Genomic DNA, 57671 nt, shown 5'->3' with positions numbered 1-57671 from the left:
TTTGATGCGATTGATGAATGGTTTGCAGAATTTCCGCTTGGTGCTAAAACGGTTAGAAATGAAGAGATTATAAAGCGAAGTATGTTACAAAGTATTGCAGAGAATCCAGTTTTCGCTCCGATGAAAGATATAAGAGAGTACAAAAATATAATAGCGAGTTTGAAATTTAAATTGGATATAAAAGATTAGAGGGAGGACGAAATTATGGCCTTTGACGAATATGAAGTAGCGATAAATAGTGAATTTACTTTGCGCGGTACGATTACTAAACCGAAAGCTGACGGGAAGTATGCTGCGGTTGTCATTATCGCTGGATCTGGAGAGATTGATCGTGATGGAATGATTGTACCGTTAAAGCTTGCATCGAATATTTACAAAGATTTATCACATGTAATAGCGAGACTTGGAGTAGTAACGCTCCGCTTTGATAAGCGTGGGGTAGGAAAGAGTGAAGGGGAATTTCAGAAGACTGGAATGTGGGATTTAGTTAATGACATAGAGGCTATGATTACGTATGTAAAAGAACAGCCATTTGTTGATTCGGAAAATATCATTTTAGTTGGTCATAGTGAAGGGTGTATGTTAGCAACTGTAGTAAACGCAAGAACACCAGTTAATGGACTCGTACTTCTTACAGGAGCTGCGGAATCATTAGAAGAAGCTACGAAAAGACAAAGAGAGATTATTTATAAGGAGTTAAAAGAGCAAAAAGGAATAAAAGGAAAGTTAATGCGTCTTCTCAATATTGAGAAACGAGGAGAAAAGCAGGCGCAAAAAGCAACAGAGAAAATGATGAACTCAAAAAAAGATATTGTGAAAATTGGTTTTAAGCCGATGAATGCAAAATGGTTTAGAGAGCATTTCCAGCATGACATTTATAAAGATTTAATGAAAGTAACGTGCCCAGTGTTAGCGATTGCTGGTGATAAAGACTTTCAGGCAAATCCTGAAAAAGCGAAGAGAATTGGTGATTATGTGCAAGGTGACTCTGAAGTGTATGTAATAAAAAATATGGATCATACCTTAAAATATTTTGAAGGTGATTTTAAAGCGTTAGAATTTAAAAAGATTTATGTGGAAAGTGCGGATAAGCCACTTCATCCAGAGTTGGAAGGAATAATTGTGAATTGGATGGATGCGCGTTTTATCTCGCAATATGCAGGAAGTAAGACTCTCTAAGCAAAATTTGATGAATAAGTGGAATGTAGTAGGGAGAGCGATTGATCGTTGTGGGTTAATAATAGGCGTGGAAATGTATTAACATGAATAACATATACAACCGAAATTACGCGACATATGACTTCTTTCTGATGGTATAATAAGGAAAAAGGAGTTCTGAATAATGTCTTTAGGAACCAGTATTTATTATGCCATTACTGCATTGATTATCGGTGTATTGATTGGCGGGATTATACGCATAATTCGGCATACTAGTAATCGTAAAAAGCAAGATCCAGTTGAGCAAAAATTAGATAGGATTATCCAATTGTTAGAAGAACAAAATAAAGATTGACCCTCTCTTTAAACGGGAGGGGCTTGTTGTTTTTATTGGCAGAGGCGGGAAATATAGGATACTTAATTCACTTTACTTCAATCCAACTAAAGTTTTACTTTCTCTATAATGCAGGTTTTATATAATATGAAGGTCAACGGCTATAACTACTTATAATATAATCGCTTCTTTTTTTCGCATAGAAAGGAATTGAGATTATGGAAAAATCAATAAAAAGTGAATTAATTGGAATGTTTATCTTTAATGAAACTTTTCATACATATGAGCAAAACGAGGGAAAAGTACATTGGGAATTGGATATTAGAAATGAACGTGTACACGTACATGAAATGATGAAAAGAGCAGAAAAGCTTTATGTATGTTTAGAAGAATTTGATAAAAAATCTAAGGTCGCTATAGCGAAAGAATTAATAGAGTATAAAAATGATTTTTGGCCTGAATATGATGAGAATGATGAACATTTAGATTGGGATGCTGTAGTTGCAGGAGAATATGATATGACGAAAGAAACATTCGAGCAGTCTATTACTCTTATGGATATTGTAATTAGAGAAAATGATATATATTGCGAATATAATGATGGAGATTTATTTGGTGGACATAGAATCCATGCTTCTTTTGACAATGAGTACAATTTATTAGATGCAGAGATTTAGTTTTGAGAGAGATTTTAAAGTATTAGAGCTTCAAAAGAACTATAAAGAGGGAGCGGGAAAGCCACTTCACCCGATGCTAGAAGAAATAATTGTGAATTGGATAAGTGCGAATTTTATCTCGCAATATGAGGGGAATAAGACTTCCAGCTCAATATAAGACGGAAGTGAGGAAAATCAATTGTTAATACAAGGTCGGTTGTTGTAGGTGGATTTAGTTTAGTATTTGGATTGTAAGTTTTTTGTGGTATTTTCCGTTTTAAAATGGGGAATACGATAAATTAACCTATTAAAAACGAACATTAAAAATTTTTTTAATAAAAACGTTCATATTTAGATTGCGTGCACACTAAAAGTTTGATATATTACCAATATAATAATTTTACACATCATCACTCGTATATACTCGGTAATATGGTCCGAGCGTTTCTACCTAGTTCCCAATGAAAGAACTGGACTACGGGTTAAAGTATTCGGCCGTGCTGTTCAATGAGCGCTACCGATCTATAATTTGGCAATTGTTTTATCTTTTGCTCAATTAACTTTGACTACCGTAGTTCTAGAAAGTAGAGATTCTTCTACAATTTCTAGAACTTTTTTGTTTGGACCAAAAGCATCGAGTATAGAAAACAACAAGAGAAAGAGGAGATTATTTATGAAGAACAATATGCTGAAAAAGTGTGCGGCGCTAGTAACTACTACGGTATTGTCATTCTCAATACTTGCGGGGTGTAATGCGAGTCCAAAACAAGTAGTAGAGGCAAAAAGTAATCAACAACCTATTTTAATTCAAGGGCCAATGCCGATTGAGGCTGAGAAGTTTGCAAAAAGGTTAAAAAATGTGAAAGAAGAAAAGTCTGGAACTTTCGTATTTTATAAAGGCACTGTCGACAATTATCCTGTAATCGTAGCGAAAACAGGTAAAGGAATGGAAAATACAGCAGCCGCTACAGCAGTGGCTATTGAAAAATATAAGCCTATAGCGATTATTAACCAAGGAACATCGGGTGGACATGATCCTAATTTAAACGTATTTGATATTGTTTTAGGAAAACAAGTAGCAAACATAGGTTCATTAAAAACATCAAATATGGATGAGAATCAAGGGATTGAACCGACAAAATGGATTTCAATGGACTTAATGGCTTCTGAAGGAAGTGCAGGAGAAGATCCAAATGCAGAGAAAATCCGATACTACGAGGGAGATAAGGATTTACTTGCAGCAGCTAATGCGGTAAAAGATAAATATACAAAAGGTAAAGTGGTTGAAGGGACTATAGGTTCAGCAGACCTTTGGAATAATGAAGTGGATAGAATTAAGTGGTTCCATACAAAATACGGAACATCTGTAGAAGAAATGGAAGGTGCTGCAGCGGCGCAAATTGCAAAAGCTTATGATGTACCATTTTTAGGGATTCGAGTATTATCTAACAATAAAACAAACGGCGGAAAATACAATCCAAATACAGCGGCGGCAAATCAAGAATATGTATATGAAGTAGTTAAAAAGTATATTGATACGTTGCCAAATAAATAGTAGTAGTTTTGTCCCAACATAAACGTCAAGTAACTTTAAAAGTTTTCGAGACTGATAAACGTATATTAGGAATAGTAGTTGAAAAAGAAAAGTTTGTTTCTTATTAAAAAATATAAGAAACAAGCTTTTTTATTTAAAATAAATTGGGTAATTAAACTAAAACACTAATGTGTATCATTGAATATCATAATAATATAATGGAGGTGATGTTATATGGCTCTTACTACAGGACCAATTGAAAACGTAGGAAATCAACCTGCTAATGCAAATAGAGTTAGGGTGAAGATCCTTAACCGTACTGCGGGCCCACTTACTGGAGTAGCTAGAGTTTTTAGACTTGACGGTTCATTAGCATTAATTGAACAGGTAAACTTCAATGTGAATTCTAATGCTTCTACTTTTGCAACTCTAAGTTTAGTTCATCCTGCTTTTGGACAAGCATTTGAATATGAAGTTCAAATTGTTCCTAATCAACCTGGTGGACTATATAGTGTTTATGGACTAACAGCTGAAGGTGTTATCATTACTGCACAACGTGTTGTGAACTCAGAATTGACACAGTTTCTTTAATTAAAATAGATTGGTGCCTTACATGGTATCCAATCTATTTTTGTACTTATTCTTCAGAGGAAGAAGGGTTTTACACAAAAAATAAAGACAGTTATAGAAAAAGGAAAAGTCGATTTATCAAATATGCATAATTGCATAAAAAAATTGAAATTTATAAGTTAACATTAAACTACTTTTTAATTGTAAAGAATATTTTAATAATCCTTACTAGAGAAGGATATTCCTTGTGAAAAGTAGATAAACAAAAAGTGTGGAAATAATACAGACTCAATAGAGTTTTGTATTAAATAAATAGAAAAGGATGGGTATGGCTTTCTAAAAGTTTTTGGGGGTTAGAAAGCATTTTTTAGTTAATAGCTTCAAATTATATTTTAAAGGGGAAATGGGTATATGAAGTTTCGAAATACAAAGCTTGCTATGATTACACTATCTTCATTTTTTATTTTAGGTACTGCATCTCTATCATTCACAGATATCATACACGGTGAAGTAGCTTCTGCATCACCACAAGAGATTACTGTAAAAAGCTATGACGATACATATTATAATAATACAATAGGAAAAACGGGTTTAGAATTAAAGAAGGAACTTCATAATATTATTGATGATCATACAAAGTTATCATACAGTGCGGTTTGGGAAGCACTAAGAGATACTGATGAAGATCCAAATAATAAAAACAATGTAATACTCTTATATACTGGGCGTTCGCAAGGGAAACTTACGAATGGTTCAGGAGTTGATAATTGGAACCGAGAGCATGTTTGGGCAAAATCTCACGGTGATTTTGGAACGACTGCAGGAGCTGGAACAGATTTGCATCATTTAAGAGCGACGGATGTATCTGTAAATAGTTCACGTGGAAATCTGGATTTTGATAATGGTGGTGTGAATCATACGGAAGCGACAGAATGTAAATACGATAGTGATTCTTGGGAACCTCGTGATAGTGTAAAAGGAGATATCGCTAGAATGCTATTTTACATGGCTGTTCGTTATGAAGGAGACAACGGCGAAATAGACTTAGAATTAAATGAAAAGGTAAATAACAATAAAGATCCATACATGGGCAAACTATCCGTTTTACTAAAATGGAATGAACAAGACCCGGTAGATGATTTAGAGCGAAAGCGTAATGAAGTGATTTTTACGAAATATCAACATAATCGTAATCCTTTTATTGATCATCCGGAATGGGTAAATAAAATTTGGAACTAAAATACTTAAAGTTATTTTACTTTGAGAGAAGGGATTGATCACTATGATCAATCCCTATTTATATCTATACTAGAATAAATGATTTTTATAGGGGGGAGAGGAGAATAGGATAGATATTTTATCAAGTTAAGTATAATATGAGTCTTTTAATACGGTCCCCACTCAATATTCACACCAACAATAAGAAAAATAAGTCCGATGATAAACCAAATGAATGCAAGTGGAGCCATGAAGCGAATCCATTTTCCGTAAGAAATACCGCTCGCTGCGAGGACGCCCATTAAAACACCGGAAGTTGGATTGAGACAGTTCACTACTCCTTCGCCAAGCATAACGGCTTGTACTGTAACTTGGCGTGTAATGTGCATGAAATCGGCAAGTGGAGCTAATATCGGAATGAAAATAACAGATTCTCCTGTCCCAGATGAAATGAGGAAATGTAATGCGGCACTACTTACATACATGCCGATAACGCCAAATACAGGACTTTGTCCTTCGAGAGACTGTGCGAGCTGATTCACAATTGTATCAAGTAATTTGCCTTGTTCTAAAATGACTGAAATACAACGAGCCATTCCGACGATCAAAGCACCGTAAATGAGATTTTGGCAGCCTGCTAGAAAAGTAGAAGCGATATCGTTTGCTTTCATGCCGCCTATTATTCCCGCTGTAATTGCGATGAAAATAAAAGTAGCGGTCATTTCTGCGTCTGTCCAATGTAGACGGAAAGCACCTATTAAAAATACAATTAATGATAAAGTCGAAACGAGTAAAATTAATTTGTGACGCATTGTCCAAGGAACTTCTGTTTTTTCTGTTTCTTTCTCGCTTGAAAGAGCATTACTTGGAAACCAGTTATCTCCGAGTATGCTTCCTTTATTCGATTTTTTTAAACGTTTTACATACCAATTAATATAAAGAATGGTAGCAATTAAAAAAGAGATATAGATTGCTGTGCGTAAACCAATCCCTGAAAACATCGGAAGTTCTGCGATTTTTTGTGAAATGCCTAAAGGTGAGGGAGATAATATAGTAGCATTAAAACCAGCATAAGTGCCTAAATAAATAATTGCTACACCAACGATAGCGTCCCATTTTAATGTGCGTGCAACGATGATGCCGATGGGGATAAAGCCGATAACTGAGTTAACGATAATGCCAGTCGTTCCGAGAATAGAAAAGAGTGCAGCGACAATACAAATGAAAAATAATTGCTGATTACGAAATTTGTTAATCACATGATAGATTAAACCGTCAAGAGCACCTGTTTTTTCAAGAATAGCAATAGCCCCGCCCGTAAATAAAATTAAGAAGATGATAGGAGCAGCAAGTGTCATCCCTTTTTCAATAGCGGTAAAAAAAGAAACAAACCCTACCGGCGATTGTGGAACGGAATGATAACTTCCTGGTATTGTCGTTGTAACAGTACCGTTTGTAACTCTTTTAAATTCTCCAGCAGGAACGAAATAGGTAGCAATGGCACAAAGTAAGGCAATAAAAAATAGTAGTACGTACGCGTCAGGCATTTTAAACTTTCGTTTACTCGGCTGCTTTTTTACCTCGGTATGTAATTGCATAAAATCCCTCCTTTTTCACTTGGTTAATTTTTAATATTCTGAAACTTATCTGTGGAATAGATTATAATAAAGGTTGCTTCCTAAGGCAATAGTTTTTCTGTTCTTTTCCTGCAATACAAATTGTTGCAACATTAGACAGGGAAACGAAAATAATCAAAGAATATGTTATATAGAAAGAATAAGGAAAAGAGGGAAAAAGATGTGGAAAACTACAGATCTATGTGATGAGTTTGAAAAGGAATTACAAATATGTCGCCAACCTTTTCGGTCGTTTGGGAAGAAGGAACAGTTTTATGGGGAAATTGCAACGGTAAAGGTGAAGGATGATAATGTACTAGTGAAGGAAGGATTGCAAACACTACCAGAAGGAACGGTATTAGTCGTTGATGGCGGAGCGTCTATGAATTGTGCGTTACTTGGTGATAATTTGGCAGCTATTGCGGAGGAACGAAAGCTGGCAGGAATTATTGTGAATGGATATGTTCGTGATTCTAGTGAACTAAAGAATATTAATATTGGTATTTTAGCGTTAGGAACGATGCCAAATAGAAGTGTAAAAGAAGGAAAAGGCGAGCGGAATATTTCATTGCAATTTGGACAAGTAGAATGGAAGCCAAATGAATATGTGTATGCGGATGAAGATGGCGTCATTATTAGTGAAAAGAGTTTGCATCGTTAAAGGTTAGTAAGTTACTATTCTTAGAAAATAAATCCGATAAAGCATGGACAAAATTCTTTGTCAATAGTAAAATAATACAGAAATTTAAAATTAACAGAATGTATAGGTTTATCGTTTTACGATAACTGAAATGGAAGTAAGTAGTGCCTAGAAAAGTGAATGTTATCACAATGATACGTTCATAAACAAAATTATTTTTCCTATACAAATATAGCCGCGAATGATGCGGGTAGGAGGTGTTGCACAGTTTGTTCGACACTTACAAAAAAAGAGTGTCAATTGCACGCCCTTGAGGGGCCTTTTTTTGTGTAAATAGTAGTAAGGGAGGAAATTTTGGGATGGCAATGTTAAAAAAATGGCTGCTTACGTCGTTAATGGCAGTTACACTTGTATTTGTTTCTTTTGCGAATACAGTACATATTACGTTTGCTGAAGGAAATACAGCAAAACTTGCAATTGTTGGTGAATCACAAAAGGGCATTATGTTATGTCCGAAAGAAGAGCAAATTAAAGATGGGGAAACAGCTTTAAGTTTGCTGCAAAAAGTCATGGGGGACAAAGTAACAGCAGAGACGATGTCGTTTGGAACGTATGTCAAAGGAATTGACGGTTTAATGGCTGGGGAAACAAGCGGCTGGCTGTATGATGTAAATGATAAATCTGCAGAAGTTGGAGCAGATAGTTATAAATTAAATGCTGGAGATGTTGTTGTCTTTCGTTTTGTTGCAGACTGGAGCAATATGAGCCAGGAAACATTACAGCAAACATTAGATAAATTTGGTACTTGTAAAACTGTAGAAGAACCAAAGACAGATGATCCAAAACAAGAAAAACCAGAAGAACCAAAGACAGATGATCCAAAACAAGAAAAACCAGAAGAACCCAAAACGGATGATCCAAAACAAGAAAAACCAGAAGAACCCAAAACGGATGATCCAAAACAAGAAAAACCAGAAGAACCAAAAACAGATGATCCAAAACAAGAAAAACCTGAACAACCAAAGCAAGAGAACATTCAAATTCCAGCAGCGCAAGTAAATGAAGCGATTTCTAAAACATCTGAAAAGATGTTACAAGACGGAATTGAAAGTGATTGGGTAGCTTTAGGCCTTTCTCGTTCTGGAAAGGATGTTCCAATTGAGGCGGAATTAAATTATATTAAGTCAGTAACTGAAAAAGTAGAAAAGCGCATTAACCGTTTTTCAGCGACAGATTTAGCTAGAACGATTATTATGATGAATGCAATGCATGCAGACCCTAAAAAGGTAGGCGAACATAATTTAGTTCAAAAATTATACGAATCAGATAAAGTAAATTCTGTTACAGGTTATACATTTGCTTTACTTGCATTTGATACGAAGAAATATGAAGTTCCAGTGAATGCAAAATGGAATCGAGTTGCTTTAGTAGATGCGCTTTTAAACGCACAGCATACAGAAGGCGGCTGGACTTACGATAGTGCAAGCAGTAAAGACAGTGCTAGTAGCGTTGATGTAACAGGTATGGTTTTATCAGCATTAGCTCCTTATCAAGATCGACCAGATGTGAAGCCAGCTGTAGAAAAAGCTGTTGCCTATTTATATAACGAACAACTAGAAAATGGTGGTTTTTCTGCTGATGGACAAGAGAATTCTAATAGTGTTGCGCAAGCAATTATTGGACTATCACTTGTGAAAGATGTAGATCAAAATCGTCTACATAAGGCAATGCAAAATTTACTGTCATATCAACTTCCAAATGGTGAATTCAAATGGTTACCAAGTGATCAAAATGGTAGCGGAATGGCTACAGAGCAAGCATTCTTAGCTTTACTTCAGTTTAAAGATCTTGGAAAATCGATTTATGATTGGTCAAATGTATCTGTTCCTGAAATCGATAAGAAACCAAATGTGGATTCAGAAAATGTTGTAGTAGAAAAAGAAGTTACTGAACAACCACAAGAACCAAAAGAAGTACAACAAGAAAAGAAAGATGACACGCTAAAAGTTGTTGTCGATAACGAACCAGTTAAAAATAAAAAATCTGGAAACGGTAGCACGTTACCAAAAACAGGAGCATCTTCGCATAGTGCAGCTACAGAAGTAGGTATGGGTGTATTATGTATTGCTGCTGCATATGTATTATGGAGACGTAAAGCAGCTTAACAAAAATTAGGAGCAATTATTTGCTCCTAATTTTTAATATGAAAGGTGAGAGACAACATGAGTAAGATGAAGTGGTTTATTTCTTTAATGCTTTCACTTGGGCTACTTGCCGGATGTGAAGAGGCAGCTGTAAAGCCTGAGAAGAAAGTAGAACCAAAGCAAGAAGAGGTAGCAAAACAAGAAGAGAAAAAAGATGAAGCGAAACCGGAAGAAAAGCCGGAGGAAAAACAAGCTGAACAAGAGCAAAAGCAGCAAGACGAACAGAAAGTGAAACAAGAACAAAAAGTAGAAGAGAAACCGAAAGAAGAAAAGCCGCAGGCACAACCGGAAGTAAAGAAAGAAGAAAATCCTCAGGAACAGCCTGCTGTTAATAAACAACCGGAACAACAAAAAGCACAAGAAGAGAAACAACAAGAGCAACCGAAAGCGCAAGAAGTAAAAGAAGAAGCGAAGGTTGTGAATCAGCCGAAAGAAACACCGAAGCAGGAGCAAAAAGTTGATCCGAATAAAGAGGAGAAAACGATACCGACTCCGGCAGTACCAAAACCTGAACCATCAAAACCAGATCCAGTACCAGTACCTAAAGCAAAACAAGTTACTATCTCAGTAAAAGGTGATAAAGGATACTTATTAGGTGCGAAAAAAATGGATGTACAAGAAGGCGATACAGTGTATAAAGTATTGCAACGTACAGGTTTAGATGTGGATGCAATGGGTTCTAAAGGTGATATTTACGTAAAAGGTATTAATGATTTATATGAAAAAGATATTACAGATACTAGTGGATGGAAATATCGTGTGAACGGTGCGTTTCCAAACCATAGTGCAGGTGTAGTAACAGTTAAACCAGGAGATACAATTGAGTGGGTGTATGTATTAAAATAAGAAAGGCATTCGGTAAAGGACTATGAAAATAAGTTTTTCTTCTTTACATCCTTTTGTGAATTTTTTCTATTATATCGGGGTGATGATACTATGTATGATGTGTCTTCATCCTCTTTTTTTAATTGGGGCAATACTATTAATCGTTATAATCAATGTGATGCAAGGGAATAGCGAAAAGATAAGAAAGATGTTACCGAGCACAATCGTTTTCTTTTTTATGATCATTTTATTCAATTCGTTATTAACGCATAGAGGCCGAACTACGTTATTTTGGTTAGGTGATAGCCGTATTAAGCTTGAGGCGATTATGTATGGAGTAGTAATGGGGTTATTATTAGTTGCGATTATGTTTACGTTTGCTTCGTATAATGATATTATTTCGAGTCATAAATTTTTATATTTGTTTTCTAGAATTTCACCGAAAGTAGCATTGTTAACGATGATTACGGTGAGGTTTGTTCCTTTGTTTATGAGGCGATTACAGAAAATAACACTCGTCCAAAAAACGAAAGGTGTACAAGTAGATGCAGGTTCCATTGTGGAACGGGTGAAAAATGGTATGCAATTATTGCAAGTATTATTAATTTGTTCATTAGAAGATGCGCTGCAAACAGCAGATTCTATGCAAGCCCGTGGGTTTGGTGTAACGAAGCGTACGACATATATTCGGTATAGAATGGAAAGGCGAGATTGGTACACGCTCAGTTATTTAAGTATTCTATTTATCATTGCTATCATATGTAGTACGTATGGCGGAGGAAAGTTAATCATTTATCCGAAAGTCGAATCTATTCTATTTCAGCAATACGATGGAATGATGTTTGGCGTATTTACGATGTTTATTAGTTTACCAATTATAATGGAAGGAAGGGAATGGTTATGGTGGCGCATGCAGAAATAAACAATTTATCATTTGTATATGCTGATGAAAACGAATATGCGTTACAGCATATTTCTCTTTCTATTCAAAAAGGAGAGTTTATTGCACTTGCTGGAGGATCAGGTTCTGGGAAGACGACTTTATTAAAACATTTTAAAAAGGAGTTACTTCCGATCGGTACACGTTCAGGAGAAATTTTTTATGATGATGTTTTATTAGAGGAAGTACCAGATCTATTATCTGCACAAGAAATTGGTATGGTATTTCAAAATCCAGAAAATCAGCTCGTAATGGATACAGTCATTCAAGAATTAGCATTTTCTTTAGAGAATGTTGGATTACCATCACATATTATTCAAAAACGAATAGCAGAGCTCATTAGCTTCTTAGGATTTCAAGATTTATTGCACCAATCTGTTCATACGTTATCTGGTGGACAAAAACAACTTGTCAATTTAGCTGCCGTACTAGTTATGCAGCCAAAACTATTATTATTAGATGAACCAACAGCGCAGTTAGATCCAATTGCAGCGAAAGAATTTTTAGGATTGTTAAAACGTATTAACGAAGAACTTGGAATAACAATCGTTTTAAGTGAACATCGTTTAGATGAAGTGATACCACTTGCTACACGCGTTATTTGTATGAATAACGGCCGAATCGTGTATGATGGTAGTCCTAAAACGGTTGTAGCAAATATGTGGGAAGTTGAAAAGTTCCGTCCCTTTATTCCGCAAATTCCAAGATTGTTTTTAGAATGGAACGTGGAAGATATTCCGTTTACAGTGCGAGAAGCGCAAATGAAACTGAATAACTTTTCAGCGATATCATATGTGAATGAGCCAATCGCACAAAGTGAAAAGCGAGAAGTCATTTTAAGTGCAGAGCATATTTCATTCCAATATGAAAAAAATAGTCCACTTATTTTACGAGATTTAGCCGTATCGATTAAAAAAGGAAAATGGGTAGCTCTCGTTGGGAAAAATGGTACAGGTAAATCTACACTGTTAACAATTTTAGCGGGATTGCAAAAAGCGAGAAGAGGGAAAGTAAAGTGGAATGGGAAAGTGATACATAAAATTGATTCGAAAGAACGATTTAAAAGGATCGGGTATGTATCACAACATCCGTACTATCATTTTACATTTGATACAGTGTGGGAAGAAGTGTATGAACGTGCACGTGAATTATACGGAGAACAAGGAAAAGAAATAGCAGAAGATATGTTGAAGAAGTTTTGGTTGTGCTCGCTTAAAGATCGCCATCCGCATGATTGTAGCGGGGGAGAACAACAACTACTTGCGTTATGTACAACGTTATTATCAAAGCCAACTTTATTATTACTTGATGAACCGACAAAGGGATTAGATCCATGGAAGAAAGAAAGAGTAGGAGAGCTATTTAGGAAATTACAAAAAGAAGGCACAACAATTGTAATGGCAACACATGATATTGAGTTTGCAGCGAAATACGTTGATCAATGTATGATGTTATTTGATGGAGCAGTTATTATGAATGATGCACCGAAAGAATTTTTTAGTGGAAACTTCTTTTATACAACATCCATCAATCGATTCATTCGAAAAGAATTGCCATATGCATTAACGTGGGAGGATGTGTACGAAGCGTGTCCAAACGATATGTTGCATTCATAATATGTATTTTTGCAGTAATAATAGGCACATTACTCTTTACGACGCTTATCATGGATGGTTATTACATGTTAAGTAGTTTGTTTTTATTAGTTGTTATTATGTTACCTTTCTATATCCGCTTTGAAAGAAAGGCGTTTGTTTCACGTGAAATTGTTCTCGTTGCTGTGTTAGCGGCAATTGCAGCAGTTAGCCGCGTACCATTCTCTATTTTACCAAGTGTACAACCGACTTCATTTATCATTATCGTTTCTGCGATTGTGTTTGGGAGTGAAACTGGTTTTATGATCGGTGCAACAGCAGCTATCGTATCAAACATTTTTTTAGGACAAGGTCCGTGGACGCCGTGGCAAATGTTTTCCTGGGGCATGATTGGTTTTATAGCTGGATTATTACGGAATACATTTTTAATGAAAAAGCTATGGGGAAGACTTCTATACGGATTGTTTGTTGGATTTTTATTTGGCTGGATTATGAACTTATGGGGGCTTCTTGGGTTTATACGTGAGGCAACGTGGGAAGCTGTCGTTTCGTATTATATCGCAAGTTTTTATTTCGATTTAAGCCATGCGATTTCGAATGTTATTTTCTTACTACTATTTAGTACGTCTTGGATTACGATTCTTACGAGATTTAAAAAGAAATATGGCATATTAGATAAGCATAACATGGCATAGAAAAGCATATTCATATAAGGTAGGGTCGCGACTTACATATTCGTTTGCCTCTTTCATGCTTCTTACATATTGTAAGGAGCATTTTTTATTGTCAAAAAATCGATTCAATATATGTCGGCTATTATATAAAATTATTTGTATAATAGTATGTGAGAACTATTTTCAAAAGGGAGGTGTATAGTTAATGAAGTTAGTTATTCCGAAGCAACACGGTGCATGGGCCATGCTCGTTATACCATTTCTATTAAGTGTCATACTTGGGAAACCTACTATGTATCATATTCCATTGTTTTTAGCGTGGTTCTTTATCTATTTAGCTACGTATCCATTTCTTACGTACATAAAGCAAAGACGAAAAAAAGAGTTTTTACACGCAGCAATTGTATATTTTATCATCGCTTTCGTATTTGGGATGATTTCTCTAGTATATGAATGGCGCATTCTTTTATTCGTAACAGTAATGATTCCATTATTTATAGTAAATATGTATTACGCCCGTCAAAAGAATGAAAGAGCGTTACTAAATGACATTAGTGCGATTATTGTTTTCTGTATTGGTGGTTTAGTTAGTTATTATTTTTCAATGAAACTTATAGATAAAACAGCACTATTTATTGCGCTTATATCATTTTTATATTTTTTAGGAAGTACGTTTTATGTGAAAACGATGATACGTGAGAAAAACAACCCGAAGTATCGTTTTATATCATGGGGGTATCATATTTTATTAACAATCATCGTATTTGCTATCAATCCGTGGTGCTCTCTTATCTTCATACCGAGTGTCATTCGGGCAATTATGTTGTATGGTAAAAAGATTTCTATTATAAAAGTAGGTATTTTAGAAATTGCTAATTCTGTATATTTTTTAATTATAACGGTAATAATTATGAAGTATGCCATTTGAAAAAGCTTCCCACCTTATGATGGGAAGCTTTTTCAATCTTGTTCTAAAATGTGAACCGTGTAATCACAACGTTGAATAGCTTGTTCGATCGCATAAAGGGATTGTTCAATACGTGCGCGATTAAAATCTTTTTCCACAGTCTGTAGTGCTGCTTCTAAACAATGTTTTGCTTCTTGTAATGATTGAAATGAATCTTGTACATATCCGCGAGCATTTTCGTGCATTTCATAATCCTCCTTGCATATTCATATATGTATAGTATGAGCAGTAAAGAAGAAAATATTATTTGTTATATTTGTTTGACAATTAAAATGAAATTACGTATAGTAAGAATTAAGTGAATATTTTCTTATCCAGAGAGGTGGAGGGACTGGCCCGATGAAACCCAGCAACCGCGATGCAGGTGCTAATTCCAGCAGAACATATTTGTTCTGGGAGATAAGACGAAGATATATACGTAACTTCTTCTTATCGGAGAGGTTTTTTTGTTGCAAAAAAACCGATTACGAAAATTTATATTAAGAAGAAAGGGGTTGCGAAGTACTGTGACACTCGAAAAATACGTAAAACTGCGTAGTACAGTTTATGAATATATGATAGAGCAAGATAAGCCAATATCATTGTTAGATATTCAAGAACATATCGTTTCGCATCATGAAGGAAAATTCACGAAAAAGATGTTACATCAATTTTATTTATCAAGACTATTAGATGAACTGAAACTGGATGGGAAAATTACATTAGCTGATGAATATCTCTATACGGAAAAAGGGGTATTTTATAAGGCGGGAAAAGGGAGCTAAGCTCTCTTTTTTTTGAAGTATGTAGAGTAAAAGACTGCTTAAGCAGCCTGATACAAGGGAATGGTGTTGAGTGTGTAGTGTCAAAGATTGAATGTGCCTGAAAGAGGCACTTCATATCGGCTGCAAATGAAAAGAGACACCTCCGCCGAATAGGTGTCAGTCGTTTTGTCATATAGACTTGCTATTTGACAGTTATTAGAATAACATGCAGGGGTTATTGAAGTCAAAAGGGAATTAAAGGAAGAGGTGTTGTTATGTACGCTTACTTATTACAGGATATAACGAAATGGATTCCTAAGTACATTTTGGATAAAGGGTATGAATATTATGAAGAGGGACATGTAGACGATGTTGAAATACAAGACAAGAAAATATTTGCTTTCGTTACTGGAAATGCAGGAAACTATGAAGTGATTATTGATCTTGAAGATTTTACAGAAAGTAGCTGCGAGTGTCCTTATGAGAATCTTTGCAAGCATATGGCGGCAGTTGTTTATGATATTCAAAGTGCTGGTGAAAGTACGGTGAAAGAGAAACTAAAAGATTTAGACAAAGAAGAGTTACTTACAGTATTAAACCGTTTATTACAAAGTTCGAAAAACGTGCAAATTGTAGAGAAGATGTTAAAGAAGGGGAAACTTTAACTTAAAGAGGGAGTTGTTTTGTAGTGAATGTACTACTTGTATACGCTCATCCCAGTCCTTCCAGTTTTAACGCGGCGATTTTAAAGCATGTGCAAAAAGGATTACAGGAAACAGATCATTCGGTTACGGTACTTGATTTATATAAAGAACAATTTGATCCCGTCCTTGTATTTAATGAGGAGAAGAAAAGACGTGATTTAGTAAATGAAGAAGAAACAGCCCGGTACAGAACGTTAGTAGAAGAAGCAGATACACTTCTCTTTATATATCCGATATGGTGGTGGGGGATGCCTGCTATTTTAAAAGGATTTATTGATCGCATTTTCGTTGCTGGTTTTGCTTATAAATACGAAGGAGCCCTGCCGAAAGGATTATTGAAGGGGAAGAAGGCGTGGGTGATTAATACGTTAGATTCACCGTTATGGTACGTCGCACTATTATATCGATCAGCAGATTGGATTATGATGAAGCGAGGTGTATTACGTTTTTGCGGCATTCGCGATATAAAACGATCTGTTTTTCAATCTGTGAAAACGAGTAAAGTAGAGAAACGGGAAAAGTGGTTATTACAAATAGAAGAAAAGGCTCGTACATTATGAATGAAATGGAACGTATTATAAAGTGTTGTCAGTATGATAATGAACTTTTTCGTACATATATTAATTGTTTAATCCAATTGAAGAAATGTAGTGAAATGTTTCAACAAATACAGATTCAATTAAGAAATGATTATTTAATAAGAGGAATTTGTGAAAGAGAAGTGGATGAGGTAGTAAGAGGAAGTAAAGAGTATGAAACATATTTTCTTCCTAAAGCGTTACAGTGGAATTTCCTTAAAAACAATCCACATGTAATTGAAAAAGTATGTGAAGACTTTTTCGCATTTGAGGCATTACATCTTACGGAGATAGAGTGGGAGAGGGTTATAAATTGCGTGGGAAATAAATGATTTATTGTATAAAAAAGCTAGTATAAAACTAGCTTTTCGTTTAAATAAATAAGAAACATAGACAAATGATAGATCCTGCATATAGTAAGTTAACAACGCAAAATTCCATAATATCACGAGCACCTAAACCAGCTATCGCTAATGCCGGTAATGCCCAGAATGTTTGAATTAAATTCGTCCAAGCATCGCCCCACGCAATTGCCATTGCTGTTTTTGCAGCAGGTACACCAAGTTCAGCGCCAGCTGGAATCATAATGGGTGCTTGCACAGCCCATTGACCGCCACCAGATGGAACGAAAATATTAACGATGCCAGCATGTTGAGTTTTTATAAAGAAAAGGCACTATCCTCAAAGTACCTCCTCCTACTTAATCTATTCCTTCTATTAAAATTATAAATTGAAATACATTTTTTTATTAAAATAAGAAGCTGAATTAATACAATATCGTGATGAAATTTTTATATGTTGGTAAACTGGTTCCGTTAGCACTTGAATTTGAATTTCCTAGAAGGATTAGCGGTAGATTTGTATTGGCTGGTTCTGTTAGTGATTCGTTCCCTTAGGCAACTTGTTTCGTTTATAAAGTTAATTGGAAATGAACATAAAATGATATTTATTAATACGAGGGTACCACGTCCGTGGGAATCAATCGTTAATGAGAGGGTGAAAGTAACGGCATCTGAGTGTGACTCTAGTTGATTAGTATGCAGCAAGTGGAAAAGGATTTTATTTTCTTTTGTGGAATGTTATTTATATTTACCTTATTAAAATTTAGAAAGGAGAATATTTATGAAACATTCCTTGTTGGAGACAAATCCAGAACCAGGAAAGAAAGAATCATTGCTTACAAGATGTGCAAATGTATTTTCGAGATGGTCTCAGAAATATGTCCCAGATGCCTTTGTTATTGCAGTGCTGCTCACTTTATTTACTTTCATTATAGCTTTGTTGATGAATCCCTCAAATCCGTACAAAATCGTAAAATCTTGGGGGGATGGTTTTTGGACTTATTTAACGTTTACAATGCAAATGGTATTGCTAATGGTTACAGGGATGACGTTAGCTTCTGTCCCGTTTATTAATAGAGGCTTGCAGTCTGTTGCAAAGTTAGCCGATACACCTCAAAAGGCTTATACGATGACATTTTTGATCAGTGCAATTGCATACTATATCAATTGGGGACTAGCCGTAGTTGTGGGAGCTATCATTGCAAAGGAAGTGGCGAAAAAGAATCCGAATGCACATTTTCCATTGCTTGTAGCAGCTGCTTATGCTCCGACAGCCTTATATAGCGCAGGTCTCTCCAGTTCTATTGGCCTAACAATTGCCACAAAGGATCATTTTCTTGTAGATATGATTGGAATTATTCCTACCTCACAAACAATCTTTAGTTATTCTACTCTAATTATTTTTTTCGCTCTATTCATCACGATGCCAATTATTATTGTACTCATGGCTCCAAAAAGTGGGATTATTAGATATAAAGCACTCGAAACAGATACAAATTCTTTTGTAAAACCTCCGCAAAAAAACTTAACTCCTGCGGAAAAACTGGAATGGACACCGGTTTTAGGAATAGTATTAGGCGTAATCGGCACGTTGTATTGTGTTTATGAATTCATAAACGGTCATAGTTTAGATTTAAATATCATTAATTTATTTTTCTTGTCACTTGGTTTGCTCCTGCATGGTTCTCTTGGCAACTTTGCACAAGGATTCAAAGAAGCAGCGCAATCCATATCTCCAATTATCCTACAGTTTCCATTTTATGCGGGGATTATCGCTGTTTTAGGTAGTTCAGGGTTGGGAAGCTCAATCATTGAATGGATGGCATCTATTGCGTCAAAGGATACCTTTGATATATTTACATATTGGTCAGCGGGATTGGTGAACTTATTAGCACCATCTGGCGGGGGGCAATGGGCTTTGCAAGGGCCACTGCAAGTCCCAGCAGGATTAAAGTTAGGTGTAGATCCGGCTACTATCGCTATGGCGGTAGGCTGGGGGGACGCATGGACAAATTTGATTCAGCCGTTCTGGGCACTACCTCTTTTAGGAGTACTGGGATTAAAAATTAAAGATATCATGGGTTATTGTTTTATTCTCTGCATTTGGGTCGGGATTGTTACAAGTATATTGATGCTATTTTTATATTAGTTTTCATAGGAATACACATTAATATCAAGTAATACCATTAAAATGAAAAAAACGCTATTCTTTCTGTAAAAACATGAGAAGGGATAGTGTTTTTTTATGTTTTTTAGAAAGGATGATACATCATACATGGCTAATTCATGGCCAATATCAAATTCATTCGTAAGCTGTTCTTTATCAAGCTAACATGATAATCACCATCAACGCTATGGTTTTAAAACTATCCAAAATGGTATAGAAAAACCGGGAGTATTGGAAGTACTACGAGAACAGTTGGGTATTATTAATAAGAGATAATAAAAAATCCTCCTGGATGCAAGAGGATTTTTTTATAGGGAATAGTAAGGATGAGAGGAGGTGCATTACATATGGGAAAAGGTAGAAGTAATAATGCTGGTAAAAAGCAACCTAATTTCGATGATTCATCTAATTTCGCTAAACAAAGCCAACCGACAGAAAAGAAGAAGAAGTAAGAAAAGGATCTCTCTTTATCAAGAGAGATCCTTTTTTTATATATTGACGTTTCAGCACAACATATCGATTGCTTAACCAAATAGTCATACATGCTAAGCTTAAACTCCTTCGATAATATTATTGTCCTGTTTTTTTATAAAGCTTCTTCACGTTTACCTTATTTAAAAAGCTAATACAAAAAAGACGCGTTTCCTAAATAAAAAGAGCTCTTAATGGAGTATTATCTTTATTTTGAGCCTTTAATAAAATTCTCCAATTTATATTTTACTCTATTAGGCTATGAAATTTAATTAATTAAATGTAAAATTTATATAGATGGTTATATAAAAAAATAAAAACATCGATTACGTTATTCTACAATCGAGTCAAATTATAAAGTAAAGGTTGTACTATGGCTAAAAATATTGATAAGCATGAGGAGAGGATTACATTGACTATTTATGAGCAATTTATAGAGGCTCTTAAAGAGAGAATAGGCGATACTGTAACGTTTGCAGAGATAAAGGACAGATTAATAACAAAATTTAATACGAAACCTGGGAGTATTAATCCTGCTGATTATTGCTATAACCGTTATAACAAAGGGAGAGTGTTTAATAAAAGTTTGTTTATATATATAAATAAAAGAACTTATAGATATGTAGGTGAAAATTATCCTTATACAGGATTAGTTTTTCACAAACCTAAAGGGGCAGATTGTGAATCTATTGTAGGTGAGTGGGATAATGGTAAACTCCTTTTTTATAAGGATAAGGATAAGGATAAAATAGGAATCTCACAAATCAAAAAGTTATATGAGGCATACTTTGAAATGTTACGATTTGAAATGAATGTTCTTGGTTGTAAGGCGACTGAATTAAGGCATCTTATAGGTCGTCTAGGTGAATTTTTTTGTGTCCTTTACACGAATGGTGAGCTATCCAAAGTGACGAATCAGCATGGATATGATGTTATCAAAGAAGGGAGAAGAATAAGTGTTAAAACAACTGCCCAAGAAAAAGGGTTTATCACAATAAATCAAAACACATTTGACCAATTTGATGACTTCTTCGTAGTTCAGTATAAAGATGATGATTTGAAATTATTATTTTATGGGCCAAAGGAAGAGATTCCATCGCTTAGACCATATGGGAATACTTATGAGGTTGATATAAATTCTTTAAAGAGAGTAGAAAAGATACTCTAGTGTCTTTTCTTATAGTTTTTTAGCAGAAGCAAGCAGCTCCAACGATGATTATTTAGCTTTGTAATTGTTATAGGAATCATATGAAACAAAAGACACTTAGAAAAAAGGTTACAATTGGATTTGTAACCTTTTTTTTGTTACTCATTAAAAAATAGTAGTGCTTAGTGATGGATATTTTCTATTCATATCCATCAAGCTAAAAAAGAACATGTACCAACATAGCCTTATAGAAGAGCTGCATTTAACTTTATTTAAAGCTTCATGTATCAGTATTATTCTATCCATTTACTTGATTGTTGAATATGCAGGTAGGATCCACCTGTTTCGAAATAGAAGTTTGAAGTTTCGAAATATTAGTTGTTTAGGTTGTGTTAAATATTGTAAAATAAAATGGTACTAAAAAAAACAAATGGGTACCATTAGTTTAGGGGGCGGATTATGAAACAAAGAATAGTAACAGAAACAAGTCATCAAATTCAAACGAAGGGGTTTACATTTACAATTAGTGATTTAGCAAAACAATTAGCTGTGAGTAAGAGGACAATCTATGAGCACTTTTCTTCAAAAGATGAAATAGTAGATGAAGTTATTCGTCATGTAATAGAAAGTATTCAAGAAAAGGAAAAAAATATCGCTGAAGATGATACGTTACAAACAGTTGAAAAAATAAGACTCATTTTAATTTGTATTCCACAACAATTTCAATTCATGGATGCACGTTTATTAGTAGAACTAAAAAAACATCATTATTACCAATGGTCAAGATTAGATCAGTTTTTACGTGAAGGTTGGTCTACTGTAATCGGTTTATTAGAGAAGGGAATGAGGGAAGGAAGCATTAGAAAGATTCAAATTCCATTTTTTATTGAATTATATTTGGGAGCACTGAATCGCATATATGATCCTATGCTTATTGAAAAGAGTGATTATACATTAGGGAATATACTTGAATCTATTATGGACATATTGCTGTATGGAATTTCTAATGCGGAGTAGAAGGTGGGAGAAATAGTGCAGTGGATTTATTTATGCTTAGCAATTTTATTTGAAGTAGCGGGTACGACGGCGATGAAACTATCTGATGGATTAACGAAACTTGTACCAAGCATACTTATTTTTGTATTTTATGTAGTAAGTTTTGTATTCCTGTCATTCGCATTAAAGGGGATGGAAATGTCTGTTGCCTATGCGGTTTGGTCAGGTATGGGAATTGTAACGATTACAATAATTGGGTTCTTTTATTTTGGAGAAAGTATCAATGTAACAAAGATACTAGCAATTCTCTTTATTTTAATTGGAGTTGTAATTATAAATTTTAATAGTACGGCACATGAAGCGAAGAAAAAAGAAATGGTGGAGGAACGTATACATTGAATCGATTAAAGTATTTTTTCCTTATTACTGATCTTGGATTTGTTGTATATTGGCTCATAACAATTTTTCATATGATTCCGCAAGAATATTTGTTTAAAGATTACCAAGATCCTATTTTAATAGCATGGAACTGGTCTTTTTTACCCTTGGATTTGTTAATCTCGTTAACAGGATTTCTAAGTTTGTATTTACATTCTAAACAAAAATATATTTGGAGCCACTTTGCGTTCTTATCATTAATTTTAACTTTTTGTTCAGGATTACAAGCTCTAGCATTTTGGACAATCCGTTTAGATTTCGATATTTCTTGGTGGATTCCTAATTTATATTTATTAGTTTACCCATGCTTCTTTTTAAAAAGTGTTTGGAGGGAGTGTGGATGGTATGAGACGAATATAAGAAAAGAAAGAAAAGAATTCATTTAATATAAGAAAGACAGGATCTTTAAGCGCATTCGAATTTCTAACTCAGTTTTTTCGCTAGCCATAGATTAGAAGTCAAAACAATTTCTGAAATGAAGACAGCCGATGATTCCTATGGTAAGGAAGCATCGGCTTGTATTATGTATATTGAGTTAGTTCACGTTTCTGGAATAATTGTAATAGCGACGGTCCGAACAGGGTTCTCTTTTTCGTCGCCTTTATTTTGGGTATGGTAGTATTTATTCATTAATTCGTTAAGTTCGTTTTGAAAGCTCATAAAGTGTTCTTCATCGAGCTTTAAGTCCACAACAGAAAAAGTAGCAATATCTTCTTGATTGTTTTGTTCCTCTAATTTCTTCAGGTAACTTTGATATTGTGTCATAAGTGATAACTGATAATAAGAAATGTAGTTTAACTTTTCATCATCAGACAATCCTTTCCACTCACTTCCTTCAATTTTTGCATCTTCTTCATTGATTGCGTAATATTTTTCAGAAACAGATTTTACCTTTTTTTCTTTAATTACATGGACGATACCAGAATCAACCATTGTTTGTAGCTGTCTATATAGTGTTGCTTGTGGCACATTTTTAATGATTTTTACCATTTCTAATGGTGTTAGTCCATCTTCCTTATTTCTCATTAATACTTGGCAAATTTTCATTCTTACTGGATGCATTAAGATTTCAACTTTATTACTCATTATATCACCTTATATATCGTTTTTTTATTCTCATTATAAATAATGAGAATAATGATTGCAATCCATCTGTTTTTATTTTATCATTATCAATAATGATAATGAGATTTAAAAGGAGTGATGACAATGAAAATACATTATGGATTGAATGATCTTAAAGACATTGATATTATGGCTTTTCTACCCATTATATTGCCAGTTATTGCAGTGGGGGCACTTTTAGTTTTAATTGCATTCATTGATTTATACCGACATAGAAATAAAAGAAAAAATGTACTTGTATGGGCGCTAATTATTCTTTTTGTTAACATATTAGGACCTATTCTGTACTTTGTTATAGGAAGAAAGGACGGTGAGAAATTATGAAATTAGAGATTAGAAATGTAACAAAATCATTTAAAGGAAAAATTGCTGTCAATACTTTCTCGATGGAACTGCAATCCGGGGAATGTGTAGGGTTAATCGGACCAAATGGAGCAGGGAAATCTACATTAATAAAAGTGATTTCAGATATTATTAATCCAGATGTTGGTGAGGTGTTATTGAATGGGATAAAAATATCAAAAATGAAAAGGGAAATTGGCTACTTACCGCAATACCCTAATTTTTTTCATTGGATGACGGCGCGAGAAACCCTTATGTTTATGGGGCAACTTTCGGGATTGAAAAAAGTAGAATTGTCAAAGTCAATTCCTAAAATTTTGGAGAAAGTTGGACTAAGGGGCGAAGAAAACGCAAAGGTTAGTACATTTTCTGGTGGAATGAAACAACGACTTGGTATTGCACAAGCATTATTGCATAAACCTTCGCTTATTATTATGGATGAACCAGTATCTGCATTAGACCCAATCGGCAGAAGGGAAGTATTAAATCTCATTGAAGAAATAAAAAAAGATACGACTATTTTATTATCAACTCATATATTGAGTGATGCAGAAGAAATCTGTGAACGATTTGTCATGATTAAAGATGGAACAAAGATAGAAGATACAACAATTACTGAGCTTTTACACCGCAATAGCGAAAATAAATTAATCATTGAAATCACAGCTAAAGATCGAGAGTGGATTGACGTTGTAAAAAAGTTGCCCTATGTGAAGGATGTAGAAGTGATTGGACTTAAAGTCAAAGTGAAGGTTGAAAGTATCGGAATAAATAAAAATATGTTACTGCAAAATGCCCTCGAGCATAAAGTTGACCTCGTTAAATTTGAAGTAAGCCGCGATACTTTAGAAGAAATTTTCTTGAAATTGGTGGTGCAAAAATGAATAATCTAATGGTATTGATAAAAAAAGAATGTGTTCAAATGTTACGTGATTTTAAGATTATTTGGCTACCAATTGTTTTTATATTTTTAGGGGCAACCCAGCCAATAGTAACGCATTACTTGCCATCCATTTTAGGAGCATTAGGTGGAGGGCAGGGAATTACCATCGATCCAAGTATGACATCACAAAAAGGAGGCGAAGTACTAGCGAGTACTTTGGGGTCTCAGTTTGATCAGCTCGGACTTATGATTCTAGTAATCTCTATGATGGGTGCCATTCAAACAGATAAAGCTAACGGTATGTTAGCCTTTATTTTAACAAGACCTGTTACGGTTACTTCGTATATAGCTGGGAAAATAGTATCAAATTATGTAATAGTAGCGTTTAGTGTAATGATTGGATACTTTACCTCTTATCTATATACAAACTATCTTTTTACTATTGTTCCGTTTTCGTACATGATTACTGGATTACTATTTTATTTCATTTGGGTTCTTTTTATCGTATCTTTCACAACTATGATAAGTGCTATTTTTCACAGTCAAGGTATTATTGCGCTAATTTCAATTGCTTTTCTTTTAGCTTGTAGAATAATCGTCGGTTTGATTCCAATAGTAGATCAGTTTAATCCAGCCAGTATGAGTAAACATGCGATGGAAACGTTAGTCACGGGGGCAGTAAATTCAAACGCAATAATTACTGGATTACTAACTATAGTGTGGATTTTATTGACACTCTTCGTAACGTATTATTGGATTGCTAATAAAAAGTTTAATTATGAATAACTTTGAAGATGATATTGGCTTCAAATAAAACACCCCAACAAGAAAAAGCTTCCACTACTGTGGAAGCTTTTCTAAATGATGTGCAATATCAATATACATATTTGAGTAAACAGAATGTATTTCATTACTTGGCGTAGCGTTAGAAGAGAAGTGGACAATGATCATATTTGCTTTCGGATCGATGTAAAGTGTTTGTCCGTAACTACCTAACACTTCAAAAGCATCTTGTTCATTGTGCGGAATCCACCATTGATTATGATAAGAAATGGAAGCTCCAGGGCCAACTGCAAGTTCACCTTCTTGGACATTTTTTATATCTTCAGTAATAGAAGAAGGGAGGATTTGTTTTCCATTATATTCCCCGTTATTTAGAAGTAATTGCCCGAATCTCGCCATATCTCTAGCAGTTGCATTTAAGCCAGCGCTTGCTTGTTCTACTTTTGTTTCATCTGTAACGTAATATGCGTTTTCTTCCATACCAATTTGAGACCATATGCGCTCGCTAACATTTGCAGCTAATGATTTACCAGTGATCGTTCGAATCACCCAAGCGAGTGTTTCAGCTGATCCGTTATCGTAAGAAAAATCGGAACCAGGCGGTGCAGTTTCTTCTGCTTCTCGTAACATATCATAAATTTTCATTGGGCCGTCGTAGTTTTTACCTCGAGGCAAAATATTGCTCGCTAAATATAGTTGTGCATCTTGATTTTCTAACGCTGGATGTTCATATCCGTGAGTAGGGTACTGTGCAGAAACTTGCATGTCCATTAATTGCTGAAGTGTGGCATTACCGAACGGTGTATTTTTTAATTCTTTTATATATGTGCCAGCTGTTTTTTCTAAGTCAATACGGTTTTCTTCAGCGAGGGATTGTATAATTGCCCCGGTAAAGACCTTCGCTAATGAGGCCATGCCATGAGGTTCACTCTCTTTATACCCATTGAAATATCGTTCATATACAAGTTGTCCATTGTGTACAATGACAAAAGCATCTGTTTTATTATCGTCTAAAAGTTTTTTTAGAGGAGTTGTATTTCCAAATCTACGCTCCACAGCAAAATCATCTAAGTTTTGCAATGCGGTAGAGAAGTGGGATACTTGATCCGGGTTATTTTTCACCTCGTTAATTAAAGTGAATTCTTTCATATGTGTATACGACCAACGTAAGTAAGGATCATCTAACCAATTTTTCTTCGTCACGTTATTTTTCGATGGAATTGTTTTATTATGTTTGAAGTATGTAAAACCGAGCCCTGTAATTACAAATATAAATGTGATTATGAGTAAGAGTAGGGGAGATTTTTTAAGTTTCATATCGGTCCCTCCTTTTTATTTCTACTATTAGTATACGCGTCTATTGAAAGAAATACAAAATAAGGAAAGTAAACGGGGAAGTTTACTTTCCTTATTCATGTTAAGCGGAAACTTTTCCGTCTGTATGTTGTTTCTTGAATTTTTGTTTTCGTCCGTGTAATCCATAATAGAGAAGTAAAGTGAATGCAACGATAATAGCTGCGATGAAATACATATTATGGTAACTTGATTTCGCTGCGACGATACCTAAAATGAAAGAACCAAAACCGAGACCACTATCAAAGAATGAGAAGTACGTAGCTGTTGCAGAACCACGTCGATGGTTTGCAGCGGCAGAGATCGCAATCGTTTGGAAACTTGGAATTAATGTTCCGTAACCTAAACCGATTAACATACCTGCACCAAGGAACCAAAACGGAGTTTGCGCTTGGCTTAAAATGAACATCCCAATTGTGAAAATAATGATAGCTGGGTAAACGAGTACATTTTCACCGAATCGATCGAAAATCTTTCCTGTAAATGGACGAGAAATTACAACAACGAGTGCGTATAAAATAAAGAAGTAACTAGCAACTTCTCCTAAACCGAGCTCTTTCGCATAAATAGGAATAAAGGATAAAATACCACTATAAGAAAAGGCTAAAACAAATCCTGTCAGAGCGATCGGAATAGAGGATGGTTCAATTAAGTCCTTCCATTTCATTTTTTCTCGTTTTTGTTTGCTCACTGGTACTTCATGCGGAATATTTACAAGTAGTCCTAATAAAAATGCAAGCAATGAAAATACGGAACAAACGATAAATAGTACAGTAAATGAAAAATGTGAAATAATTGTTAAACCTAAAAAAGGACCAATTACCATCGGCAAACTCATAAATACGCCGAAATAGGCAAGTGCTTCGCCTCGTCTATGAGCTGGTGCAACATCAGTTACAATTGTTCCTGTGGCTGTTGTTGCCATACCGAACCCAATACCATGTAAGAAGCGAAGGGCAAGTAATAAAAATAAACTTTGCGCACCGAAATACATAACGGTAGCAGCTAAAAATAATGAAAGTGAAATAAATAAAATTTTCTTTCTCCCTAATTCATCAAGCCATTTTCCTGTAAATGGTCTACATAAAACAGATGAAATAAGAAAAACAGTTGCAACTAAACCAATTTCCTCAGGTTTTCCCTTTAGGCCGTCTATTACATAGATAGGTAAAGTAGTCATAAGCATATAGAATGTTAAGAAGAGAAATAGACTACTAAAACAAGTTCCGAGGAAATCCTTCGTCCAAAGTTTCTCACTTTGCATCGTCATCCCTCCAATTTAATCTAAGTTTTTAATGATTTGTTGTAACACTTGAAATGCTTGATGTAACTCATCTTCGTTAATACCTTCTAGTGTCTTTTCTTCAAAAGTATCAACTTCTTCTTGCCATTTCGGAATCATTTTTCTCGCTGTTTCTGATAAAGAAATGAGCTTCTCACGGCGATCTTTTCCTTCAGTACGAATAATCCAACCCATCGTCTCCATACGTGTTAACGTACGAGTCATCGTTGGTGATTCAACATTTAAATACTGACATAATTCTGTTTGTGTACAAGAACCGGTTTGGTTAATGCGGAAAATAACGGCCCATTGTGCACTAAATAGCCCAGTTGGAGATACGCGTTCATTAAATTTCTTTGTGAATTTTCGAGAAGTCTGGCTGACAATGTGAAAAAAATGTTGTTTTTCGTCCATATAGTTAGATCCTTTCAAATTAGTTACCTAGCTAACTATATACTTTTTTATTATAATTGTCTAGTAATAGACATGTTGATTTATGTAAAAATTTTGTACAGCTTTTATGTTGAGAACATACATTCTGCATGTTATTCTTTAAGTAAGTAAAGATTTTTCTTTCTATTAAAAAGAATGGGGGAACTTGTGATGATTAAGCCTGCAACAATGGAGTTTGTTTCACTATCGAATGGAGAAACGATTGCGTATCAGGAAGTTGGAAGGCAAAATACAGAAATTCTTGTACTCATTCACGGGAACATGACATCGTCACAACACTGGGATTTAGTTATTGAAAAGTTGCAAGATCAATACCATATTTACGCTCTTGATTTAAGAGGATTTGGCCAATCAACATATAATCAATCGATAGATTCATTACAAGACTTTACAGAAGATGTAAAACTATTTATCGATCAATTAAAACTAGAGAAATTTTCATTAATGGGCTGGTCAATGGGCGGTGGTGTTGCGATGCAATTTACAGCGAATCATCCAACGTTTGTCGAAAAGTTAATTTTAGTAGAATCAGTGGGCATGAAGGGATATCCAATTTTTAAAAAAGATATAAACGGGCAGCCAATCGTATCAAGTTTAGTAAAGACGAAAGAAGAGATTGCACAAGATCCCGTACAAATTGCTCCAGTGCTAGATGCGATAAAAAATATGAATAAATTATATTACCGTACAGTATGGAATCTATTAATATATACACATAATCAACCTGAACCAGATCGTTATGAAAAGTATTTAGACGATATGTTAACGCAGCGTAATTTCGTAGATGTGAATTATGCGCTCATTACATTTAATATTTCGGATGAACATAATGGAGTTGTAGAGGGAAATAAACAAATTCATCATATTAAAGCTCCAACACTCGTCATACAAGGGGACAGAGATTACGTCGTACCGCAAGTAGTCGGTGAGGAATTAGCAAAACATTTGCCAAATGCAGAGTTGAAGATATTAGAAGATTGCGGACACTCACCGTTTATAGATTGCTTAGATGTACTTATAAAACATGTGGAGGATTGGTTAGAATAGAAATAATCCCCGAAAGTAAAAGTATTGCATATACTATAACATTTGTATGTAAAAGGGGAGAGTATCAATGCATAAACCATCTTTAATCGCTTATTCGCCATATGATCATCATATATATACAAAAATAATGATAGATCCGATGTATATGCAAGTTTCACCAGTTGTAGTTCCTTTACAAATGCAATACCCGCAGCCATCAATTACTAGTGCACAGCAATACTTATATGGATCATCATTTTATGGAAATCCATATTACAAGCACTTTCATCACAATGTGAAAGCACAAGTTTGGGAAGGATAAGGAGCTAAAAGATTCATTCTTTTAGCTTCTTTTTTATTGATAATATTCGTACACGCATTTGAAGAAACAGTTTATAATGAAAGGTGGACAGCGTGAGAAGGAGAGGGAAAAGGATGTCAATGCGTTTTACATTTTGGATTATGGTTGGGATTGTAGCAATCTCGGGTTTGTCACAAGGGATGCTCTTACCGGCTATTGCAATGATTTTTGAACAAGAAGGGGTTAGTTCAAGTATTAACGGTATTCATGCGACGGCATTATACATTGGGATATTAGTGATTTCCCCGTTTCTTGAAAAACCGATGCAAAAGTTTGGAATGAAGCCAATTATCGTTATTGGTGGGTTTCTCGTTATTATTTCATTATTCTTCTTTACACAAACTTTTTCATTTTGGGTATGGTTCGTTCTTAGATTTTTAGTTGGAGTCGGAGATCATATGCTTCATGTCGGAACACAAACATGGATTACGACAACATCAGACCCAAGTAAAATAGGGAGACAAGTATCGATATACGGTGTATTCTTCGGAATTGGTTTTGCTGTTGGTCCGTATTTAGCAAGCACTGTGCAGTACGGTCTTGCAACACCATTTATTATATCTACTATACTTTGTTTAATAGGTTGGCTTTTGTTACTGCCAACGAAAAATGCATTCCCAGCACAAGATGAACGAGAAGTGAAGAGTGAGTCATCATTTTCTCGTTATAAACAAGTTGTTGGATTAGGATGGATTGCGTTACTAGGACCACTTGCATATGGCGTACTGGAAGCTATGTTAAATAGTAACTTACCAGTATACGCGCTTCGTAAAGGATGGTCTGTTTCAGAGGTATCCTTCTTATTGCCAGCGTTTGCAGTCGGGGGCATTATTACACAAATCCCGCTCGGTATATTAAGTGATAAATACGGAAGAGATCGTATTTTAACGTGGACGTTCAGCGTAAGTACGGGTATTTTCCTGCTCGCAGCAGTATTTGACCAATATTACTGGATCGTCTTTGCCTGTATGCTGTTAGCTGGTATGGTCATTGGATCGTGCTTCTCATTAGGTCTTGGATTTATGACAGATTTATTACCGAGACATTTACTACCAGCGGGTAATATATTATCTGGAATCGCTTTTAGTTTAGGAAGTATACTGGGACCTGTATTAGGAGGCGTATTTATAGAAAAAATACAGTATACAAGCTTTTTTATTGCGGTTATGATTATAATAGGAATTCTCGCAATGGTATATATGATCTACATGAAGAATCAATTCGCATCAAGAAAAATAGAAAGTAGGTTAGGGCATGACAAAACAACCTAATAAAAAGAAATTTGAAGTACTCGAAAACGAAACAATTACAGATTGCTTAACACGTATGGAACAAGAAGGCTATGCACCGTCTCGTCGTATGGAAGAGCCAATCTTTCATGAAGTGAAGAAAAACGGCAAAACAGAAGTTGAACCGTGCGGTAGAAAAATTGTCTTTGAGGGGAAATTGAAGTAATACATTATATAAAAAGAATTTGCTTTTGGGTACAAGCAAGATAAAACATATATTCACATAAGAAAACGCTGTTGATTTCAATATCAATAGCGTTTTTATTTTAGGAAATATATAGGTCAAAATGAATTTCTGCTTGAATGGAACTAGCAAAATTAATAATCTCTTTTTGTAAATACATTGCGGGTGATTCGCTATTCTCCACTTGAATCACTACCATAAAAAGAAACTCTAAACTATATTGCTTCTTGAGATGTTTTAATTGTTCTGTTTTTCCTTCAAGGGATTTTAGAATAATATGCAACTGATTATTTATATCGTAGGACTCTTGGTATCCAGTGCTTAAAGTCCAAGCAGTTTCTTCTCTATATAGGGTTTTGGTGGATACAAGATTTGGATTATCATGTCTTGCAACAACATCACCTTTTTTATAACTTCTTGTAGGCTCGATACTTAGGGTGTCAGTAATTGTTTCAACAGGGAATATATCACCCGTTGCACTAAAATAAGCCATAACTTTGGTTTTATCCAGAACGGTTCCTCCTCTATTATTAAGATGTTAATCTTATTACATTATAAAAATTTATGAATGTAAATAGAATTTTTATACCGCTTTAATGGGCAGTAATGCTTCTAATGGGAGAAAAGTAGGTGAGAGTCAACTTTTCATAAAAGCTCACTAGTTTCATTGTATTGAATTCCAGCGTTCGGACATTAGTTAAAGCTGATATCTATACCTTTGTAGGAAAGAAAAATTATACAAAAGTAGGATGCTTAAAAATATATTAATTTGTATGATATAAAAACAAAACAAATTTTTAAAAATCAAAATGTAGGGGAGGGAGAAATATATAATGATACAAAGCATATACGAAACCCATTTACATGTAAGAAATTTAGAAAAGGCGATAGATTTCTATCAAAATAAGTTAGGTTTAGCATTAGCGAAAAAACTATCGAATAGACGAGTTGCGTTCTTTTGGGTAGGAGAAAATAAAGAGCAAATGCTCGGATTATGGGAAGTACATAGTAATGAAGATTTTGAGACGAAACACTTCGCTTTTCGTGTAGATTTAGAGTTTTTAAAGACTTGTAAATTGTGGTTAGAGAAGCGTGGAATAGAGGTAGTAGGGAGTCAGGGGAAAGGGAATGAAGAGCCAATTGTTCAAAGGTGGATGCCGGCTGCAAGTGTATATTTTCTAGATTGTGATGGAAATAAATTAGAGTTTATTTCTATGCTAGATGATGATCCAGATGAATTAGAATATGCAACGTATGTAAGTGAATGGGATGCTGAGCATGAAGAAAAATAAAGTTTAATTAGTGGGCGTTTTACAGATTTGTATTATGTTAAATAGATAGAGACAAATAAAATCCCTCAAGAAAAGGCATGTTCTTGAAGGATTTTTTATACTTTATATATTTATATTGTTTGTAACTTATTAATTATATTCATGATTAGATATTTCAGCGCGTTGAATATAACCATCAGAGAAGCTGAAATAAAGATAATAGCTTCCTCGATTATATATAAAGCCTTCGCTAGTCATATCCCCTCCGATTTCATCGGGTTCACCAAACCACTCTTTTAATTCATTGATAGTTATATCCATTTTTACCCATATATGTCTTGCGTCCGAAGGGTACATGTCAATATTATAATCGCCGTATACCGCTATGTTAGGTGCATCACATTCTGTACATGGTGCTTTTTTCAAAACATCAGGCGCTCCAAATTCATTTTTCACATCAGATATATCTCTACCCAATACACCTAATTTAAATGGACCAAACGTCCCATTCTGTAAAGCTGTTGTTAACATTTGTTTCATTTCTTCTTTTGTATTAATGTTGAAATTATAATCTCTGTTTTTTGCTATTGCATTATATAAAAATTGCGCATACTGCTCACGCTTCACAATCATGTTTCCGTTAAAATTACCTGATTCGTCACCTTGTGCTATACGGTTACTACGTACTGCATTTACAGATTCATAGGCCCAATGACCTTTTGGTACGTCTTTAAATTTTCCTTGTTCTTTTGATTCTAAATGAAATGCTTTTTGTAATATTACTGCCATCTCATACCGAGTTAATACATCATCTGGGCGGAATGTACCTGTGCCATCACCTTTCATAATGCCAGCTTGGGCAATGGCTTTAATATCTTTTTCAAACATATGATTTGTAATATCACTAAACATATTCCCTTGTTTATCGTCTGCTTTTAACCCTAAATATCGATTGACTAAAGATGCTACCTGTCCTCTAGTAACATTGTCTCCAAAACCAAATTTCCCATTTCCATATCCCTTATAAATCCCTGCTGATGCTAAGTAATCGATAGCAACTTTTGACCAGTGGTCCTTTGGTACATCTGTAAATACAGTGTCATTATTGCTAACTACCGTATAGCTTTTTTCATTACCGTTTGTTTTCGTAGTTGTTTCTGCATTTACTGTGCCTACCATCGTTGTAGTTGCTAGTGCTGCGGTTAGTACGAAGCCAAAAAACTTTTTAACTTTACTTGTTTTTCTGCCCATTTGTGAACCCCCTTGTTATATGAAACGAATTGAACAACCTAAACATTTAATATAATTTAATGTTTACATCGTGATTATAACATGTAATTAATGATTATTTACCATAAATTTCTATGAAATAAATATCTATTTTACTAATCTGTATGAAACTTAATTAATCATAATATCTATAAATATTTATCACTATTTAAAAATGGTATTGATAAATCCATTCAACAAAAGCATATAAATTCCTTTTCGTTATTTGTGAACAGTAAAACGCGTCTTTTTTCAATCTACGATAGAAGACAGAACGTATATTTGGTATAATCAAAACATACTACATGAAACGATGTACATGAGTTTGAGATTTATATAATAAGGTAAGTAATACATAACAATAACTACGCTATAGGATTCAGTTCATGTTATACAAATCAATCGTTAGAAAGGAATAGAAGTAATGAATCAAATTTCATTTGAAGATTTATTTGAAGAAGAAAACAAACCAGAAAAGGTGGAGGTAGCTGAAATACCAGTACCTTTATCACCATTGCAAAAAGATATATTGGAATTAATGGATTCTGAAGAAATAAGTGCACTTGAGCTATGTGAACAATTAATACGAGCTGGAAAAATATCAGATGAAAGATTCACAACGAATAAGCCGAAAGCATATGGAGAAGTATGCTTACTATTAGAAGGTTTTGTTAAAGAAGGAAAGCTTATTTTTGTCAAAAGTGATGAGAAAAGAGATAGGGTTTATAAATTGAATGAAGAAATGTTTAACGCATAAGGTGTACAAGAGGGGATGAATAATTTCCAGGGGGAGCTCATTCGTTTTTCTCATCAAAAAGGTGTCAATCTTGCTTAGATTGACACCTTTTTGATCATTTAACATCTAACATACTTACGTTTGAAACCAAGTCTTCCTCTATCAAGTTCTTTCTGAATACTTTCTGTAGCATTTAGCAAACTGCTCTTTTTATTTTCACGTTTTATTTCAACTATACCAACTTCTTTGGCGATTTCGACTGCCTTTTCGTGTAGTGGCACATATGAAATTGCTACCGTGTTTAGGAAATTATTCATAGCGGATTTTGTTCGTTCTGGCGAATCATGAATCGTATTTTTCACCATTTCAAGCATAGCGGCAATTTTGCTTTCGACAAATTCGTTGTCTTTGCGATTTCCTAAAAGCCAGCAGTAGCAACTCCAGCCAGCAGACATTCTAAGCTCGTCCCCACTTGCAATCCATTTGTCAGCAACATCTTGTGCAATATTTGATTCTGATAAAGTTACTGCCACTACATAATCGGACAACATATAAAAATATGCTCCGTCTATCCAGCGATCAAAATCCGATTCACTCATAACTTTCGGATCCGCAATAATGCCTGCAAAGTACATAGCATCGTAGTTACCTGTCGCATAAAGTTCTTCAGCTAATTCTTGATTTAATTTAATTTTTTTAGCGATTGGTTTCATAGCACCTGTGGCTACGCCGAAAACTGGCTCGTGCGCACCGTTAGATATGTATATTTTTTTCGTTCTTTCTTTACCAAGGGCCTCAAGCTCTTGCATAACTGTTTTAAAATCCATTGCTGTGCACTTCCTTCCTTAATATAAAGACCATTTTACCTGCGAACATCTAGCCTATATTTTTTATCATGTCTTCCATACTTCTCAATTTTAAGTCTTATGTGAGTAGGATGTCTACTTTGTGTAATTTATCGATAAATCAGTTATTTATTGTTGTGAAGATACAACATGAAGATAAAAGGGGGGAGAAACAATATGGATGTATGTCTCTACGCATAGTGAGGAGATGTAAATAATGCTTTCTCTTTGACGCGTTTGCTGTAGTATCATGTTATCCTTTAATAAGGTAATAAATGGGGTTTTATATTAAATATGTGAGGTCGATTCTAAATGATAAAGAAATTTACTAGAGTGGTACTAACTACGGTGATGCCAATCAGTTTAATTATGGGTTGTGGAAACGATGAAAAAGCTAAAGCACAAGAGCCGAAAGTGGTACAATCTGAGAAAAAAGACTATATGGATTATTCATATGGTAGCAAAGGTATATTAGTAAGCGGTAAAGCGAAAGCACGTCAACAATACGAGATTGGATTTATAGATGACAACAAGTTAATAGGAATTGATGAAAATATTGAGGACTGTATTATTTTAGATAATAAAGATGAAGCAAGTCTCGTTTGGAAACAAATAGAGCGTGGATCCATTATTGAAGTGCAATATGGTAAGGATCGTAATGATATTGTAGGCGTACAATTAGTAGAAGATCGTGAGTCATACGAAATTAGTGATAAGTTTGATCGAAATACGATAAATGAGATCGTCGAAAATGTTAAAGAGAATTTGTAATAGATGTATGTCGCTAGTATAGAAGCTATTATCATGAAATAGTGAATCGTATACATAATAGTTTGGAATCAACGGCATTTTTTATATGAAAATGCCGTTGATTTGTGTTAAAAAGTACATGCTATTCTATAGTCTTGTAGAAAAACACGTATTAAATATAAATGAATTATTCTTCTTTCAGCTTTGATGAACGCCGTAAGGTTATTATCCAAAATAAAAGAGCACAAGCACTAACAGATACACCTAATATGCATACTCCATCCCAACCATATTTTGCATACGTATTTGTTGAAAGAATAGCACCTGTTGCACTACCGATAGAATAAAAAATCATGTAACTGGCAGTGAGTCGACTTCTTGCTTCGGGACGCACTGTGAACAGCATACTTTGATTGGTGACATGCACAGCTTGCACAGCTAAATCTAAAAGGATAATGCCGAAAACTAGTAATAATAGAGAGTGGTTAATAGATTTAATTAAGAGCCATGAAAGTACTAATAATGATAAGGCTATGCCAGTTGTTCTTTGTCCTAATCCTTTATCAGCTAGTCGTCCAGCTTTAGTAGCAGCTAATGCACCCGCCACTCCAGCAAGACCGAACGCACCAATAGCTGTATGCGAAAGGTTATGTGGTGTAGCACTTAGAGGCAATACTAAAGAAGTCCATAAAATACTGAATGAAGTGAAAATAAGCAATGCTAATATTCCGCGAATGCGTAAGAGTCGTTCTTCCACAAATAATAAGAGAACAGAGTATATTAATTTTCGGTAAGGCATAGTTGTCACTTTTTTATGTTCAAGAGTAGGTAAATTTCGGTGTAACAAAACAGTTACGAAGAGTAAAAGAATAGCGGAGGTGAGATAAACAGATCGCCATCCAGCTAAATCTGTTAATGTGCCTGCAAATGTACGGGCAAGGAGGATACCTATTACAACGCCACTTGTAACGAAACCTACTATGCGTCCACGTTCTGATGTTTTAGCTAAAATTGATGCATATGCGACGAGTGTTTGCGTAACAGTTGCAAGAATTCCTACTAAGGCCATACCTATAAAAAGTATGGTGCTTGAGGAAGCGCATCCGATTATAATTAAAGCAAAAACAGATAATAGCATTTGGACAATTATTATTTTCTTTTGGTTTAATAAGTCACCAAGTGGAACTAATAAAAGTAATCCGATTGCATAACAAACTTGAGTAATAGTAATTACAATACCGATAGTTGAATGACTAATCTTAAATTCATTTGACAATGAATCAAGTAGTGGATGAGCGAAGTATATATTTGCTACAGCCATCCCACAAGCAATGGAGAACAATAGAGTCATATAGCGGGACATGATTGCACTAGCAGATGAATGTAACTGAGTATGATTGTGTTTTAGAACGGCCATCATTTTTTCTTTACTATTCATAAAAAACAGCTCCTTTTTGTATTATTAGAAATAACGTACCGAACGGTATGTTATTTTGTAAGTAAAATATAATCTTGAAGAAATATATATGTCAAGTTTATTGTGATTTAATTATGTTTTTTTGACATGTCGTATATAATCTAATACGATATATAATATACCGATTGGTACATAAAAGGTGATGTATAGTCTTAATAACTAGATGTAGAAAGGAGATGGGTTTAAATGGCACGACTACGCGAATTTGATGAAGAAAAAGCTTTAGATGCCGCTATGCAACTTTTTTGGGAGAAGGGATACGCAGCTACTTCATTAAGTGATTTAACTGCAAAAATGGAAATACAAAAGCCAAGTTTATATTCAGCCTTTGGTGATAAAGAGGGTTTATTTGAAGCGGCATTAAGGCGATACACAAATTTACATGCGGCTAATATACGAACAAAACTTCAAAATGAACAATCTGTAAAAGAAGCAATTCGGACGTTTTTTGAAAATATGGTGGAAGAGGAATATAAAAAAGATTTCAGTAAAGGCTGTTTTTGTATTAACACAATGGTTGAACTTGCTCCTCATAATGAAAAATTTGAAGTACTGACTAGAGAACATCAAATGTATCTTACAGTTATTTTTCAAGAATTAATTACGAAGGGAATTCAATTAGGAGAACTACAAAATGATTTGAACGCTAAAGCATTAGCTCAAACATTAGTCACGTCCTTAATTGGATTAACGGTGTTAATGAAATCACGCCCGGAACGTTCCGTTATAGATAATTCGGTATCTATAATAGTATCTTTACTAAAATGACTTTTGCAGAAATGTATTTCAATGTTAGTGAGTAAAATAAGAGTAATCTTTTCCATATAATAACTCCTTTCAATGTGAAAATATTGATATTTAAAAATGGGGAAAGCATACAGCAATAGATTGATTAATAGATACATAATAGTTATGAAAAATCATAAAGGTCCTTCTTGTTGAAGAATTAGTAAAAGGTATCCTAATCTATTTTTTGAGAAGTAGTGGAGTGTAAGGTGGATAAGTGCTTTTGACGGCAATTGCAATTGGTTTTAAAATAATGTCTGTTAAGGAATTTTATAGAAACTATCATTCGCCTGCTGGGGAAAGTATTTATAAAAGGGTGGAATAAACATAGTTTTATACATACATAGTAGATTTATAGTCTTTCACTAATTGGAAAATAAAGGGAGGTTAGGATGCTTACACGAACTGTGTAGGTATTTCATACAGCAATGAATATTAAAAAACGAGTAATCACATTATCAACAAGTTTAGTAATGTTAGGGAGCGCACCTTTAGCGATATCAGCAGAAGAGAGTAAACACCTTCAAGTGGATCAACTTCGTATCGCACAAGGAGAACGTGGAACGAACGGATTAAGTTATTCTGATTTCAATCTAGAAACTCCAGATCACATGCAAATTAACGAAGCGGAAGTATCAGAGAATGAGAAAATTCTTTTAGAAGAATATAAACATAAACATGATGAAACAGAAGAGTTACATAAAATGAAAGAAGCGAAAAAAGGTCAAGTAGCGGAAGATGAAGCTATTTCAAACATTGAAAAGGCATTTGAACATGTAGATGGTCGAAATGATGGTTCTACTCGCGAAATGAAGCCGGTTGAAAAGCCAAGAGCTATTCAATATAGTGCATCGATGACTACAAAGAAATATGGAACTCTTGCAGGTACTCCGTTTATAGAGTGGATTGTTCCAGCAGGAAATCCTGATATTCGCCCTGCCAATCCAATGAAAGCACGTTACATTACAATTCACGAGACTGCAAACACAGCTAGTGGTGCGAATGCTGAAAATCATGCGAAATACTTGTATAAACAAGCAACGGAAGGTACGTTCCGAACTGCTTCATGGCATTTTACTGTAGACGATAAACAAATTTATCAGCACTTACCAACAAATGAAAACGGTTGGCATGCAGGAGATGGTGATGGCTCAGGAAACAGAGAATCTATTGGGATTGAAATTTCAGTTAACCAAGATGGAGATTACAATAAAGCGTTAGAGAATGCGAAGCGACTTGCAGGTTACTTAATGAATAAAGAAGGAATTAGCGCGGATCACATTTACAGGCATCAACAATGGAGCGGAAAAAACTGTCCTGATATTTTAATTTCTCGTGGGAATTGGACTGGCTTCGTACAAGGTATTCAATGGTATGCAAATGTTAACGCACAAATTGACTCGCCTTTACAAGAAAGAAACGAGCTATTTGATTCAAATGAATATAATCCAGCTGAACCTAACATGGAGCTTGTAGTGAATGGTGACGGTATAAACGTACGTAGTGGTGCGGACCTTGAGCATCATATTGTTCGTAAAGCTTCAAAAGGTGACCGTTACAAAGTGTTAGCAGTTAAAAACGGTTGGTACAAAGTAGGAAATGGAGAGTGGATCTTCTATAATCCAAGTTGGATTAAGATTAACTACAATGTACCAAAAGAAGAAGTACAAAAGCCAAAAGATGATATTACAGGTGGATGGTTTGAAGGACATATTCGTAAACTACACAGTCTCGGTATTATGCACGGAGAAGGAAATGGTATATTTGCGCCTTATCGTAATGTAACGAGAGCTGAGTTTGCGACATTAATCTCAAATGCTCTTAAACTACCAGAAGGAAATAAGTCATTTGTAGATATTAACAAAGCGCATTCATCACTTCATGACGGTATTAAACGTAGTGCCAGTGCAGGAATTATTAGCGGTCGTGGCGGAGGGATTTTTGACCCGAATGCACACATTACTCGTGAAGAAGCATCTATCATGATTGACAACGCATTACAGTATAAAGGTGTTACAGGTGAATTAGTCGCGTTACCATTTATGGATAAACATTTGATCACATACAAACAGCCTGTTCAACGATTATACAGTTTACAGGTAGTTACTGGTGTTGGAAATAATGAGTTTAACCCTAAAGGTACAACAACTCGTGGTGAGGCAGCTGCCTTTTTAGTGAAGATGTTAGATGCAAGTCAAAAATAGAAAGAATGGTAAAGGAGCTATCCAAAATGAAAATTCGGAACAGCTCCTTTTTATTTTAGCCCCTATGAAGCCCCTTCTAAGCCCCTCATAAGCACCTACCAAGTAATAAATCACTAAGAAAAAACAAAACAAAAACAACTACAAGAACAAAAAAGCGCGAAAAAATAAAACCGGCGTTGTAGTAGTTAAAAAAATTTGGAATTCAACTGCAAAAACAAAGCCCTCATTCCTATATGTATATGGAAGGGTTGAATTCTGCCTTTTAAAAATAAAAGGAGGAGGTAAATATATGGCGGTGTACCGTAATGTGCAGGTGAACTTTTGGCAAGATGAATTCATATTAGATTTAACGCCAGAGGAGCGTTATTTTTACATATACTTGTTAACTGGTACGAAAACGCAGCAATGTGGAATTTACGTATTACCGAAACGTTTAGCAGAATTGGAAACAGGCTACAGTATGGAGACTGTTGAGAAGCTGTTAAATAGGTTTGTTGCATACGGAAAGATTTTATACGATGCAGAAACGAAAGAGTTATACATACTAAATTGGCTACACTATAACCCTATTTTAAATACGAATGTAGAAAAGTGTGTGTTACGTGAGTTAAAGACTGTAAAAAGTAAAGAGTTCATACATATGTTTTTACGTACATGTCTGGAAGAAGAATGGAAGATTCCATTGTTATTAGAACATTTTGGCATGCCGAAAGAAGAGGAGAATAGTAGTTTACAGGAAGTTACTGAGGAGAAGGAAGTGATAGAAGAGGATACTTCGCATAGTGAAGTTTATAAGTTTTACGAACAACATATAAGTAATCTATCTCCATATATCGTGAAGGAATTAAAAGAGTGGATACAAAAAGTTTCAGGAGTGAGAGTATTAGAGGCTCTTAAGATTGCGTTTGAACAGAATAAGCGAACATTTGCTTATGTGAAGGGGATTTTGAGAAATTGGTGTGAAAAAGGGAGAGTAGATTTTCTTGAAGGAAAGGAAGGCGCACATAAGGGAGATGTATGTAGTTTGTATGATCCATAGTCTGGGTTTTTCTACTTTTCTAAAAGGTTCTTTCAAAATAGAAGCGAATAGTTTGAGAAAGGAGGGGTTATATGGAAGTCGTCATAAAGAAGAAGCGAACTAGAGGGAAGAAAATTTTTATTTGGTCTAGTAGTATCATTCTTTTGTTAGTTATTGGTACAGCGATTTTTTTGAACATATATACGCTTAGTTCTGTGCCAAAGATAGATGGAACGATAAAGCTAGAGGATTTACAACGTGCTGTTACGGTAAAGCGAGATAGTAAAGGGGTACCGCATATTAAAGCGGAAAATGCACATGATTTATATTTTTCGCAAGGGTATGTACAAGCGCAAGATCGTTTGTTTCAAATGGATTTAAGTAGAAGGCAAGCTTCTGGGATGTTGAGTGAAGTTGTAGGGGAAGCTGCTGTTGATCGAGATAAGTTGTTTCGAACACTCGGTTTACGGCGAGCAGCCGAAGCGTCTGTTAGTCAATATGACGGAGAAGCGAAATATGCCCTGCAGTCATTTGCTGATGGGGTGAACGCTTTTATACGTGAGGCAAAAGAGGAAAAGAGATTGCCGGTTGAGTTTACTATATTAGGTTATGAGCCTGCGGAGTGGTCCATTGTTGATACGTTAACGATTGGAAAGTATATGGCGTTTGACTTAGGTGGACATTGGCACGGACAGGCATTTCGATATTGGGCGCTGAAAAATTTACCGAAAGAGCAAGCAAATGAGCTATTTCCTACATATCCGAAAGATGCGCCTAGATTGTTAGCCGAACTGGAAAATACAAATGTGAATGTAGCACAAAGTTTTGCAAAAACGATTATTCCGCCAGAGTTTAATGGTAGCAATAACTGGGTCATAAGCGGTGAGAAGAGTGCGTCTGGTAAGCCCATTTTAGCGGATGATCCTCATTTATCTCTTGCGACGCCTTCTATTTGGTATCAATCACAGCTTGAAATGAAAGGTTTACATGTGAGTGGCGTTATTTTCGCTGGAGTACCAGGCGTTATTTTAGGACACAATGACAAAATAGCATGGGGCGTTACGAATACTGGCCCTGATGTACAAGATTTATATATTGAGAAGCGAAATCCTAATAATGAAAATGAATTTTTATATAACGATAAGTGGGAAAAAGCTACAGTTGTTGATGAATCGATTAAAGTAAAAGGCGGGAAAACAATTCCGTATAACGTTACGGTTACGAGGCATGGTCCAGTCATTTCAGAGTTTGCGGATAAGGGGAAACAGAAAACGAAAACGGTATTTGCTTTGAAATGGACTGCTTTGGAGCCTTCCGCTGAATTAAAGGCTGTATTAAATATGAATAAAGCGAAAGATTGGAATGAGTTTGAAACGGCACTTCAAGACTTTCATACACCAACTCAAAACTTTGTATTTGCATCAAATGACGGCACAATTGCTTATAAAGCGAACGGAAATATACCAGTGCGTAAAAAAGGTGATGGGAGTTTACCAGTGCCAGGATGGACAGACGAATATGAATGGGAAGGGTATATCCCGTATGATCAACTTCCAAAAGTAATCAATCCAAAACAAGGGTTTATTTCAACGGCGAATAATAAAATTGTGGATGATAACTATCCGTACCATATTAGTAATACGTGGGCACAGCCATATAGACAAATGCGTATTCAAGAATTTTTACAAGAGAAGGAAAAGTATACGGTGAAAGATTTAGAAGAGTTACAGATGGATCAAAAAAATTTATACGGGAAAGAATTTGCTCCTATATTGTTAAAAGAGTTAAATAAAGCATCTTTAAATGAAGTAGAGAAAGAAGGCGTAAAACAATTAGCAAAATGGAATTTTTATGATAGTAAAGATGAAGCGGCACCATTACTATTCCATTTATTAATGAAAGAGATTTCGAATACGTTATTTTCAAAAGAAATACCGAAAGATGTGATGGAGTTATTTGAAGGGAAGTCACAAGTTGTTGATGAATTGATTCGAAAAGAAGTAGCGGGAGAAAAGAGCGCTTGGTTTACGAAGTACGGAGGATTCACAAAAGTTGTGCATACATCGTATGAAAATGTAATGAAGAAATTACAGAAGGAATATGGACCGAATGTTGCGGAGTGGAAGTGGGGCGATTACCATCAACTAGCGTTCACACATCCAATTTCAAAATCATCTAGTATGTTAGCACTACTTGCATTTAATCGTGAAAAACCAGTTCCAATTGGCGGCAGCCAAGTTACCGTTCAAGCAGCGAGTTACGGAGATAACGGTATTGTCAATCACGGTGCATCTTGGCGATTCGTAATTGATACGAAAGATATGTCAAACGGTTATCATATCGTAGGACCAGGACAATCGGGACATTTTAGAAGCGATTGGTATCATGATCAAATCGATGATTGGGTAAATGGAACGTATCATACGACTACATTGAATACGGATGGAATAGAGGGGAAGGTGTTAACTTTAGAGCCGAAGCGATAATATTTCCACTGATGAAAACTGTTAAATTAGAACATAACTAAGTTCTTAAGTAATTTTAAAAGCCTACTATCAGTTAAATTGATAGTAGGCTTTTGTATTTTAGAGGATAAGATTCAATGATTTTATTATGACAAAACAGTAAATGTTTTAACATTTACTTATACGATAACGGGCCTTATGTACTCTGTTACAAAAGAAACTGCACAAAGCGTTCTGTTTCTTTGTTACTTATTTTTATATAGTGCAAAACATTTTGTTATTCAATAATTCCAATTTCTAGAGCCTTTTGAACAGCTTCTTCTTTGTTACGGACTCCTAGCTTTGTATAAGCTGTGGAAGCATAATTTCTGACCGTACCACTTGATAAATATAACCTTGATGCTATGGTAGTGTATCGAAGTCCTTTTGCTACTAGCTGCAATATTTCTATCTCCCTAGCTGTTAGCTCATAAGCGGTTGCTTTTGATTGTGGTGTCTCTTTTTGCTCATCAAACTTCTCAAATATTTTGTGAGACATTCCCTGATCAATTAGTGTCCCACCTTTGTGAATAAGTCGGATCGTATTAGCTAGCTCTAACGTTTCAATAGATTTGAGTAAAAAACCATCCGCACCGTTGCGAAGTGATTCCAACGCCTGTTCGGTATCCTGAAACGTTGTGAAAATCAATACGCGGATATGTGGCCATTGTTGCTTGATCCTTTTGGTTGCTTCAATTCCATCCATGTGCTTCATATCTAAATCCATAAGTATAACATGGGGTTGAAGGCGCCCACACAAATCGATGGCTTGATTGCCATCCTCAGCCAAGCCGACTACATGTAAATCTTCATATCTATCGAGTAGTGTCCTCAAACTTTCCCGAACAAATGGCTGATCGTCTACAATTAACAAACGAATAAGTCCATCTTTTATTTCAGTTTGTCGCGGTATGGTGCATGTAACAAGCATTCCTTCCTCTGGCTTTGTATATACAGACAAATGACCTTGCAAATTCATTGCCCGTTCTTTCATCGCATTCATACCGAAGCCTTCCTGCCATTCTACATTTCCTTTTCCATTATCTTGAACTTCTAACCTCGTATATTGTTCGTCAAACTGCAATGAAACTATAATTTCAGTCCCCTGACCATGACGTACTGCGTTCGTAAGGGACTCTTGTAAGCAACGAATGAATGCGATCTTTGCTTGCCGAGATAGTTGATATTCCTCTCCGAATGTCCTAAAACTTACATTTACCTGAGCGTGCTCCTGAAATTCGGCTCCAAGATTTTGTAGAGATTGAATCAAGGAAGGTGATTGACACGGAGAATCCATTTGATGTAGGTAACCTCTCACGTCCTCGATGCTTTTCCGTCCCATTTCAAGCAGAGAATCTAGCCTCTGTATACCCATTTCAGTAGCAAGTTCGGTACGCAACGTTTCCATCCCCATAATAATAGAAGTATAAGCGTGACCAACTGTATCATGAAGCTCACTCGACAGTCTGTTCCGTTCTTCTGCCAGTGTAATGCGTTCAATCTGAGACATATATTGCTCAAGTACCGCGTTTTGTTTACGAATCGCTTCATTTTGCTTATGATTGACGATTAATAAATGGAAAGCGAAGCCCATTACATAAGCAAGTCCATAGTAGATAACCATAATCCAATAGCTATTACTTGGCGCAACCGCATAGAAAATTCCAGTTGTTATAAAAACTGTTGTTGGAGCTGTCCAATAATAGGATAAATGCTGACTATTCGCAGCAATCAGAAAAGCCGATATAAGAAATGTAACGTTAGCTCCCGGAAATAAAGAAGTTAAATATATACACAGTCCACCATATAGCAGTATTTCTGTGAACAAATAATATTTATAATTGAATAGTAAGGCTACCCATGGAACAGAGAAGGCAATAATTTCCCAAAGAATAATAATCCAAAGTGGCAATGTTAAACTATCCTGAAAATCGAATGTGGTTATGGCGATAGAGACACTAACAAGTATACGGACTCCTAACATAATCCAATCGTACCAAACCCAATACTTAACCATATCTAACAAGTTATTTACCCCCTAAATAGCCTACCTTTTTACATCCTATATTATAAATTAATCCTTCATACATTGTTAAATTTTTTAATTTTACACTGCAATTCTCTTACAGAAGGCAAACTTCTATCGATTTAGTTGCCGAATCATGCTACGTGTATAGCCCCCAATTTTCTTTGTCCAACCATCTACTATTCTAATACTTATGGCGGTAAATACTATACCCATAAACATTACAAAAAGTGACTTGGCAAAAGTATCTATCTGTATGAATATAATATTCATTTCGATATAGTGATACAGTAGTGGTGCCAACAGCAACATAAGTGGCATTACATAAAAAATGATTGCACTAATGAGACTGAACATACCAATTACTAATTTCTGCATTAACCAAAAGACAGCAGACCAATTGCGACGATCAGTAAGCACTAATTTTACCTGAGTCCAGTTCGATGTGTCTATTGTTATATTTCTATCATAAGAGTCTGTTGAAATATCTGTATAAATTTTCGTCTGTATGCGCTCGAATTGGATAAAAGGTGTAGTAGTCTGTAGTACGCGTATAACTAGTGGAATCCCAATTACCGTAAATGAAAGGGTGAAACTGAATAGCAGAGCTATTAGATAAAAACAAAAATAAAACAATCCTGTAACGAAAGTTAGCAATAAAAAATAACCATTCTGGATGAATCTTGATTTCATAAAGTTCTCGCTCCTATCTATGTAATAACCGAATTGTACTGCTTTTTTTGTCATTCTCACTAGTGTAAAAGTGTCATATGACATTTCTAAATGATGCTAAAAAGGGGGAGAGTAACCTACTTCTGGTTAAAAAAGATGCTTATATGAATCACCATAAAACAATCCCGTTCTTGCAGATGCAAGAAGGGATTGTTTTGTACTTTTATCCCGCTTTAATGGGCAGTAAGACCCCCACCTCAAAATGCAGCGAAAGCAAAGAATTTAGGTGGGGGTCGGGCTGCCCATTAAAGTCCGATTGGTTCAACTAATAATCAGTGGGGGATGAAGAGAATCCCCACTGATTAAAGTTTCACTTTATTTAATATGAGATGGACTTGTTTTTCGAATATGAAAAATAATATCAAATTGCTCAAGTAATGATTTATCAAAGTATACCGATTCATTCGGGAAGGTTTGTCCCCCTATACTCAGTAATGGTCTTTTTGCTTTAACCCATTTCTCTGCTTGTCCTCTAAGGTGACGGTTATCCAATAAAAACATGTGATATGGTACTTTTCCAAGGGTATAATTAAAACTATTAATATTTTGTGGAATCTCACGCGTTGTAATCTTACCTCCAGTGGAAGGATCATATTCGCTGTATAAGGTGAAATTCCCCTCCGTAGTTGTACTACCAATGGTGACATAATTATTGTCTAAACGTTCCTTCAAAAACTGTCCCGCAGCATAAGGGTATAATTTCTCATCGATAATTCCTTTAGCTATATGAATATTGTGTCCCCATACCATCGTTTTACCACCCAATGTCTCTTGTGCCCACATTGCATGATCGGCCAAGTATTGCTCATGTAGCTTTAACATACTTGGATAGTCGTTAGGAATTAGCATTGTTGTAAATTTCTCTATTGCACTTGCCGTTGCTTTCGCCCAGATGTACTCGGGTGAAACTATTTCTGTGTTGGCTTGTGTATTTTCATCTTTTAGTAATCGAGCTACTCTCTCAGCGTTTGCTTTGAACTTTTCTTTTATTTCAGGAGCAAGGTCCATATATTCCTTTGTACTTCCAGTAAAAGCCGACAATTCTTTATAATTTTCTTCTACTTCTGCCAGCAAATCTGGTCGATGCAGCCTTACATAATCAATTACTTTATTAAAGCAACCTTGGTCCAATTCTTTTAAGTCGAGCCCAATAAATTGGATCTTTTTTTTATTGGATGGATTAGCATTATAATCTTTCATCCACTCAATCATGGCTATAATTTCATCAGTAGGATATAACAAGTTTAAAAATTCCCTAGGATTTCCTTTTCCTGTTTGGATATATTCATTTAGCTTTAAGCCGTTTCCCCAATCTTCCTCCATTGTGAAATTTGTAAAACCCATCTCAGTAACCAAATATTTCACAAGTCGAAACTTCATAGTGAAAATTTCAGAGCTTCCATGAGTATTCTCTCCTAATCCTACATATTGTGCACTCCCAATCATTTTCTTAAGTGGTTTTAAATCCTCAAATGATTTTGACGGCTCTATCGTTTTTAATGGGTAAGCCTGTGATTGTATTGATTTAACTATATTTTTTTGGGTTGATTGACCTGAATTTTCGACTGCTATTGTTTGAGCGTTTCCTACTTCTCCACATCCTGTGACTAATAAAGCTGTACTAACCATTGCAATCATTCTTTTCTTATTCATTTTTTTCCACCTCAATTGAATTATTTGTAAAAGCAAGATTGATTCATGTACTTGCACGAATCAATTGCCTTAATTCAATTGTTATCTATCCCATATCATATTTTCTAGTTACATATTGTCATAAGGTGAATTGACACAGGTCATAGACTAATCATTACACTTTTGTACTATCGGCTATGACAACTTATAAATAATAATTACATTGATGAGTCGTAAGTAAGACTAGACTATAAATTGGGGAGGGATTTTAAAGGTGAATGAATTTGTATACAAAAATATTTTTATTCTAAGTTGTGTCTGTGGAAATGACAAGAAGTAAATTCGGTAAACAAGTGAATTATAGGGGAAGGGCGGATTAAAATGATATTACACACAAAATCGTTCCACAATAAAGATAAAATCCAACGTGCTAAAATAGGACTTCAACTCTTTCTGAGTATCTTAATCATTACTTCTATTATCCTAAATGTAGTAGTAATAATTACGAAAAGTATGCCGCTTATTGTGGTATATATGTTTACCCCAGCATTTTCTTCTATTTTGACTCGCATAATACTGAAAGAAGGGTTTAAAGATGTATCTTTTAGTCTCGGTAACTTAAAGATATGGAAGGGGATTGGTTTTGCTCTGCTAATCCCTATGATTATTTGTGGAATTACTTATTCTATCGCCTGGTTGAGCGGAATTGCGGGGTTTCAGCATCCCGAAGGTGGTATGTTAGAACCGATCTACAATTTACTTGGGCTTCAGTATGTAACGGCACCATTCAGTTTTATTTATCTAGTAGTATTGAGCGGCATTTTCGGAAGTTTGCTTAACTTAATCCCAGTTTTGGGAGAAGAAATGGGTTGGCGAGGTTATATGCTCACAAGGCTAGTCGATGCAGAGTTTTCACGGCCTATCCTTATTAGTGGATTGATTTGGGCAACGTGGCATGTTCCAATAGTTATTGCTGGTCTATATGTAGAGGGACCATCTGTCGTTCTTTCAGTACTGGGCATCTATCTTTGTATTGTACCATTCGGTTATATTACAGCTTATTTACGACTTAGCACAGGTAGCGTTTGGCCTTCGGTTATCATCCATACTACTTGGAATGCCATTATTCAAGGACCTTTCGCACGTGCAAGTACAGGATATCAAACTGAGATTTGGATTGGAGAATCTGGCTTGATAACCGCTATTATTATATTAATTACTGCAATAATTACGTCTCGAATAGTGAATTTCACGAAATAGCATACGGATGTGTTGTAAATTCAATTAGTGAAAAATGACGAGGCGCAATTATGAATGCTCAAAGATATGAAAGTAATACAAATGAAGTAAATGTAAAAGTAATGGTTAGGTTATCAGAAAAAAATCAATAACTTCAATTGTGAAAAGATAGAAAAGGAGCGGAAATACGCTCCTTTTTTTATTTACCTTACTATTTTTAGGAGGTTAGTATGAATAAAATATAGATAAAGGGTAACTAGCATTTTTATTGATAAAAATTTATTGTTTTTTTGTGGAATATATATGAAACATTGTATAAAATAATCAGGAAAGCCAAAAATTATAGGGGGAAAGTTGTGAAGAGAAATAAGAGTTTAGTAAGTTTTTTAGGAGTGTTTATTATGCTGTTTTCTTTTTGTTTTCAAGGAAATGTACAGGCAGATGTAAATACTGTTCAATCTGGGAAAATCAAATCAGGAAATGTAACGGTATGGGAAGTTGGAAATGTGGCGAAAGTGTTAGCTGATGTAGAGCGCTTAAATTTAAATACAGTAAATGTACCGATTCAGGTAGATATTCCGAACGTGACTTCTACGAACATGGTAATGAATCAAGCGCAAAAGCAACAGGCTATTCTTTTAATTCAAGAATTATTAAAGCATAATATTCAAGTTATTGTGGAACCGTTCCCATATATTCAACAAGGAAATGTTGGGGAAACGGAATGGAATCCAAGTAACATTAATGATTTCTTCTGGAATTGGAAAACAGTTATTCTGCAAGATATCTTTAATTCGATTACAAGTAAATACAATGTGTATGGAATCAAGATTGCTTCTAATTTCGTGAATATGGAATATGCAGAAGGATACTGGAGCGATACGATTGATTTTGTTCGTCAGCAGTATAAAGGGAATGTTTTGTATCAAATGAATTGGTGGTTAACGGCAAGTTGGGATCTTTCTTATGAAGCGAAGTTTGTAGAGAAAATCAATCGTCCATATTTAAAAAAGGTGGATATTGTAAGTATCGATAGTTGGTTTGAAGTTTCAGGAAAAAGAAATCCAACATATGAAGAAGTAAAGAATAGTTTATTTGCGACGACAGTGTATAATCGTGGGCAAAATGTTGTTCAGCAATTAGAACAATTACATAAAGCAACAGGAAAGCCCGTTTATTTTGGTGGATTTAACGTTCCGGCACGTGAACTTGGACTGCAAAATCCGTGGAATCCAGATGTTTCTAATGTATTTTCAAAGGACGTACAATTAAACGGATGGCGCGCTTACCGTGATGTATTAGAACCGAAACCATATTTTAAAGGTTTTTCAATTTGGTTTATTGGCTCTCATAATAGTACGCATGCGTATCAAATACATAGTAAAGAAGCAGAAACGGTTATTAATGGTTGGTACCGAAAATAATTTTTATTAAATAGGTAAGTTTTGAATTTTACCACATATATTTCTAGTGAAAGGCCTTTCACCATCTTATCACCTAGGGGGCAATCATAATGAAATTTTTGTCTTACCTTACAGTAATTTTGGTGATTCTTGGCGGTTTGAATTGGTTATTTGTAGCGTTAGATTACAATGTAGTTGAGAAATGGTTTGGTTCAATGCCGGCGCTTGTGGACACTATTTATTGGCTCTTTGGTCTTTCTGCTATTTATCAAATTTTTGATCGGTTCTTTACGAACAATTAGCTATCATTCTTTTATTATTAAAGTGTTAAGTACGATTATGTACTTAGCACTTTTTTGTATGTTCATAAAAAGTAGTTTGCACATGCAAGCGATTCCATTGCGTCTTACGCCGTAATAATAGAAAACAAATTGACCATGTATTATATTTCAGGTTATAATTCAGAAAGTTTAAAAATTAATAAAAATGAGAAATAGGGAGGTTTTCAGGGTGATGGAGAGAGTGTATAATTTTTCAGCTGGACCATCAATACTCCCTTTGCCAGTTTTAGAGAAAGTGCAAAAGGAGCTTGTAAATTATAACGGGACAGGCATGTCTATTATGGAAATGAGTCATCGATCTTCTTATTTTCAAAGTATTATAGATGAAGCGAGTAACTTGCTTCGTGAATTAATGAGCATTCCTGATGAGTATGAAGTACTGTTTTTACAAGGCGGTGCGTCATTACAATTTTCTATGATACCGTTAAACTTAATGAATACGTATAAAAAAGCAGGGTACGTATTGACTGGCTCATGGTCTAAAAAGGCGATGCAAGAAGCTGAAAAAGTAGGAGAAGTACAAGTGATTGCTTCTTCTGAACAAGCGAAGTTTACTACAATTCCTAAACTGGATGGTTTACCAAATGATGAAAAACTAGATTATGTACATATTACAACGAACAATACAATTGAGGGAACGAAATATGTGGACATTCCACATTTAGATAAAGTACCGCTTGTTGCGGATATGTCCTCAAATATTTTATCAGAACAATATGATGTTACGAAGTTCGGTCTTATATATGCGGGAGCGCAAAAGAATTTAGGGCCAGCGGGCTTAACGATCGCTATTATAAAAAGAGATTTAATTGGGGGAGGAGATCGCTCTTGTCCTACGATGTTAAACTATGAAACTTACAGCAAAAATAACTCCTTATATAATACACCGCCAACCTTTAGTATTTACGTAACGAAACTTGTACTAGAGTGGCTGAAAGAGCAAGGCGGGGTATCTGCGATGGAAGAACAGAATAGAATGAAATCTTCACTTCTTTACAATTTCTTAGATGAATCAAAATTGTTTACTTCACCAGTTGATCTTGCGTATCGATCACTTATGAACATTCCGTTTACAACACCATCAGAAGAGCTGAACAATGAGTTTTTACAAAAAGCGAAAGAACGCGGTCTTGTTACGCTAAAAGGACATCGCTCAGTCGGTGGTATGCGCGCTAGTATTTACAATGCGATGCCAGTACATGGCGTACAGCAATTAGTAAATTATATGAAGGAATTTGAGCTTGAGAATAGATAGGGAGATGGGGATATGTTTCGTGTTCAAACGTTAAATCAAATTGCTGAAAAAGGTTTGCAAGTACTTAGCGGAGATCGTTATGAAGTAGGGGATAGAGTGGACCACCCAGATGGCATTTTACTTCGCAGCTATTCTTTACATCAAGAGGATTTTTCAAAAGACTTAAAGGCGATTGCAAGAGCTGGTGCAGGTGTAAATAATATTCCTGTCGAGCGATGTACAGAAAAAGGGATTGTAGTATTTAATACACCAGGAGCGAATGCCAATGCAGTAAAGGAACTTATTATCGCCAGCCTGATTATGTCTTCACGTAACATTATCAATGGAGTAAGTTGGACGAAAAATTTAGAGGGGGAAGAAGTACCACAGCTTGTTGAATCAGGAAAAAAACAATTCGTTGGATCAGAAATTGCAGGGAAGCGACTAGGGGTTATCGGCCTTGGCGCAATCGGTGCTTTAGTTGCGAACGATGCGTTAGCTTTAGGAATGGACGTTGTCGGATATGATCCTTACATTTCAGTTGAAACGGCATGGCGCCTTTCTACACATGTGCAAAGAGCATTTAGTTTAGATGAAATTTTTGCAACGTGTGATTATATTACCCTTCATATTCCACTTACGAATCAAACGAAGGGAATCATTGGCGAACACGCTGTAGAAAAGATGAAAAAAGGTATGCGTTTATTCAATTTCTCTAGAGGAGAACTTGTAGATGAAAAAGTTCTTCAAACAGCGTTAGAAGAAGATATTATTACACATTACGTAACGGATTTCCCGAATGAAAATGTGATAAAGATGAAAAATGTAACAGCGACGCCTCACCTTGGTGCGTCTACGTCTGAATCGGAAGAAAATTGTGCGATCATGGCAGCGCGCCAATTACGTGAATATTTAGAGACAGGAAATATTCGTAATTCAGTAAACTATCCAAACGTAGAATTACCGTATATCGGTAAAAAACGTATTACGATTATGCATCAAAATGTTCCGAACATGGTAGGACAAATTACAGGATGTTTAGCAGAGCATCATATTAATATTGCCGATATGATTAATCGTAGTAAACATTCTTGGGCGTACACAATGATTGATATTGATAACGGAATTGATGATATAATAAAAGAGAATATAGTGGAAAATATAAGCAAAATTACAGGTGTTGTAGCCGTTCGAATGATTGTGTAAAGGAGAGAGGAACTTGGCAAAAATCCGACCGTTTCGGGCCATTCGTCCAGTAGAAGAAAAAGCAGCGGAAGTTGCAGCCTTACCGTATGACGTATTAAATAGTGAAGAAGCAAGAGAGGTTGTAAAAGGGAATCCGTATTCTTTCTTACACGTTGATAAAGCAGAAATTGATTTAGACCCGGCACTTTCACCGTACGATGATCGTGTATATGAAAAAGCGGGTGAAAATTTAAATCGACTTATACGAGAAGAAGTATTCATGCAAGACGAAGAGCCAGCACTATACATTTATGAACTGACGATGCAAGAAAGAACGCAGTCAGGCCTTGTCGTTTGTACATCTATTGATGAGTATGAAGATGATACAATTAAAAAACATGAAAGAACGCGTCATGAAAAAGAGCTAGATCGCATTCGCCACGTAGATGTTTGTGATGCAAATACAGGTCCTATCTTTTTAACATATCGTACTAAAGAAGAGATAACGCGTTTCATTGCCAGCTGGAAAGAAGAACATGCACCAATCTATACATTTACAGCAGAAGACGGCGTTAAGCATGTTGCCTGGAAAATAGCTGATGAAGAAGTAATTACAAGTTTAGTAAACTTATTTGAAGATATTCCTAATCTGTACATTGCAGATGGGCATCACCGCTCAGCATCAGCTGCAAAAGTAGGGCTCATGCGAAGAGAGCAATATCCGAATTACACAGGAGAAGAAGAGTTTAATTTCTTCTTATCTGTTTTATTCCCTCATGATGAATTATCTATTTGGGACTATAACCGAGTTGTAAAAGACTTAAACGGCTTATCAGAAGAACAGTTTTTAAAACAAATCACGCAATACTTTTATGTAGAAGAAGCGGCTGTTTCTCCGTATAAACCAAATGAGCCAAAAACATTTGGTATGTACGTAAACGAGAAGTGGTATAAATTAACAGTAAAAGAGGAAACGTTTGATGCGAACGACCTTGTAAAAGGTTTAGATGTATCTATTCTGCAAGATCATTTATTAAGCCAAGTACTTGAAATACATGATCCGCGATCTGATTCACGCATTGATTTTGTCGGAGGAATCCGCGGATTAGAAGAACTAGAACGCCTTGTAAATAACGGTGAATATAAAGCAGCGTTCGCATTATATCCGACATCAATGGAATCTTTATTAGCAATCGCAGACGCTGGAGAAGTTATGCCGCCGAAATCAACGTGGTTCGAACCGAAACTGCGTAGTGGGTTGTTTGTACATTCTTTAAAGTAAATATAGACTTCTTTAGATTGAAAAACCGAAATGATTATAGTTTCGGTTTTTCTTATGTTAAAAGTGTTTTTGAGGAGGGGTATAGATGAAATTACAAGTAGGCGAAAAAATTACCTTTGAACGAACGTTTACGAAAGAGGATGTTGTTTTATTTACGGAAGTATCGAAAGATGAAGGTGTTCATCATGTTACACCAGATGAGCAGGGGAGATTTGTTGTACAAGGGCTTTTAACATCAACATTGCCTACAAAAATTGGCGGTGATTATAACGTACTAGCTCGCAAGATGGATTTTGAATTTTTACGTCCTGTATTTAGCGGTGATACCATTCGTTGCGACGTAACGATTGAAAAATTTGAACCTGATGAAAAAAATCGCACAAAAATTATTGCGATATTTATATGTAGGAATCAACTTGAAAAGGAAGTTATGAAGGGGAGCTTTTCTGGGATTATTCTTTAGTTAGTAGGAAAAGTAATGAATAGGTGAGAGGCCACATGTCTTTCGGGCTTAGGTTTTTAATTCCACTATAACGAAAATTTTATGCATTGCTGAATATTGATAATAAGACATTCTGTAATATACTTCTGTTCTTCCTTAACTAATAGAAGAATAGTTGTATAAGTCGCCCGTCAACAAAAAGGACATTCCTAGTATTACAAGAAATGTCCTTTCCACTAAATTATAGGTTGTTTTGCTAAAATTCAAACGCTAAATTCAGTTTACTAGTTTGACCTGTAAACTGATAATTATAGGACCCTCTTAGAGTTTCTAAGTTACCGGTAGCTTTAATAATTGTACCTGGGGAATCTAAATTTCCTTTATCAAATATTCCTTGCTCTATAGCTGTAAATGTCCCTTGTTGCCCCTTATAAACTCCTTTAAAGTGTAAAAATCCAGAAATTTTAGCAGTAGCCAGGTGACCATCATTTATATTTGAGTCTACATAATATAATAAGTATTCAACAAAAGCTTTTCCTTTTAATTCACCATCAATATCATATTCGACATGGGCAATATTAATAGGGAAATCTTTTTTAGTATCATCGATTGGTTTTTCATCCCATTTACTTACTGTAAATGTTACTTCCATACACGTAATCTCCCTCCAATTATATACTTTTAACAAATATTAATTCACAGTCATATCTCATAGGAGTGATTTTATTTATCTCGCATTTAACGGGCAGTAAGACCCCCACCTCAAAATTCAGCTAAAAAAGAAGTTAGGTGGGGGATTAACTGCCCGTTAAAGCCCGATTGGTGAGGGCTGATAATCAGTGGGGGATGAACAAAACCCCCACTGATTAAAGTTTCACTTTATTCCACACCACTCTCTAAAATATAGAAAGATCCATTTTCACAATCAATTTCTGCCAACGCGCCGTAAGGTAAAATAGACTTCGGTTCGGTATGGCCAAAATTTAAATTATAAAGAATCGGCAAATCTACTAAATTATGTTCTTTCATAACTTGTAGTATTTCGTGTTTATATTCTTCATAATATATTTCGTCTTTTGGTTTACCAAAAATGATGCCTTTTGCTTTTTGGAGAATGCCTTGCGCTGCGTAATTTCGTAACCAATACTTTATATAGCTTGGTTCTGGATGGTCTTCAGAAGTTTCAAAGAAAATGATGCTATTCTCCCAATGTTTTTTCTCAGGCCAAAGTTCCGTTCCTTTTGCAAATTCGAGTACTTCTATACAGCCACCAATTAAGCGTCCTTGTACGGTGGTGGAGCCTTGAAGTAGCTCATATCCTTTGTTTTGTTGCATCGTACGCCTTGTATCTTTATTTACCTCTATCCATTCTAAACGCTCACTCGTCCATTCAGGAGCTGGTTGAATTTCGCCAATCGTTTCATTTGAAAAGAGAGTTCGATTTACCATTTCAATTGTATATGGATCCATCTCTACATTTTCAGCAAAATCCGTTAAAATGGCTGGACCGTAAAAAGAGGAGATTCCTGCTTTATGGCAAAATAAGTGTGAAATGGTAACGTCAGAGTATCCCATAAAAATTTTCGGGTTTTCACGGATCACATTAAAATCTATATAAGGAAGTAAGCGGATGCTATCTTCACCGCCAATATTCGCAATAATTGCTTTCACGCGCGTATCTTTAAAAGCTGTCATTAA

At 35.2% G+C, this 57671-nt stretch carries 59 protein-coding genes, 3 pseudogenes and 2 riboswitches (2 of these 64 cut by a window edge); of the genes and pseudogenes, 46 read left to right on the top strand and 16 right to left on the bottom strand.

Features of this window, described 5'->3' with window-relative positions:
* The 8 genes and pseudogenes from ACXVYO_RS06855 to ACXVYO_RS06820 form a co-directional block, all read left to right on the top strand.
* On the top strand, positions 1-189 hold the 3' portion of the coding sequence (locus tag ACXVYO_RS06855) for a helix-turn-helix domain-containing protein (RefSeq protein WP_458466419.1). It extends 936 nt beyond the left edge of the window; 189 of the gene's 1125 nt are visible here — the last part of the coding sequence; its start codon lies off the left edge, out of view; its stop codon occupies positions 187-189.
* A gap of 15 nt (positions 190-204) precedes the next feature.
* Positions 205-1179 carry an alpha/beta hydrolase family protein gene (locus ACXVYO_RS06850; protein WP_458466418.1) on the top strand — a complete coding sequence of 325 codons (975 nt, stop codon included), beginning with the start codon at positions 205-207 and terminating at the stop codon, positions 1177-1179.
* Between the two features lie 163 nt (positions 1180-1342).
* Complete coding sequence (locus tag ACXVYO_RS06845) at positions 1343-1513, top strand: DUF4083 family protein (protein ID WP_000052060.1); 171 nt, start codon at positions 1343-1345, stop codon at positions 1511-1513.
* A gap of 197 nt (positions 1514-1710) precedes the next feature.
* Positions 1711-2169: a DUF2262 domain-containing protein gene (locus tag ACXVYO_RS06840; RefSeq protein ID WP_458466417.1), complete on the top strand. Its 459-nt coding sequence runs from the start codon at positions 1711-1713 to the stop codon at positions 2167-2169.
* 1 nt (position 2170) lies between these two features.
* A pseudogene (locus tag ACXVYO_RS06835) lies at positions 2171-2326 on the top strand (alpha/beta hydrolase); the annotation flags it as partial.
* Between the two features lie 216 nt (positions 2327-2542).
* Positions 2543-2646, top strand: a riboswitch (purine riboswitch).
* A gap of 175 nt (positions 2647-2821) precedes the next feature.
* Positions 2822-3703, top strand: a complete 882-nt coding sequence (locus ACXVYO_RS06830; RefSeq protein WP_242255928.1) for a 5'-methylthioadenosine/S-adenosylhomocysteine nucleosidase — start codon at positions 2822-2824, stop codon at positions 3701-3703.
* A gap of 213 nt (positions 3704-3916) precedes the next feature.
* The gene (locus ACXVYO_RS06825; RefSeq protein WP_242255925.1) at positions 3917-4273 is read left to right on the top strand and encodes an ATPase; all 357 of its coding nucleotides are present in this window, start codon (positions 3917-3919) and stop codon (positions 4271-4273) included.
* A 390-nt stretch (positions 4274-4663) separates the two neighbouring features.
* Positions 4664-5491: an endonuclease I family protein gene (locus tag ACXVYO_RS06820; RefSeq protein ID WP_458466416.1), complete on the top strand. Its 828-nt coding sequence runs from the start codon at positions 4664-4666 to the stop codon at positions 5489-5491.
* 146 nt (positions 5492-5637) lie between these two features.
* Here ACXVYO_RS06820 and ACXVYO_RS06815 read toward each other — a convergent pair whose 3' ends face one another.
* The gene (locus tag ACXVYO_RS06815) at positions 5638-7068 is read right to left on the bottom strand and encodes a YfcC family protein (protein ID WP_458466415.1); all 1431 of its coding nucleotides are present in this window, start codon (positions 7066-7068) and stop codon (positions 5638-5640) included.
* Positions 7069-7267: 199 nt separating this feature from the next.
* On the opposite strand from ACXVYO_RS06815, the gene rraA reads away from it, so the two are divergent.
* The 7 genes from rraA (at position 7268) to ACXVYO_RS06780 (ending at position 14892) form a co-directional block, all read left to right on the top strand.
* Positions 7268-7747, top strand: a complete 480-nt coding sequence (gene rraA / locus ACXVYO_RS06810) for a ribonuclease E activity regulator RraA (protein ID WP_458466414.1) — start codon at positions 7268-7270, stop codon at positions 7745-7747.
* A 338-nt stretch (positions 7748-8085) separates the two neighbouring features.
* Positions 8086-9891, top strand: coding sequence for a DUF4430 domain-containing protein (locus tag ACXVYO_RS06805; protein WP_458466413.1), 1806 nt, complete (start codon positions 8086-8088; stop codon positions 9889-9891).
* A 57-nt stretch (positions 9892-9948) separates the two neighbouring features.
* Positions 9949-10776: a DUF4430 domain-containing protein gene (locus ACXVYO_RS06800; protein ID WP_458466412.1), complete on the top strand. Its 828-nt coding sequence runs from the start codon at positions 9949-9951 to the stop codon at positions 10774-10776.
* 22 nt (positions 10777-10798) lie between these two features.
* On the top strand, positions 10799-11677 hold the full coding sequence (locus ACXVYO_RS06795; protein ID WP_458466411.1) for an energy-coupling factor transporter transmembrane component T: 879 nt from the start codon (positions 10799-10801) through the stop codon (positions 11675-11677).
* Complete coding sequence (locus ACXVYO_RS06790; RefSeq protein WP_458466409.1) at positions 11650-13311, top strand: ABC transporter ATP-binding protein; 1662 nt, start codon at positions 11650-11652, stop codon at positions 13309-13311. The genes ACXVYO_RS06795 and ACXVYO_RS06790 overlap by 28 nt, the downstream gene beginning before the upstream one ends.
* Positions 13284-13985 carry an ECF transporter S component gene (locus ACXVYO_RS06785; protein ID WP_458466408.1) on the top strand — a complete coding sequence of 234 codons (702 nt, stop codon included), beginning with the start codon at positions 13284-13286 and terminating at the stop codon, positions 13983-13985. Before ACXVYO_RS06790 ends, ACXVYO_RS06785 begins: the two co-directional genes overlap by 28 nt.
* Before the next feature lie 184 nt (positions 13986-14169).
* Positions 14170-14892 (top strand): YwiC-like family protein, encoded by a 723-nt coding sequence (locus ACXVYO_RS06780; RefSeq protein ID WP_458466407.1) that lies wholly within the window; start codon positions 14170-14172, stop codon positions 14890-14892.
* 32 nt (positions 14893-14924) lie between these two features.
* Here the strand turns inward: ACXVYO_RS06780 and ACXVYO_RS06775 are convergent, their stop codons facing one another.
* A complete protein-coding gene (locus ACXVYO_RS06775; RefSeq protein WP_000544998.1) occupies positions 14925-15116 on the bottom strand; it encodes a hypothetical protein in 192 nt (63 codons plus the stop codon).
* Positions 15117-15238: 122 nt separating this feature from the next.
* A riboswitch (SAM riboswitch) is annotated at positions 15239-15337 on the top strand.
* Between the two features lie 40 nt (positions 15338-15377).
* On the opposite strand from ACXVYO_RS06775, the gene ACXVYO_RS06770 reads away from it, so the two are divergent.
* The 4 genes from ACXVYO_RS06770 (at position 15378) to ACXVYO_RS06755 (ending at position 17288) form a co-directional block, all read left to right on the top strand.
* Positions 15378-15695, top strand: coding sequence for a hypothetical protein (locus ACXVYO_RS06770; protein ID WP_002096439.1), 318 nt, complete (start codon positions 15378-15380; stop codon positions 15693-15695).
* Positions 15696-15949: 254 nt separating this feature from the next.
* Positions 15950-16339, top strand: a complete 390-nt coding sequence (locus ACXVYO_RS06765; protein ID WP_458466406.1) for an SWIM zinc finger family protein — start codon at positions 15950-15952, stop codon at positions 16337-16339.
* Between the two features lie 23 nt (positions 16340-16362).
* Positions 16363-16938 (top strand): NAD(P)H-dependent oxidoreductase, encoded by a 576-nt coding sequence (locus tag ACXVYO_RS06760; protein ID WP_458466405.1) that lies wholly within the window; start codon positions 16363-16365, stop codon positions 16936-16938.
* Complete coding sequence (locus ACXVYO_RS06755) at positions 16935-17288, top strand: group-specific protein (RefSeq protein WP_458466404.1); 354 nt, start codon at positions 16935-16937, stop codon at positions 17286-17288. The genes ACXVYO_RS06760 and ACXVYO_RS06755 overlap by 4 nt, the downstream gene beginning before the upstream one ends.
* A gap of 40 nt (positions 17289-17328) precedes the next feature.
* Here the strand turns inward: ACXVYO_RS06755 and ACXVYO_RS06750 are convergent.
* Positions 17329-17604 (bottom strand): annotated as a pseudogene (locus tag ACXVYO_RS06750) (TIGR00366 family protein); the annotation flags it as partial.
* A gap of 249 nt (positions 17605-17853) precedes the next feature.
* Between ACXVYO_RS06750 and ACXVYO_RS06745 the strand changes: the two are divergent.
* The 6 genes and pseudogenes from ACXVYO_RS06745 to ACXVYO_RS06720 all read left to right on the top strand — a co-directional run.
* Positions 17854-17973 (top strand): annotated as a pseudogene (locus tag ACXVYO_RS06745) (acyltransferase family protein); the annotation flags it as partial.
* Between the two features lie 105 nt (positions 17974-18078).
* Positions 18079-19446 (top strand): short-chain fatty acid transporter, encoded by a 1368-nt coding sequence (locus ACXVYO_RS06740; RefSeq protein WP_088081951.1) that lies wholly within the window; start codon positions 18079-18081, stop codon positions 19444-19446.
* A gap of 901 nt (positions 19447-20347) precedes the next feature.
* Positions 20348-21103, top strand: a complete 756-nt coding sequence (locus ACXVYO_RS06735; RefSeq protein WP_458466703.1) for a DUF7225 domain-containing protein — start codon at positions 20348-20350, stop codon at positions 21101-21103.
* A 438-nt stretch (positions 21104-21541) separates the two neighbouring features.
* Positions 21542-22099 (top strand): TetR/AcrR family transcriptional regulator, encoded by a 558-nt coding sequence (locus tag ACXVYO_RS06730; RefSeq protein ID WP_458466403.1) that lies wholly within the window; start codon positions 21542-21544, stop codon positions 22097-22099.
* 15 nt (positions 22100-22114) lie between these two features.
* Complete coding sequence (locus ACXVYO_RS06725) at positions 22115-22477, top strand: DMT family transporter (protein ID WP_458466402.1); 363 nt, start codon at positions 22115-22117, stop codon at positions 22475-22477.
* On the top strand, positions 22474-22902 hold the full coding sequence (locus ACXVYO_RS06720; RefSeq protein ID WP_458466401.1) for a YvaD family protein: 429 nt from the start codon (positions 22474-22476) through the stop codon (positions 22900-22902). Before ACXVYO_RS06725 ends, ACXVYO_RS06720 begins: the two co-directional genes overlap by 4 nt.
* Positions 22903-23056: 154 nt before the next feature.
* Here the strand turns inward: ACXVYO_RS06720 and ACXVYO_RS06715 are convergent, their stop codons facing one another.
* On the bottom strand, positions 23057-23602 hold the full coding sequence (locus tag ACXVYO_RS06715; protein WP_458466400.1) for a helix-turn-helix domain-containing protein: 546 nt from the start codon (positions 23600-23602) through the stop codon (positions 23057-23059).
* 123 nt (positions 23603-23725) lie between these two features.
* Here ACXVYO_RS06715 and ACXVYO_RS06710 point away from each other — a divergent pair, with 123 nt between their 5' ends.
* From ACXVYO_RS06710 to ACXVYO_RS06700, 3 genes are read left to right on the top strand one after another with little or no spacing between them, the layout of a single operon-like run.
* The gene (locus ACXVYO_RS06710) at positions 23726-23965 is read left to right on the top strand and encodes a PLD nuclease N-terminal domain-containing protein (RefSeq protein ID WP_458466399.1); all 240 of its coding nucleotides are present in this window, start codon (positions 23726-23728) and stop codon (positions 23963-23965) included.
* Complete coding sequence (locus tag ACXVYO_RS06705) at positions 23962-24867, top strand: ATP-binding cassette domain-containing protein (RefSeq protein WP_458466398.1); 906 nt, start codon at positions 23962-23964, stop codon at positions 24865-24867. The genes ACXVYO_RS06710 and ACXVYO_RS06705 overlap by 4 nt, the downstream gene beginning before the upstream one ends.
* Positions 24864-25652 carry an ABC transporter permease gene (locus ACXVYO_RS06700; RefSeq protein WP_458466397.1) on the top strand — a complete coding sequence of 263 codons (789 nt, stop codon included), beginning with the start codon at positions 24864-24866 and terminating at the stop codon, positions 25650-25652. Before ACXVYO_RS06705 ends, ACXVYO_RS06700 begins: the two co-directional genes overlap by 4 nt.
* A 54-nt stretch (positions 25653-25706) precedes the next feature.
* Here ACXVYO_RS06700 and ACXVYO_RS06695 read toward each other — a convergent pair whose 3' ends face one another.
* The 3 genes from ACXVYO_RS06695 to ACXVYO_RS06685 all read right to left on the bottom strand — a co-directional run bounded on the left by ACXVYO_RS06695 (position 25707) and on the right by ACXVYO_RS06685 (position 28698).
* Positions 25707-26966, bottom strand: coding sequence for a serine hydrolase domain-containing protein (locus ACXVYO_RS06695; protein WP_458466396.1), 1260 nt, complete (start codon positions 26964-26966; stop codon positions 25707-25709).
* Positions 26967-27066: 100 nt separating this feature from the next.
* Positions 27067-28266, bottom strand: coding sequence for an MFS transporter (locus ACXVYO_RS06690; protein ID WP_097818731.1), 1200 nt, complete (start codon positions 28264-28266; stop codon positions 27067-27069).
* 15 nt (positions 28267-28281) lie between these two features.
* Entirely contained in the window at positions 28282-28698 is a 417-nt protein-coding gene (locus tag ACXVYO_RS06685) for a MarR family winged helix-turn-helix transcriptional regulator (RefSeq protein WP_458466395.1), read from the bottom strand.
* 174 nt (positions 28699-28872) lie between these two features.
* On the opposite strand from ACXVYO_RS06685, the gene phaZ reads away from it, so the two are divergent.
* The 4 genes from phaZ (at position 28873) to ACXVYO_RS06665 (ending at position 31579) form a co-directional block, all read left to right on the top strand.
* Positions 28873-29784 carry an intracellular short-chain-length polyhydroxyalkanoate depolymerase gene (gene phaZ / locus ACXVYO_RS06680; protein WP_458466394.1) on the top strand — a complete coding sequence of 304 codons (912 nt, stop codon included), beginning with the start codon at positions 28873-28875 and terminating at the stop codon, positions 29782-29784.
* A gap of 67 nt (positions 29785-29851) precedes the next feature.
* Positions 29852-30085 carry a hypothetical protein gene (locus tag ACXVYO_RS06675; protein WP_458466393.1) on the top strand — a complete coding sequence of 78 codons (234 nt, stop codon included), beginning with the start codon at positions 29852-29854 and terminating at the stop codon, positions 30083-30085.
* Positions 30086-30198: 113 nt separating this feature from the next.
* On the top strand, positions 30199-31395 hold the full coding sequence (locus tag ACXVYO_RS06670; RefSeq protein WP_458466392.1) for an MFS transporter: 1197 nt from the start codon (positions 30199-30201) through the stop codon (positions 31393-31395).
* Complete coding sequence (locus tag ACXVYO_RS06665) at positions 31379-31579, top strand: NETI motif-containing protein (protein ID WP_458466391.1); 201 nt, start codon at positions 31379-31381, stop codon at positions 31577-31579. Before ACXVYO_RS06670 ends, ACXVYO_RS06665 begins: the two co-directional genes overlap by 17 nt.
* A 100-nt stretch (positions 31580-31679) precedes the next feature.
* On the opposite strand, the gene ACXVYO_RS06660 is transcribed toward ACXVYO_RS06665, so the two are convergent.
* Positions 31680-32090 carry a DUF4279 domain-containing protein gene (locus tag ACXVYO_RS06660; RefSeq protein WP_458466390.1) on the bottom strand — a complete coding sequence of 137 codons (411 nt, stop codon included), beginning with the start codon at positions 32088-32090 and terminating at the stop codon, positions 31680-31682.
* 340 nt (positions 32091-32430) lie between these two features.
* On the opposite strand from ACXVYO_RS06660, the gene ACXVYO_RS06655 reads away from it, so the two are divergent.
* Complete coding sequence (locus ACXVYO_RS06655; protein WP_458466389.1) at positions 32431-32889, top strand: VOC family protein; 459 nt, start codon at positions 32431-32433, stop codon at positions 32887-32889.
* A gap of 129 nt (positions 32890-33018) precedes the next feature.
* Here the strand turns inward: ACXVYO_RS06655 and ACXVYO_RS06650 are convergent, their stop codons facing one another.
* On the bottom strand, positions 33019-34119 hold the full coding sequence (locus ACXVYO_RS06650) for an S-layer homology domain-containing protein (RefSeq protein ID WP_458466388.1): 1101 nt from the start codon (positions 34117-34119) through the stop codon (positions 33019-33021).
* Between the two features lie 442 nt (positions 34120-34561).
* On the opposite strand from ACXVYO_RS06650, the gene ACXVYO_RS06645 reads away from it, so the two are divergent.
* Positions 34562-34894, top strand: a complete 333-nt coding sequence (locus ACXVYO_RS06645; RefSeq protein ID WP_458466387.1) for a DUF3895 domain-containing protein — start codon at positions 34562-34564, stop codon at positions 34892-34894.
* A gap of 98 nt (positions 34895-34992) precedes the next feature.
* Here the strand turns inward: ACXVYO_RS06645 and ACXVYO_RS06640 are convergent, their stop codons facing one another.
* Entirely contained in the window at positions 34993-35700 is a 708-nt protein-coding gene (locus ACXVYO_RS06640) for a DNA alkylation repair protein (protein ID WP_458466386.1), read from the bottom strand.
* Positions 35701-36030: 330 nt separating this feature from the next.
* On the opposite strand from ACXVYO_RS06640, the gene ACXVYO_RS06635 reads away from it, so the two are divergent.
* The gene (locus ACXVYO_RS06635) at positions 36031-36489 is read left to right on the top strand and encodes a hypothetical protein (protein WP_458466385.1); all 459 of its coding nucleotides are present in this window, start codon (positions 36031-36033) and stop codon (positions 36487-36489) included.
* Between the two features lie 166 nt (positions 36490-36655).
* Here ACXVYO_RS06635 and ACXVYO_RS06630 read toward each other — a convergent pair whose 3' ends face one another.
* Positions 36656-37906 (bottom strand): MFS transporter, encoded by a 1251-nt coding sequence (locus tag ACXVYO_RS06630; RefSeq protein ID WP_458466384.1) that lies wholly within the window; start codon positions 37904-37906, stop codon positions 36656-36658.
* A 225-nt stretch (positions 37907-38131) separates the two neighbouring features.
* On the opposite strand from ACXVYO_RS06630, the gene ACXVYO_RS06625 reads away from it, so the two are divergent.
* The 4 genes from ACXVYO_RS06625 to ACXVYO_RS06610 all read left to right on the top strand — a co-directional run bounded on the left by ACXVYO_RS06625 (position 38132) and on the right by ACXVYO_RS06610 (position 44439).
* Complete coding sequence (locus ACXVYO_RS06625) at positions 38132-38713, top strand: TetR/AcrR family transcriptional regulator (RefSeq protein ID WP_458466383.1); 582 nt, start codon at positions 38132-38134, stop codon at positions 38711-38713.
* A 446-nt stretch (positions 38714-39159) separates the two neighbouring features.
* Positions 39160-40935, top strand: a complete 1776-nt coding sequence (locus ACXVYO_RS06620) for an S-layer homology domain-containing protein (RefSeq protein WP_458466382.1) — start codon at positions 39160-39162, stop codon at positions 40933-40935.
* 289 nt (positions 40936-41224) lie between these two features.
* On the top strand, positions 41225-41974 hold the full coding sequence (locus ACXVYO_RS06615) for a DnaD domain-containing protein (protein ID WP_458466381.1): 750 nt from the start codon (positions 41225-41227) through the stop codon (positions 41972-41974).
* A 71-nt stretch (positions 41975-42045) separates the two neighbouring features.
* Positions 42046-44439: a penicillin acylase family protein gene (locus ACXVYO_RS06610; RefSeq protein WP_458466380.1), complete on the top strand. Its 2394-nt coding sequence runs from the start codon at positions 42046-42048 to the stop codon at positions 44437-44439.
* Positions 44440-44695: 256 nt separating this feature from the next.
* Here ACXVYO_RS06610 and ACXVYO_RS06605 read toward each other — a convergent pair whose 3' ends face one another.
* The 3 genes from ACXVYO_RS06605 to ACXVYO_RS06595 all read right to left on the bottom strand — a co-directional run bounded on the left by ACXVYO_RS06605 (position 44696) and on the right by ACXVYO_RS06595 (position 48868).
* Positions 44696-46483, bottom strand: coding sequence for a response regulator (locus ACXVYO_RS06605; protein ID WP_458466379.1), 1788 nt, complete (start codon positions 46481-46483; stop codon positions 44696-44698).
* A gap of 114 nt (positions 46484-46597) precedes the next feature.
* On the bottom strand, positions 46598-47176 hold the full coding sequence (locus tag ACXVYO_RS06600; RefSeq protein WP_097994315.1) for a sensor domain-containing protein: 579 nt from the start codon (positions 47174-47176) through the stop codon (positions 46598-46600).
* A gap of 354 nt (positions 47177-47530) precedes the next feature.
* Positions 47531-48868, bottom strand: a complete 1338-nt coding sequence (locus tag ACXVYO_RS06595) for an erythromycin esterase family protein (RefSeq protein ID WP_458466378.1) — start codon at positions 48866-48868, stop codon at positions 47531-47533.
* 360 nt (positions 48869-49228) lie between these two features.
* On the opposite strand from ACXVYO_RS06595, the gene ACXVYO_RS06590 reads away from it, so the two are divergent.
* From ACXVYO_RS06590 to ACXVYO_RS06560, 7 genes are all read left to right on the top strand, one after another.
* Complete coding sequence (locus ACXVYO_RS06590) at positions 49229-50107, top strand: CPBP family intramembrane glutamic endopeptidase (protein WP_458466377.1); 879 nt, start codon at positions 49229-49231, stop codon at positions 50105-50107.
* A gap of 335 nt (positions 50108-50442) precedes the next feature.
* Entirely contained in the window at positions 50443-51510 is a 1068-nt protein-coding gene (locus ACXVYO_RS06585; protein ID WP_458466376.1) for a glycoside hydrolase family 113, read from the top strand.
* An 89-nt stretch (positions 51511-51599) separates the two neighbouring features.
* The gene (locus ACXVYO_RS06580) at positions 51600-51791 is read left to right on the top strand and encodes a DUF378 domain-containing protein (RefSeq protein WP_000670802.1); all 192 of its coding nucleotides are present in this window, start codon (positions 51600-51602) and stop codon (positions 51789-51791) included.
* A gap of 211 nt (positions 51792-52002) precedes the next feature.
* Positions 52003-53085 (top strand): 3-phosphoserine/phosphohydroxythreonine transaminase, encoded by a 1083-nt coding sequence (gene serC, locus ACXVYO_RS06575; RefSeq protein WP_458466375.1) that lies wholly within the window; start codon positions 52003-52005, stop codon positions 53083-53085.
* A gap of 12 nt (positions 53086-53097) precedes the next feature.
* Entirely contained in the window at positions 53098-54270 is a 1173-nt protein-coding gene (locus ACXVYO_RS06570; protein WP_458466374.1) for a 3-phosphoglycerate dehydrogenase family protein, read from the top strand.
* 13 nt (positions 54271-54283) lie between these two features.
* The gene (locus ACXVYO_RS06565) at positions 54284-55531 is read left to right on the top strand and encodes a DUF1015 domain-containing protein (protein ID WP_458466373.1); all 1248 of its coding nucleotides are present in this window, start codon (positions 54284-54286) and stop codon (positions 55529-55531) included.
* An 85-nt stretch (positions 55532-55616) separates the two neighbouring features.
* Positions 55617-55994 (top strand): enoyl-CoA hydratase, encoded by a 378-nt coding sequence (locus tag ACXVYO_RS06560; RefSeq protein WP_458466372.1) that lies wholly within the window; start codon positions 55617-55619, stop codon positions 55992-55994.
* A 235-nt stretch (positions 55995-56229) separates the two neighbouring features.
* Here ACXVYO_RS06560 and ACXVYO_RS06555 read toward each other — a convergent pair whose 3' ends face one another.
* The gene (locus ACXVYO_RS06555; RefSeq protein ID WP_458466371.1) at positions 56230-56625 is read right to left on the bottom strand and encodes a DUF3224 domain-containing protein; all 396 of its coding nucleotides are present in this window, start codon (positions 56623-56625) and stop codon (positions 56230-56232) included.
* A 227-nt stretch (positions 56626-56852) separates the two neighbouring features.
* Positions 56853-57671: the 3' portion of a S66 family peptidase gene (locus tag ACXVYO_RS06550; RefSeq protein WP_458466370.1), read on the bottom strand. The gene runs 213 nt beyond the window's last position; the window shows 819 of its 1032 coding nt (coding positions 214-1032); its start codon lies beyond the right edge, outside the window — the gene reads right to left on this strand; its stop codon occupies positions 56853-56855.

It is taken from the genome of Bacillus sp. BC08, from assembly GCF_054326875.1.
This window is presented reverse-complemented; position numbering and strand designations above follow the sequence as displayed.

Excerpts from the sequence above, each read along its gene's own strand:
- ACXVYO_RS06850 (WP_458466418.1), top strand. The coding sequence starts at position 205 with ATGGCCTTTGACGAATATGAAGTAGCGATAAATAGTGAATTTACTTTG.
- ACXVYO_RS06845 (WP_000052060.1), top strand. The coding sequence starts at position 1,343 with ATGTCTTTAGGAACCAGTATTTATTATGCCATTACTGCATTGATTATC.
- ACXVYO_RS06840 (WP_458466417.1), top strand. The coding sequence starts at position 1,711 with ATGGAAAAATCAATAAAAAGTGAATTAATTGGAATGTTTATCTTTAAT.
- ACXVYO_RS06830 (WP_242255928.1), top strand. The coding sequence starts at position 2,822 with ATGAAGAACAATATGCTGAAAAAGTGTGCGGCGCTAGTAACTACTACG.
- ACXVYO_RS06825 (WP_242255925.1), top strand. The coding sequence starts at position 3,917 with ATGGCTCTTACTACAGGACCAATTGAAAACGTAGGAAATCAACCTGCT.
- ACXVYO_RS06820 (WP_458466416.1), top strand. The coding sequence starts at position 4,664 with ATGAAGTTTCGAAATACAAAGCTTGCTATGATTACACTATCTTCATTT.
- ACXVYO_RS06815 (WP_458466415.1), bottom strand. The coding sequence starts at position 7,068 with ATGCAATTACATACCGAGGTAAAAAAGCAGCCGAGTAAACGAAAGTTT.
- rraA (WP_458466414.1), top strand. The coding sequence starts at position 7,268 with ATGTGGAAAACTACAGATCTATGTGATGAGTTTGAAAAGGAATTACAA.
- ACXVYO_RS06805 (WP_458466413.1), top strand. The coding sequence starts at position 8,086 with ATGGCAATGTTAAAAAAATGGCTGCTTACGTCGTTAATGGCAGTTACA.
- ACXVYO_RS06800 (WP_458466412.1), top strand. The coding sequence starts at position 9,949 with ATGAGTAAGATGAAGTGGTTTATTTCTTTAATGCTTTCACTTGGGCTA.
- ACXVYO_RS06795 (WP_458466411.1), top strand. The coding sequence starts at position 10,799 with ATGAAAATAAGTTTTTCTTCTTTACATCCTTTTGTGAATTTTTTCTAT.
- ACXVYO_RS06790 (WP_458466409.1), top strand. The coding sequence starts at position 11,650 with ATGGTTATGGTGGCGCATGCAGAAATAAACAATTTATCATTTGTATAT.
- ACXVYO_RS06780 (WP_458466407.1), top strand. The coding sequence starts at position 14,170 with ATGAAGTTAGTTATTCCGAAGCAACACGGTGCATGGGCCATGCTCGTT.
- ACXVYO_RS06775 (WP_000544998.1), bottom strand. The coding sequence starts at position 15,116 with ATGCACGAAAATGCTCGCGGATATGTACAAGATTCATTTCAATCATTA.
- ACXVYO_RS06765 (WP_458466406.1), top strand. The coding sequence starts at position 15,950 with ATGTACGCTTACTTATTACAGGATATAACGAAATGGATTCCTAAGTAC.
- ACXVYO_RS06755 (WP_458466404.1), top strand. The coding sequence starts at position 16,935 with ATGAATGAAATGGAACGTATTATAAAGTGTTGTCAGTATGATAATGAA.
- ACXVYO_RS06740 (WP_088081951.1), top strand. The coding sequence starts at position 18,079 with ATGAAACATTCCTTGTTGGAGACAAATCCAGAACCAGGAAAGAAAGAA.
- ACXVYO_RS06730 (WP_458466403.1), top strand. The coding sequence starts at position 21,542 with ATGAAACAAAGAATAGTAACAGAAACAAGTCATCAAATTCAAACGAAG.
- ACXVYO_RS06715 (WP_458466400.1), bottom strand. The coding sequence starts at position 23,602 with ATGAGTAATAAAGTTGAAATCTTAATGCATCCAGTAAGAATGAAAATT.
- ACXVYO_RS06710 (WP_458466399.1), top strand. The coding sequence starts at position 23,726 with ATGAAAATACATTATGGATTGAATGATCTTAAAGACATTGATATTATG.
- ACXVYO_RS06705 (WP_458466398.1), top strand. The coding sequence starts at position 23,962 with ATGAAATTAGAGATTAGAAATGTAACAAAATCATTTAAAGGAAAAATT.
- ACXVYO_RS06700 (WP_458466397.1), top strand. The coding sequence starts at position 24,864 with ATGAATAATCTAATGGTATTGATAAAAAAAGAATGTGTTCAAATGTTA.
- ACXVYO_RS06695 (WP_458466396.1), bottom strand. The coding sequence starts at position 26,966 with ATGAAACTTAAAAAATCTCCCCTACTCTTACTCATAATCACATTTATA.
- ACXVYO_RS06690 (WP_097818731.1), bottom strand. The coding sequence starts at position 28,266 with ATGCAAAGTGAGAAACTTTGGACGAAGGATTTCCTCGGAACTTGTTTT.
- ACXVYO_RS06685 (WP_458466395.1), bottom strand. The coding sequence starts at position 28,698 with ATGGACGAAAAACAACATTTTTTTCACATTGTCAGCCAGACTTCTCGA.
- phaZ (WP_458466394.1), top strand. The coding sequence starts at position 28,873 with ATGGGGGAACTTGTGATGATTAAGCCTGCAACAATGGAGTTTGTTTCA.
- ACXVYO_RS06675 (WP_458466393.1), top strand. The coding sequence starts at position 29,852 with ATGCATAAACCATCTTTAATCGCTTATTCGCCATATGATCATCATATA.
- ACXVYO_RS06670 (WP_458466392.1), top strand. The coding sequence starts at position 30,199 with ATGTCAATGCGTTTTACATTTTGGATTATGGTTGGGATTGTAGCAATC.
- ACXVYO_RS06665 (WP_458466391.1), top strand. The coding sequence starts at position 31,379 with ATGACAAAACAACCTAATAAAAAGAAATTTGAAGTACTCGAAAACGAA.
- ACXVYO_RS06660 (WP_458466390.1), bottom strand. The coding sequence starts at position 32,090 with ATGGCTTATTTTAGTGCAACGGGTGATATATTCCCTGTTGAAACAATT.
- ACXVYO_RS06655 (WP_458466389.1), top strand. The coding sequence starts at position 32,431 with ATGATACAAAGCATATACGAAACCCATTTACATGTAAGAAATTTAGAA.
- ACXVYO_RS06650 (WP_458466388.1), bottom strand. The coding sequence starts at position 34,119 with ATGGGCAGAAAAACAAGTAAAGTTAAAAAGTTTTTTGGCTTCGTACTA.
- ACXVYO_RS06645 (WP_458466387.1), top strand. The coding sequence starts at position 34,562 with ATGAATCAAATTTCATTTGAAGATTTATTTGAAGAAGAAAACAAACCA.
- ACXVYO_RS06640 (WP_458466386.1), bottom strand. The coding sequence starts at position 35,700 with ATGGATTTTAAAACAGTTATGCAAGAGCTTGAGGCCCTTGGTAAAGAA.
- ACXVYO_RS06635 (WP_458466385.1), top strand. The coding sequence starts at position 36,031 with ATGATAAAGAAATTTACTAGAGTGGTACTAACTACGGTGATGCCAATC.
- ACXVYO_RS06630 (WP_458466384.1), bottom strand. The coding sequence starts at position 37,906 with ATGAATAGTAAAGAAAAAATGATGGCCGTTCTAAAACACAATCATACT.
- ACXVYO_RS06625 (WP_458466383.1), top strand. The coding sequence starts at position 38,132 with ATGGCACGACTACGCGAATTTGATGAAGAAAAAGCTTTAGATGCCGCT.
- ACXVYO_RS06620 (WP_458466382.1), top strand. The coding sequence starts at position 39,160 with ATGAATATTAAAAAACGAGTAATCACATTATCAACAAGTTTAGTAATG.
- ACXVYO_RS06615 (WP_458466381.1), top strand. The coding sequence starts at position 41,225 with ATGGCGGTGTACCGTAATGTGCAGGTGAACTTTTGGCAAGATGAATTC.
- ACXVYO_RS06610 (WP_458466380.1), top strand. The coding sequence starts at position 42,046 with ATGGAAGTCGTCATAAAGAAGAAGCGAACTAGAGGGAAGAAAATTTTT.
- ACXVYO_RS06600 (WP_097994315.1), bottom strand. The coding sequence starts at position 47,176 with ATGAAATCAAGATTCATCCAGAATGGTTATTTTTTATTGCTAACTTTC.
- ACXVYO_RS06595 (WP_458466378.1), bottom strand. The coding sequence starts at position 48,868 with ATGAATAAGAAAAGAATGATTGCAATGGTTAGTACAGCTTTATTAGTC.
- ACXVYO_RS06590 (WP_458466377.1), top strand. The coding sequence starts at position 49,229 with ATGATATTACACACAAAATCGTTCCACAATAAAGATAAAATCCAACGT.
- ACXVYO_RS06580 (WP_000670802.1), top strand. The coding sequence starts at position 51,600 with ATGAAATTTTTGTCTTACCTTACAGTAATTTTGGTGATTCTTGGCGGT.
- serC (WP_458466375.1), top strand. The coding sequence starts at position 52,003 with ATGGAGAGAGTGTATAATTTTTCAGCTGGACCATCAATACTCCCTTTG.
- ACXVYO_RS06570 (WP_458466374.1), top strand. The coding sequence starts at position 53,098 with ATGTTTCGTGTTCAAACGTTAAATCAAATTGCTGAAAAAGGTTTGCAA.
- ACXVYO_RS06560 (WP_458466372.1), top strand. The coding sequence starts at position 55,617 with ATGAAATTACAAGTAGGCGAAAAAATTACCTTTGAACGAACGTTTACG.
- ACXVYO_RS06555 (WP_458466371.1), bottom strand. The coding sequence starts at position 56,625 with ATGGAAGTAACATTTACAGTAAGTAAATGGGATGAAAAACCAATCGAT.